Source organism: Acidovorax sp. Root275, assembly GCF_001428965.1.
Lineage (GTDB): Bacteria > Pseudomonadota > Gammaproteobacteria > Burkholderiales > Burkholderiaceae_C > Acidovorax > Acidovorax radicis.
This window is the reverse complement of the sequence record NZ_LMJH01000008.1, coordinates 962,090-1,019,760: the sequence shown is the minus strand read 5'-3', so window position 1 is coordinate 1,019,760 and position 57,671 is coordinate 962,090. Positions and strand designations below refer to the sequence as shown.

Annotated in this window: 47 protein-coding genes (2 of these 47 running past the window's edge); 24 read left to right on the top strand and 23 right to left on the bottom strand. The window is 64.6% G+C overall.

Annotated elements, in window-relative coordinates:
• From ASE52_RS25710 to ASE52_RS14670, 3 genes are all read right to left on the bottom strand, one after another.
• Nucleotides 1–226: the start of a hypothetical protein gene (locus tag ASE52_RS25710; protein ID WP_140426239.1), read on the bottom strand. 311 nt of this gene lie to the left of the window's left edge; only the first 226 of its 537 coding nucleotides appear in the window; the start codon lies at nucleotides 224–226; the stop codon falls past the left edge of the window.
• A gap of 49 nt (nucleotides 227–275) precedes the next feature.
• Nucleotides 276–677 (bottom strand): hypothetical protein, encoded by a 402-nt coding sequence (locus tag ASE52_RS14675; protein ID WP_140426238.1) that lies wholly within the window; start codon nucleotides 675–677, stop codon nucleotides 276–278.
• Nucleotides 678–926: 249 nt separating this feature from the next.
• Nucleotides 927–1,697, bottom strand: coding sequence for a hypothetical protein (locus ASE52_RS14670; protein WP_140426237.1), 771 nt, complete (start codon nucleotides 1,695–1,697; stop codon nucleotides 927–929).
• 634 nt (nucleotides 1,698–2,331) lie between these two features.
• Here ASE52_RS14670 and ASE52_RS14665 point away from each other — a divergent pair.
• The 9 genes from ASE52_RS14665 to ASE52_RS25170 all read left to right on the top strand — a co-directional run bounded on the left by ASE52_RS14665 (nucleotide 2,332) and on the right by ASE52_RS25170 (nucleotide 14,259).
• Entirely contained in the window at nucleotides 2,332–3,561 is a 1,230-nt protein-coding gene (locus tag ASE52_RS14665; protein WP_057227039.1) for a PepSY domain-containing protein, read from the top strand.
• Nucleotides 3,558–3,812 carry a hypothetical protein gene (locus ASE52_RS14660; RefSeq protein ID WP_010464049.1) on the top strand — a complete coding sequence of 85 codons (255 nt, stop codon included), beginning with the start codon at nucleotides 3,558–3,560 and terminating at the stop codon, nucleotides 3,810–3,812. The genes ASE52_RS14665 and ASE52_RS14660 overlap by 4 nt, the downstream gene beginning before the upstream one ends.
• 25 nt (nucleotides 3,813–3,837) lie before the next feature.
• A complete protein-coding gene (locus tag ASE52_RS14655; RefSeq protein ID WP_140426236.1) occupies nucleotides 3,838–6,060 on the top strand; it encodes a TonB-dependent receptor in 2,223 nt (740 codons plus the stop codon).
• A gap of 193 nt (nucleotides 6,061–6,253) precedes the next feature.
• Complete coding sequence (locus tag ASE52_RS14650; RefSeq protein WP_057227037.1) at nucleotides 6,254–6,988, top strand: TonB-dependent receptor; 735 nt, start codon at nucleotides 6,254–6,256, stop codon at nucleotides 6,986–6,988.
• Between the two features lie 163 nt (nucleotides 6,989–7,151).
• A complete protein-coding gene (locus tag ASE52_RS14645) occupies nucleotides 7,152–9,293 on the top strand; it encodes a TonB-dependent siderophore receptor (protein ID WP_057227035.1) in 2,142 nt (713 codons plus the stop codon).
• Between the two features lie 114 nt (nucleotides 9,294–9,407).
• Nucleotides 9,408–11,585 carry a TonB-dependent siderophore receptor gene (locus tag ASE52_RS14640; protein WP_057227033.1) on the top strand — a complete coding sequence of 726 codons (2,178 nt, stop codon included), beginning with the start codon at nucleotides 9,408–9,410 and terminating at the stop codon, nucleotides 11,583–11,585.
• 210 nt (nucleotides 11,586–11,795) lie between these two features.
• A complete protein-coding gene (locus ASE52_RS14635) occupies nucleotides 11,796–12,632 on the top strand; it encodes a glycosyltransferase family A protein (RefSeq protein ID WP_198928108.1) in 837 nt (278 codons plus the stop codon).
• Nucleotides 12,632–13,045: an FdtA/QdtA family cupin domain-containing protein gene (locus ASE52_RS25175; RefSeq protein WP_010464043.1), complete on the top strand. Its 414-nt coding sequence runs from the start codon at nucleotides 12,632–12,634 to the stop codon at nucleotides 13,043–13,045. Before ASE52_RS14635 ends, ASE52_RS25175 begins: the two co-directional genes overlap by 1 nt.
• A 5-nt stretch (nucleotides 13,046–13,050) precedes the next feature.
• The gene (locus ASE52_RS25170; RefSeq protein WP_082606880.1) at nucleotides 13,051–14,259 is read left to right on the top strand and encodes an FAD-dependent oxidoreductase; all 1,209 of its coding nucleotides are present in this window, start codon (nucleotides 13,051–13,053) and stop codon (nucleotides 14,257–14,259) included.
• 212 nt (nucleotides 14,260–14,471) lie between these two features.
• Here ASE52_RS25170 and ASE52_RS14630 read toward each other — a convergent pair whose 3' ends face one another.
• On the bottom strand, nucleotides 14,472–18,365 hold the full coding sequence (locus tag ASE52_RS14630) for an IPTL-CTERM sorting domain-containing protein (protein WP_057227027.1): 3,894 nt from the start codon (nucleotides 18,363–18,365) through the stop codon (nucleotides 14,472–14,474).
• A 307-nt stretch (nucleotides 18,366–18,672) separates the two neighbouring features.
• On the opposite strand from ASE52_RS14630, the gene ASE52_RS25705 reads away from it, so the two are divergent.
• The 4 genes from ASE52_RS25705 (at nucleotide 18,673) to ASE52_RS14615 (ending at nucleotide 22,574) form a co-directional block, all read left to right on the top strand.
• On the top strand, nucleotides 18,673–19,164 hold the full coding sequence (locus ASE52_RS25705; protein WP_140426234.1) for a hypothetical protein: 492 nt from the start codon (nucleotides 18,673–18,675) through the stop codon (nucleotides 19,162–19,164).
• Nucleotides 19,154–20,428 (top strand): helix-turn-helix transcriptional regulator, encoded by a 1,275-nt coding sequence (locus ASE52_RS14625; RefSeq protein WP_057227025.1) that lies wholly within the window; start codon nucleotides 19,154–19,156, stop codon nucleotides 20,426–20,428. Before ASE52_RS25705 ends, ASE52_RS14625 begins: the two co-directional genes overlap by 11 nt.
• 186 nt (nucleotides 20,429–20,614) lie before the next feature.
• On the top strand, nucleotides 20,615–21,322 hold the full coding sequence (locus ASE52_RS14620) for an IPTL-CTERM sorting domain-containing protein (RefSeq protein WP_158004163.1): 708 nt from the start codon (nucleotides 20,615–20,617) through the stop codon (nucleotides 21,320–21,322).
• A gap of 283 nt (nucleotides 21,323–21,605) precedes the next feature.
• Nucleotides 21,606–22,574 carry a porin gene (locus ASE52_RS14615; protein WP_010464039.1) on the top strand — a complete coding sequence of 323 codons (969 nt, stop codon included), beginning with the start codon at nucleotides 21,606–21,608 and terminating at the stop codon, nucleotides 22,572–22,574.
• Nucleotides 22,575–22,879: 305 nt separating this feature from the next.
• On the opposite strand, the gene ASE52_RS14610 is transcribed toward ASE52_RS14615, so the two are convergent.
• From ASE52_RS14610 to ASE52_RS14600, 3 genes are all read right to left on the bottom strand, one after another.
• On the bottom strand, nucleotides 22,880–23,560 hold the full coding sequence (locus tag ASE52_RS14610; RefSeq protein WP_057227021.1) for a GNAT family N-acetyltransferase: 681 nt from the start codon (nucleotides 23,558–23,560) through the stop codon (nucleotides 22,880–22,882).
• Nucleotides 23,538–24,110, bottom strand: coding sequence for a MarR family transcriptional regulator (locus ASE52_RS14605; RefSeq protein WP_057227019.1), 573 nt, complete (start codon nucleotides 24,108–24,110; stop codon nucleotides 23,538–23,540). The genes ASE52_RS14610 and ASE52_RS14605 overlap by 23 nt, the downstream gene beginning before the upstream one ends.
• A gap of 227 nt (nucleotides 24,111–24,337) precedes the next feature.
• On the bottom strand, nucleotides 24,338–25,774 hold the full coding sequence (locus ASE52_RS14600) for an NAD-dependent succinate-semialdehyde dehydrogenase (RefSeq protein WP_057227017.1): 1,437 nt from the start codon (nucleotides 25,772–25,774) through the stop codon (nucleotides 24,338–24,340).
• A 78-nt stretch (nucleotides 25,775–25,852) separates the two neighbouring features.
• Here ASE52_RS14600 and ASE52_RS14595 point away from each other — a divergent pair, with 78 nt between their 5' ends.
• Nucleotides 25,853–27,025, top strand: a complete 1,173-nt coding sequence (locus ASE52_RS14595) for a pyridoxal phosphate-dependent aminotransferase (RefSeq protein WP_057227015.1) — start codon at nucleotides 25,853–25,855, stop codon at nucleotides 27,023–27,025.
• Between the two features lie 345 nt (nucleotides 27,026–27,370).
• Here the strand turns inward: ASE52_RS14595 and ASE52_RS14590 are convergent, their stop codons facing one another.
• The 4 genes from ASE52_RS14590 to ASE52_RS14575 all read right to left on the bottom strand — a co-directional run bounded on the left by ASE52_RS14590 (nucleotide 27,371) and on the right by ASE52_RS14575 (nucleotide 34,862).
• A complete protein-coding gene (locus ASE52_RS14590) occupies nucleotides 27,371–28,867 on the bottom strand; it encodes an efflux transporter outer membrane subunit (protein WP_057227012.1) in 1,497 nt (498 codons plus the stop codon).
• Nucleotides 28,868–28,976: 109 nt separating this feature from the next.
• On the bottom strand, nucleotides 28,977–32,210 hold the full coding sequence (locus tag ASE52_RS14585) for an efflux RND transporter permease subunit (RefSeq protein WP_057227010.1): 3,234 nt from the start codon (nucleotides 32,208–32,210) through the stop codon (nucleotides 28,977–28,979).
• A 28-nt stretch (nucleotides 32,211–32,238) separates the two neighbouring features.
• On the bottom strand, nucleotides 32,239–33,492 hold the full coding sequence (locus tag ASE52_RS14580; RefSeq protein ID WP_010464032.1) for an efflux RND transporter periplasmic adaptor subunit: 1,254 nt from the start codon (nucleotides 33,490–33,492) through the stop codon (nucleotides 32,239–32,241).
• 491 nt (nucleotides 33,493–33,983) lie between these two features.
• A complete protein-coding gene (locus tag ASE52_RS14575; RefSeq protein ID WP_192426178.1) occupies nucleotides 33,984–34,862 on the bottom strand; it encodes an alpha/beta hydrolase in 879 nt (292 codons plus the stop codon).
• A gap of 176 nt (nucleotides 34,863–35,038) precedes the next feature.
• Between ASE52_RS14575 and ASE52_RS14570 the strand changes: the two genes are divergently transcribed.
• The gene (locus ASE52_RS14570; protein WP_057227008.1) at nucleotides 35,039–35,956 is read left to right on the top strand and encodes a LysR family transcriptional regulator; all 918 of its coding nucleotides are present in this window, start codon (nucleotides 35,039–35,041) and stop codon (nucleotides 35,954–35,956) included.
• Between the two features lie 34 nt (nucleotides 35,957–35,990).
• Nucleotides 35,991–36,329, top strand: a complete 339-nt coding sequence (locus tag ASE52_RS26045; protein ID WP_198928107.1) for a VF530 family protein — start codon at nucleotides 35,991–35,993, stop codon at nucleotides 36,327–36,329.
• A gap of 43 nt (nucleotides 36,330–36,372) precedes the next feature.
• Here the strand turns inward: ASE52_RS26045 and ASE52_RS14560 are convergent, their stop codons facing one another.
• From ASE52_RS14560 to ASE52_RS14550, 4 genes are all read right to left on the bottom strand, one after another.
• A complete protein-coding gene (locus ASE52_RS14560) occupies nucleotides 36,373–37,332 on the bottom strand; it encodes an alpha-E domain-containing protein (RefSeq protein ID WP_010464028.1) in 960 nt (319 codons plus the stop codon).
• Nucleotides 37,326–37,481, bottom strand: a complete 156-nt coding sequence (locus tag ASE52_RS25700) for an alpha-E domain-containing protein (RefSeq protein ID WP_010464027.1) — start codon at nucleotides 37,479–37,481, stop codon at nucleotides 37,326–37,328. Before ASE52_RS25700 ends, ASE52_RS14560 begins: the two co-directional genes overlap by 7 nt.
• A gap of 2 nt (nucleotides 37,482–37,483) precedes the next feature.
• Nucleotides 37,484–39,019, bottom strand: a complete 1,536-nt coding sequence (locus ASE52_RS14555; protein ID WP_057227006.1) for a circularly permuted type 2 ATP-grasp protein — start codon at nucleotides 39,017–39,019, stop codon at nucleotides 37,484–37,486.
• Between the two features lie 85 nt (nucleotides 39,020–39,104).
• Nucleotides 39,105–41,594: a DNA internalization-related competence protein ComEC/Rec2 gene (locus tag ASE52_RS14550; protein ID WP_057227274.1), complete on the bottom strand. Its 2,490-nt coding sequence runs from the start codon at nucleotides 41,592–41,594 to the stop codon at nucleotides 39,105–39,107.
• Nucleotides 41,595–41,860: 266 nt separating this feature from the next.
• On the opposite strand from ASE52_RS14550, the gene ASE52_RS14545 reads away from it, so the two are divergent.
• Nucleotides 41,861–42,319 (top strand): RidA family protein, encoded by a 459-nt coding sequence (locus ASE52_RS14545; RefSeq protein WP_010464024.1) that lies wholly within the window; start codon nucleotides 41,861–41,863, stop codon nucleotides 42,317–42,319.
• A 116-nt stretch (nucleotides 42,320–42,435) separates the two neighbouring features.
• Here the strand turns inward: ASE52_RS14545 and ASE52_RS14540 are convergent, their stop codons facing one another.
• Nucleotides 42,436–44,265, bottom strand: coding sequence for a methyl-accepting chemotaxis protein (locus tag ASE52_RS14540; protein WP_057227004.1), 1,830 nt, complete (start codon nucleotides 44,263–44,265; stop codon nucleotides 42,436–42,438).
• A 354-nt stretch (nucleotides 44,266–44,619) separates the two neighbouring features.
• Between ASE52_RS14540 and ASE52_RS14535 the strand changes: the two genes are divergently transcribed.
• Nucleotides 44,620–45,000, top strand: coding sequence for a hypothetical protein (locus tag ASE52_RS14535; RefSeq protein ID WP_057227002.1), 381 nt, complete (start codon nucleotides 44,620–44,622; stop codon nucleotides 44,998–45,000).
• Between the two features lie 29 nt (nucleotides 45,001–45,029).
• Here ASE52_RS14535 and ASE52_RS14530 read toward each other — a convergent pair whose 3' ends face one another.
• The 4 genes from ASE52_RS14530 to ASE52_RS14515 all read right to left on the bottom strand — a co-directional run bounded on the left by ASE52_RS14530 (nucleotide 45,030) and on the right by ASE52_RS14515 (nucleotide 51,357).
• On the bottom strand, nucleotides 45,030–46,136 hold the full coding sequence (locus ASE52_RS14530) for a crosslink repair DNA glycosylase YcaQ family protein (protein WP_057227000.1): 1,107 nt from the start codon (nucleotides 46,134–46,136) through the stop codon (nucleotides 45,030–45,032).
• 4 nt (nucleotides 46,137–46,140) lie between these two features.
• Nucleotides 46,141–48,498 (bottom strand): DNA topoisomerase IV subunit A, encoded by a 2,358-nt coding sequence (gene parC / locus ASE52_RS14525; protein ID WP_057226998.1) that lies wholly within the window; start codon nucleotides 48,496–48,498, stop codon nucleotides 46,141–46,143.
• Nucleotides 48,495–49,295: a lytic transglycosylase domain-containing protein gene (locus ASE52_RS14520; RefSeq protein WP_082606878.1), complete on the bottom strand. Its 801-nt coding sequence runs from the start codon at nucleotides 49,293–49,295 to the stop codon at nucleotides 48,495–48,497. The genes parC and ASE52_RS14520 overlap by 4 nt, the downstream gene beginning before the upstream one ends.
• 79 nt (nucleotides 49,296–49,374) lie before the next feature.
• On the bottom strand, nucleotides 49,375–51,357 hold the full coding sequence (locus ASE52_RS14515) for a DNA topoisomerase IV subunit B (RefSeq protein ID WP_057226994.1): 1,983 nt from the start codon (nucleotides 51,355–51,357) through the stop codon (nucleotides 49,375–49,377).
• Nucleotides 51,358–51,501: 144 nt separating this feature from the next.
• Between ASE52_RS14515 and ASE52_RS14510 the strand changes: the two genes are divergently transcribed.
• From ASE52_RS14510 to ASE52_RS14490, 6 genes are all read left to right on the top strand, one after another.
• Nucleotides 51,502–52,719, top strand: a complete 1,218-nt coding sequence (locus ASE52_RS14510; protein ID WP_010464018.1) for an MFS transporter — start codon at nucleotides 51,502–51,504, stop codon at nucleotides 52,717–52,719.
• Nucleotides 52,720–52,746: 27 nt separating this feature from the next.
• A complete protein-coding gene (locus tag ASE52_RS26040; RefSeq protein WP_010464017.1) occupies nucleotides 52,747–52,914 on the top strand; it encodes a hypothetical protein in 168 nt (55 codons plus the stop codon).
• A gap of 86 nt (nucleotides 52,915–53,000) precedes the next feature.
• The gene (locus ASE52_RS14505) at nucleotides 53,001–53,555 is read left to right on the top strand and encodes a class I SAM-dependent methyltransferase (protein WP_057226991.1); all 555 of its coding nucleotides are present in this window, start codon (nucleotides 53,001–53,003) and stop codon (nucleotides 53,553–53,555) included.
• 30 nt (nucleotides 53,556–53,585) lie between these two features.
• A complete protein-coding gene (gene dapA, locus ASE52_RS14500) occupies nucleotides 53,586–54,482 on the top strand; it encodes a 4-hydroxy-tetrahydrodipicolinate synthase (RefSeq protein ID WP_057226988.1) in 897 nt (298 codons plus the stop codon).
• A gap of 45 nt (nucleotides 54,483–54,527) precedes the next feature.
• On the top strand, nucleotides 54,528–55,619 hold the full coding sequence (gene bamC, locus ASE52_RS14495; protein WP_082606877.1) for an outer membrane protein assembly factor BamC: 1,092 nt from the start codon (nucleotides 54,528–54,530) through the stop codon (nucleotides 55,617–55,619).
• A gap of 88 nt (nucleotides 55,620–55,707) precedes the next feature.
• Nucleotides 55,708–56,490: an MBL fold metallo-hydrolase gene (locus ASE52_RS14490; protein WP_057226985.1), complete on the top strand. Its 783-nt coding sequence runs from the start codon at nucleotides 55,708–55,710 to the stop codon at nucleotides 56,488–56,490.
• A 134-nt stretch (nucleotides 56,491–56,624) separates the two neighbouring features.
• On the opposite strand, the gene ASE52_RS25165 is transcribed toward ASE52_RS14490, so the two are convergent.
• The 3 genes from ASE52_RS25165 to ASE52_RS14480 all read right to left on the bottom strand — a co-directional run.
• On the bottom strand, nucleotides 56,625–56,888 hold the full coding sequence (locus ASE52_RS25165; RefSeq protein ID WP_081474651.1) for a hypothetical protein: 264 nt from the start codon (nucleotides 56,886–56,888) through the stop codon (nucleotides 56,625–56,627).
• A 201-nt stretch (nucleotides 56,889–57,089) separates the two neighbouring features.
• The gene (locus ASE52_RS14485; RefSeq protein ID WP_057226983.1) at nucleotides 57,090–57,608 is read right to left on the bottom strand and encodes a hypothetical protein; all 519 of its coding nucleotides are present in this window, start codon (nucleotides 57,606–57,608) and stop codon (nucleotides 57,090–57,092) included.
• Nucleotides 57,609–57,634: 26 nt separating this feature from the next.
• Nucleotides 57,635–57,671, bottom strand: the end of a protein-coding gene (locus tag ASE52_RS14480; RefSeq protein ID WP_057226981.1) for a cupin domain-containing protein. It continues 1,088 nt past the right edge of the window; the window shows 37 of its 1,125 coding nt (coding positions 1,089–1,125); its start codon lies off the right edge, out of view — the gene reads right to left on this strand; it ends in the stop codon at nucleotides 57,635–57,637.

Sequence of the window (57,671 nt, the reverse complement as noted above, 5' to 3'; positions counted from 1 at the left end):
TCAACCCGGAAGTCACTGCAGGACGGCTGTTCGGCCGGGAACTGCGCGGCACACCGCGCCGCCAAACGCTGCACGGTTCAATTGGACTCAGCGCGACGAGGCTTTCCACATCAGCCTCGCGGCCCACGAAATGAAGAATGCAACCCATACGATTTAAAGCTTGAGAAGAGAGCGTCTTCTGGGGACTGAAAATTTGGTGAACAGCGATTGAATACACGGTTTTCATAGTTCGCTATTGCAAGAAAGTGGTTGATGTGTGCGGCAAATACCTACGGTTACCCATCCACATCTTCGTCACGCACAGCAGCAATCTCGCCAAACTCGGACTGCAACGCATTGCGAATCAGCGCCGGATAAGCAAACCAGTAGTGCCGACGAACGGCATCACAAACGAATTCGGCTCCAAACATCTCACTGAAATGGCGCTGCTCCCACGCGGCAAGCGGACTGCGATCATCCGCCAGCAGCGACCTGCGGTGCCGGGTCGTCAGGCGTTTGAGACTTCCTCGGTCTGCTATCCCAAACCGGCGTAGCTCTGGCAATAGGTCCTCGTACAGCGCCATGTCCTCCACGTAGTCGTTTCTCGGCGGAAAGATGCCACGCATGGCCTGTCGCACCAGTTCAGCGTTCAGCAACTGAAGCGATGCTCTCTTTCTTGCGGAAACGTGCTTTTTCATGGAGGCGGCCACTTACTTTTCAGGACTGGGCGGATCGGCTAGGGCGACGCGTGCTGGTAAAGCCTTGCACGTTCACCCAATGAATGCGTCATTGGCGATGCGTCGAAATGCCCGGCCCGGGCCCACGAAGCTGTCATTCTTCAGGAGTGGAAAAAGGTACTTTCGGATCGACGGCTCAAGCCGTGGAGGGGTTTGAATCACGGTAATTCGCGAATAAGCTGCGAGCCACTTCGACAAACCCGCTCCGCATCATGGCGGCGTACCGCCCTTCTTGTGCACCTTGAAACTGTCATCAAGGTACACAGAAGAACTCGTCATGCCATAGCCTTCGCAGACAAACCCGTTCAAAGGCAGTACGCCTGGAGCATCGGTGATCCGGCCTCTCGCCTCCTTGTACTTCTTTCCAACACGCCGCGAATGAATGGCGGCGTTGGTCAGGTAGTTGAGGCTCACTCGGTAGGAGGAGTTGCTGGAGTAGTCTTCGTCGTCCTGCTGCTCGCCGATGTGTTCCAGGTCTTTGGTCTTGGCGTTGTAGCGGAACTGCAGCGTGAAGCCCGAGAACCGGGCGGCGTCTGCGTAGTAGACCGCCTGAACGAACAACGCGTTGTTTTTAATGTCCAGGTTGTAGAACTTGCTGGGGTGGCAGAACTCGCCAGACACCGAGAGCACCTGATAGCTGCCATCTGCCCTTCCGGTCAGGACGAACAGCCGCTCCTCTTTCGGGCCTTCTCCTTTGCGCCCCATCAGCAGCATGGCCCGGTCGGGAACGCCGTCGCCGTTCAAGTCGCCTTCTGCGGCGGCCAAGACAAAGTCGAGATGCCGAAACTCGGGGGCTATTACGAGCCTGGCCTTCTGCTCTGCAGATGTATTTCCGTCTGCGGCATATGCATTGCCCATACACAGAATGGCCAGAACAGCGAGCCCTGGCAAGGCAGCCATGTGCAGCGCTTGACGCAAGGCACCCATGCATACCGCAGATGCGTGCGCGACAGGCTCAACGGCGCGGGATATCGTGGACACGGAACTCTCCTGAAAGCGGCTCGCAGCCTGGCTTCGCAGCCAATGCACTGATTCAATGCCCAGGCACAAAGATCCTGCAAAACCGGCACGCTGGGTCCAAGGGACTATAGCCTGCAAGCGGGCGCTGGTTGCGCGCTGGAGGGCCCACTTGCGGGCTGCCCGCCGGCCGAACGAATGGAACCGATACGGCCTGGGAATGCGATGGCCATCGCCGCCTTTGGCCCCATGCAGCGCGCGAATCTGCAAGCAGGAAACCATCGGCCGCCACTGCCAAGGGTTTCTTCAACAAGCCCTCTGCCCCGATCCCCACGCGCGCTCCGCGCGATGCCCGGCCCCAAAAAGACCATTCCCCGCACCACGGGATCGGGCTTTTTCCCAACACACGCAACCCGACCACCATTACGAATACAAACAATTCCTATTTGCAATGTAAAATTAGGTATACGCAAGCCACAGCCTCCCCCTTAGACCTGCTCTAAGGCTGCAGCCAGCACCCACCGTCCTTCGATGTTTTCGGGTTGTCTGGCTTGAACCACCTTTTCACTCCTCCTGCTGCTGCCATTGCTGCCCCTGCACTGTGGGCAGGCCGTGTGGGTGTGCGCCAGCCCAGCCCCTGCCGCCCCACCCCCGGACCATGCTGAGCCCCACCGCCCTGCGCCGCTGGAGCTGGACCCACAAGTGGTCCAGCCTGGTGTGCACCGTCTTCATGCTGCTGTTGTGCCTCACGGGCCTGCCGCTGATCTTTCACCACGAAATAGGCCACCTGCTGGGTACCGAGGTCGAGGCGCCCGCCATGCCCGCCAGCACACCGCGCGCCAGCCTCGACAAGGTGCTGGCCACCGCGCACGCATTGCACCCCGAGCGCGTGGTGCAGTTCGCATCACATGCGGAGGACGATGACAACGTCTGGTTCGTCACGCTCACGCCCACACCGGCGCCCACCGATGATTTCCGCTCCGTGGCGGTGGATGCGCGCACGGCCCAGGTGCTGGCGCAGCCGCGTTTTGACGAGGGCTTCATGTACGTGATGTTCAAGCTGCATGTGGACCTGTTCGCGGGCCTGCCGGGCAAGCTGTTTCTGGGCTTCATGGGCTTGCTGCTGCTGGTGGCCATCGTCACCGGGGTGGTGTTGTATGCGCCGTTCATGCGCAAGCTCGCGTTTGGCGAGGTGCGGCGTGACCGATCCACGCGCGTGAAGTGGCTGGACCTGCACAACCTGCTGGGCATCGTCACGCTGGTGTGGGCGTTTGTAGTGGGCGGCACGGGCATGATCAACACATGGGCGGATCTGCTCATCAAATACTGGCAGTACGACCAGCTCTCGGTGCTGCTCAAGCCCTATGAAGGCCAGCCCATCGTGCCCGCCGCAGAGCGCGGCCCGCTGCAGCAGGCGCTGGAGGCCGCACAGGCGCAGGCGCCGGGCACCAAGCTGTCGTTCATTGCGTTCCCGGGCACGGCGTTCTCCAGCCCGCACCACAACACGTTTTTCATGCGCGGCAACGAGCCGCTCACCTCCCGCCTGCTCAAGCCCGTGCTGATGGATGCGCGCACAGCGCAGGTCACCGCGTCGCCCCAGCTGCCGTGGTACCTGACGGCGCTGCTGGTGTCGCAGCCGCTGCACTTTGGCGACTACGGTGGCATGCCGATGAAGATCCTGTGGGCGCTGCTCGACATTGCCACCATCGTGGTGCTGGGCAGCGGGCTGTACCTGTGGCTGCGCAAGGGCGTGCAGGCGGGCAGCACCAGCAACGCCACTACCAGCACCACCACCGCGGCCGCCACCGTGCAAGGCCACACCAGCCTGCCGACAACAGCTGCAGCGCGCACCGGCAGCCCGCTGCCCCACACGGAGGGCCGCGCATGAAGCCGAGCCCGTTCTGGTCGCTGTGGGGCGGGCCCATCGTGATGGGCGTGCTCACCACCACGGGCCTGATCACCGCCCTCGTATCCGACACCTGGGGCGACTGGTGGTCGTGGGTGGGCCTGGGCATTCCGGTGGCGGTGATGGGCTGGCACTGCTGGCCCCACACACAGCCTGCGGCCGCCGCCCAGGGAGCCCACGGCCAACCCCACACCGAAACAACCGAAACGGGCACCAGAGCCACGCCACCCTGAACACCGCCAGCACCTTCACCACGCCATGCGCAACACCCATTCCCCACGCCCCCCTGCCCTGACCCCGGCCGCCCTGGCCGCCGCGTTGCTCTTCGCACTGGCCGCGCCTGCCGCTTGGGCGCAAGCGGCGGCCAGTGGCACCGAGCCAGAGGGCAAGGCCCTGTCCACCGTCACGGTCAACGCCAGCGCCGATGCATCGGCGCAGGGCCTGTCGCCCGCCTACCCCGGTGGCCAGGTGGCGCGCGGTGGGCGTGCCGGCATCCTGGGCACCAAGGACGCGATGGACACGCCGTTTTCCATCACCAGCTACACCAACGAACTGATCCAGGACCGCCATGCCCGCAGCGTAGGCGATGTACTGCAAAACGACCCCACGGTGCGCGTGGCACGCGGCTTTGGCAATTTTCAGGAAGCGTTCTTCATCCGGGGCTTCATCCTCGATTCGGACGACACGGCCTACAACGGCCTGTACAGCCTGCTGCCGCGCCAATACATTGCCACCGAGCTGTTCGAGCGCGTGGAGGTGCTGCGCGGCGCATCGGCCTTTTTGAACGGCGCCAGCCCCAATGGCGGCGGTCTGGGCGGCAGCATCAACCTGCTGCCCAAGCGGGCGCCCAACGAGCCCTTGAACCGCGTGACCTTTGGCGTGGCCAGCGGCGGCCAGACACAGATCGCGGCCGACATTGCCCGCCGCTTTGGGCCGGATGGCAACACCGGCATCCGCGTGAATGCGGCGGCCCGCAACGGCGGGACGGCGGTCGATGGCGAAGACGTCCAGCTCGGCCTGCTGGCCGTGGGCCTGGACTGGCGCAGCCGCGACGTGCGCCTGTCCGGCGACATAGGCTGGCAAGACCACAAGCTCAAGAACACCCGCACCAATGTCACGCTGGGTGCTGCGGTCACGGCGGTGCCGGGTGCCCCCGACAACCAGGCCAACTTTGCCCAGCCCTGGAGCTATTCGAACGAACGCGACACCTTCGGCACGCTGCGCGGCGAGTGGGACCTGTCGCCCACCACCACGGCCTGGGCCGCGGCGGGCGCGCGCCGTGGCGAAGAAGCCAATTCACTGGCCAACCTCACGGTGACCAACGCCGCCAGCGGCGCCGCCACCACCTACCGCTTTGACAACACCCGCAAGGACAGCGTGAACACCGGCGAGCTGGGCCTGCGTGGCAAGCTGCAGACCGGCAGCGTGGGCCACGAATGGGTGGCGGTGGCGTCGCACTTCAGCGCCGACAAGAAAAACGCCTATGCCATGGACTGGCGCAACACCCAGGCGACCAACCTCTACAACCCCGTGGCCACCGGCCTGCCGACTTTTAGCGCCGACACCCTCTTCGGCGGCGACCTGGCCCACCCGCAACGCACGGGCAGCACCCGCCTGACCAGCTTTGCGCTGGGCGACACGGTGCAGCTGCTGGACAGCCGCCTGCTGCTCACGGCCGGCCTGCGCCACCAGAAAATCGAAATCGCCAACTACGCCTACGGCACCGCCGTGCAGACCGACCGCTATGACCAGAGCCGCACCAGCCCGCTGCTCGCGGCCATCTACAAGGTGGACAAGGGCCTGTCGGTGTATGCCAACTATGTGGAAGGCCTGAGCCAGGGCCAGACCGCGCCCAGCACGGCGGCCAACCGGGGCGAGATGCTGGCGCCCTATGTCTCCAAACAAAAGGAAGTGGGCGTGAAGTTTGACGCGGGCCGCGTGGGCGGCAGCGTGGCGCTGTTTTCCACCACCAAGCCCCGCGCGTTTTTGAGCGCGGCCAACCTCTTCAGCACCAGCGGCAAAGACCGCCACCAGGGCGTGGAATTGGCACTGCAGGGCGAGGCCACCAAGGGCCTGCGCGTGCTGGGCGGGCTGACCTGGCTGGACGCCAAGCAGCTGACCACCGGCGCTGCCGCCACCGACGGCCAGCGCGTCATCGGTGTGCCCAAGCTGCAGGCCAACCTGGGTGCAGAGTGGGACGTGCCCGGCGTGCCGGGCCTGGCCGTGGATGGCCGCTGGGTGCACACCGGCGCCAGCTATGCCAACGCCACCAACACCCTGCGCGTGCCCGGCTGGAACCGGCTCGACGTGGGAGCCCGCTACCTCACCGAAGTGCAGGGCCGCCTCGTCACGCTGCGCGCCCGCATCGACAACCTGACCAACCGCAACCACTGGGCCTCGGTGGGCGGCTACCCCGGCTCGGGCTATCTGGTGGTGGGCGCACCGCGCACGTTGTCGCTGAGCGTAGGCGTGGACTTCTAAATCGGCACCGCCGCCACGCCGCCCAGGCCCTGTTCAGACCCAATTTAAGGTCAAAAAAGCCACCCAGCGCTTATCCAACAAGCGCAGGCAGCTATCAAAAAATGAGTGTTTATCACCCCTGCACCGCCAGGGGTGTGGGGCCCTGCGCTCCGCTGTTTTTGTTGTTACTGAAACCACCGAAAGGAAATCGTCCATGTCCTCGAACCAACGCCTCCAAGCCCCGCTGCTGGCCGCCCTGCTGGCCTGCGCCGCCCTCACTGCGGTGAGCACCGCCCATGCCCACCAGGTCTGGCTCGAAAACGCCGGGGGCCAGGCGCGCCTGCACTTTGGCGAGTTCAACGAGAACCTGCGCGAGACCTCGCCCGGCCGGCTGGACCAGTTCAAGGGCGTGCCCGCACTGGAACAACGCACGGGCGGCACGACCCAGCGCGCGGAAGGCCAGCTGGGCAAGGACGCTTTTGTCTACACCACCACCGGCACGCCAGACACGCTGTTCGCCGCCGCCACCTACCCGCTGATCGACCGCAGCAAGCGCAACCTGCCCGCGATGTTCTGGCAGCCCTCGGCCCGCTGGGTGGCCGGCCTGGCACAGCCCGTGGCGCCCACCGCCCCGCTCGACCTGGTGCCCACCGGCAAGCCCGGTCAGCTGAAGGTGGTCTACAAGGGTGCGCCGCTGCCCAAGGCCAAGGTGCAGTTGGCAGCACCCTCCGGCTGGACGCGCGAAGCCGAGGCGGGTGAAGACGGCACCGTGACCTTCGTCACCCCCTGGAAGGGCCAGTACGTGGCCGAGGTCAAGCACAGCGACAAGACCCCCGGCGAAGCCCAGGGCGGGCAGTACGGCGAAGCCAGCTACGTGACCACGCTGACCTTTGTGCTGGCCGATGGTATGGCGTCGCCCGCCCTGCCCGAGCCGCCCAAGGCCCACTGAGCCCCGGCTGCCGCCACCGCCGATTCGCTAGCCGCACAAACCACCGCCCTCTCGCGGCGCGTGGTACTGCCTTGGCACGCTCGGGCGGCTGGCATTCATATCACTAAAAACGGGTTGTAGCGCTTTATGTAAAAGCGCTGACAGCTACTAATTCGATAGCGCCATGATTCACCCCAATCTCTTGCGCACCGCTGTAGCGCACGCCGCGCTGCTGGCTGTGTGCGGCACCGCGTTCGCGCAGAACAGCACAGCACCCGCACCGGCCCCCATACCCGCAGACGCTCCAACAGCCGCTCCCTCCTTGCGCCAGGTCGATGTCATCGACTCCACGGCAGGCGCCGCCGCAACGCCCGCACGGCGCGCGCAAAGCAGCTCGCGCCTGGGCCTGTCGGTGCTGGAGACGCCGCGCTCGGTCAGCGTGATCGACAACGCGCTGCTGGAGCAGCAGATGGCCACCACCGAGCGCGACGTGCTGCGCAATGCCTCGGGCATCTCCACGCGCAGCGAGTACTACGGCTCGTACTCGCAGTTCTCCATCCGCGGGCTGTGGGCCAACAACACCTTCAACTTCCTGCGCGATGGCGCCAAGTTCGTCCACCTGCTGGACCCGCCGCTGTTCAACATCGAACGTGTCGAGGTGATCAAGGGCCCCGCCGCGCTGGAGTTCGGCCAGGTCGCGCCTGGCGGCCTGGTCAACTACGTGAGCAAGCGGCCCCAGGCCGACCCACTGCGCACCGTGAAGATCGGCGCCGGCAGCCATGGCTGGCGCAGCGCCGAGTTCGACCTGACTGGCCCGCTCAATGCCGACGGCACGCTGCGCTACCGGCTCGACGGCGGCGCCAGCCGGGGCGGCAGTTTTGTGGATGGCAACACCCCGCGCAAGCAAGGCATTGCAGGCAGCCTGGAGTGGCAGATCACGCCCGACACCGTCTGGCGCGCGCAGGCGGAGACCCAAAGCATCGACGGCACTTCCACCTCCGGTCTGGCGGTGCCAGACCCCAAGAATCCACGCAGCGCCGACGTGCTGCCAGTGGGCGCGTTTTACGGCGAGCCCTGGTTGAAGACCGACGGCCATCTGCGCTTTTATTCCACCGAGCTGCAGCACCGTTTGACGGACCAGCTGGAAGGTCGCGTGCACCTGTCGCGCAACGAGACCTTTCGCAACGTGAACATCGTGTCGCCCATGGGCCCGGTGACCAACGGCCGCGTGGCGCGCACCTACTGGATGGCGCCGGGACAAAAATACACGTCGGACACCGCGCTGGCCGAACTGCGCGCACAGCTGCAAACCGGCGCGGTCAAACACACGATGCTGGCGGGGTTGGACTGGCGCGCCATTGCGGGCTTCTATGGCGCGCGCACCACGGGCAACCTGGGCGCCATCGATCTCTACAACCCCGTCGCAGGCCTGGTGCCACCCGTGGCCTCCACCGGCGTGGGCAAGCTCTCCTCCGACGCCCGCAACACCGGCGTGTTCGTGCAGGACCGCATGGTGCTGGGCGATTTCGGCCTGCTGCTGGGCCTGCGCCATGACAAGTTCAAAGACGCCTACACCACGCCCGTCACCGACCTGAGCCAGACCCAGCCCAGCGCCGCGCTGAGCTGGGAAGTGTGCCCGGGCAGCATGGTGTACACCAGCTACGCACGCTCGTTCCAGGCCAACTCGGGCACGCTGATCTGGGGCGACCGCGCCGCGCCGCCCTCCGAAGGCAAACAGCTGGAAGTGGGCTGGAAGCAGGAGTGGCTGGACCAGCGCCTGATGACCACGGTGTCGGCTTTCGACCTAGAGCTGACCAACGCGCCCGCCACCGACCCGCTGCACCCCGGCTACTCGGTGCTGACCGCGCGCCAGCGCATCAAGGGCGTGGAGCTGGAGCTGCAAGGCCGCATCACCCCCGGCTGGACGGTGACGGCCCAGGCCAGCTTCCAAAACCCCAAGGTGCTGGCCGACACCACCGCCGGGGCCAACGTGGGCAACCGCGTCGCGCTGGCCACGCGCCGCAACGCATCACTTTGGACGCAGTACCGCTTGCCGCAACTGCCCGGCCTGTGGGTCGGCGGCGGCCTGGTGCACCAGGGCGACAAGTTCATCGCCAACGACAACAAGTGGCGCCTGCCGGGCTACACCGTGGTCGACCTGGCCGTGGGCTACCAGTTTGCGGGCGGCGTGCGGCTGCAGGCCAACCTGAAAAACGCCGCCAACCGCCGCTACTACCTGGACGGAACGACCACCACGGCCGGCTTTGGCGCCGTCGTGCCGGGCACGCCACGCAGCCTGCAGGTGTCGCTGGACTACACGTTCTGACGGCCAAGCGCCACCACCCCACCACCACCCAAGGGCCCGAAGCCGGGCGCGTGATGACCATGGCCTGTCGCCTGCGGGCCTGAATACTTTTTCAACGATCGGAGAAACAGCACCATGAAACCTGGCATCACCGCCTGCCGCACCGCCATCGCGCACGCGGCCTTGCTGGCCCTGTGTGGCGCCACCCACGCGCAGCAGGCCACGGCCCCTGGCACCACCGAACCCACTGCGGAAAAGGCGCTTGCCCCTGTCACCGTCAATGCGGGCGCTGAACAGCAAAACCCCACGGCGCCCGTCACAGGCTTTGTGGCAAAACGTGCGCTCAGCGCCACCAAGACCGACACGCCGCTCATCGAAACGCCGCAGGCCATCAGCGTGATCACCCGCGACCAGATGGAGGCCCAGGGTGTGCAAACGCTGCGCCAGGTGACGGCTTACACGGCAGGTGCCGTGTCCAACTACTTCGACAGTCGCCAGGACACCTTCAAGGCGCGCGGCGGCGACGTGACGCAGTACCTGGACGGCATGGTGCGCTTCATCGGCTACTGGAACGACACGCGGCCCGATCCATACACGCTGGAGCGCGTGGAGTTCTTGCGCGGCCCCTCGTCGGTGCTGTACGGCCAGGGCAGTGTGGGTGGCGTACTCAACCTCACCAGCAAACGCCCGCAGGCCGAGCCGCTGCGCGAGGTGCAGGTGCAGCTGGGCAACCATGCGCGCAAGCAGATCGCCGCAGACATGACTGGCAAACTCACCGAAGACGGCCAGTGGCTCTACCGCCTGGTGGCCGTGGGCCGCGACAGCGACACACAGGTGGACCACGTGCGCGATGACCGCCTGGTGATCGCCCCCACCGTGACCTGGAAGCCCAGCGCCGCCACCTCGCTCACGCTGCAGTTCACGCACCAGAAGGACAAGAGCGGATCGCTGATCGGCTTCTTCCCCTGGCAGGGCACGCAGTTGCCCAACCGTTACGGCCAGATCCCCACCTCCACCTTCATCAGCGAGCCGGGCTGGGACCGCTACAACTCCGAAAGCACCTCCTGGGGCTACCTGTTCAGCCACCAAATCGACAGCGCCTGGACCGTGCGCCAGAACCTGCGCCGCAGCGTGAGCGAGGTGGACTACCGCACGCTGTACACCAGCTTTGCCGCCAACGCCGCGCTGGGCCGCCCCGCGCGCCCCGTGTTCAATGCAGACAACCGCACCGTGCTGCGCGACGCATCGTGGACACTGGGCACCGCACGCATGCTGCTGGTCGATACCCAGGTCGAAGGCAAGCTGCGCTGGGGTGACACCGAGCACACCGTGCTGGGCGGCCTGGACGTGCAGCGCAACCACTGGGGCCAGCAAAGCTGGAGGTCTGTGGCGCCCGCCATCGACGTGTACAACCCCGTCTACGGCAACTTCACGGCGCCATCGGCATCGGCCCTGGCACGCGTGCCCAGCGTGGAGCAGCGCCAGCTGGGCTTCTACGCCCAGGATCAGATCAAGTGGGGCCGCTTCACGGCCACGCTGGGCCTGCGCCACGACAACGCCAAGAGCGACACCGAAGGCCGCCCCGCAGCAGCGGCAGACGACAAGGCCTGGACCAAGCGCGCTGGCGTGACCTACCAGATGGATGGCGGATGGGCACCCTATGCGGGCTATTCCGAATCCTTCCAGCCCCTGGGTGGCGCCAACCTTTACGGCGTCCCCTTCAAGCCCCAGCGCGGCGAACAATGGGAGGCCGGCGTGAAATGGCAGCCCCCGGGCCAGGGCATCAGCGCCTTTGCCGCCGTCTACCAGTTGCGGGAGAAGAACCGCAAGACCACCGACCCGACCAACCCGCTCAACAGCCTGCAGATCGGCGAAGTGAAGGTCAAGGGCTTCGAGGCCGAGATGACCGCCAGCCTCGCCCGCAACTGGGACTGGACCGTGGGCTATGCCTTCACTGATGCCAAGATCAGCCGCAGCAACACCGGCGACCAGGGCCTGCCCGTGGCGAGCACCCCTCGCCACACGGCTTCGACCTGGCTGAGCCACCGTTTCGCCAGCGAAGGCCGCGGCGGCTGGACAGTGGGCGCCGGCGTGCGCTACACCGGCTCGCAGTGGAGCGGCACCAGCGCCATCAGCACCCCGGCCGCCACGCTAGCCGATGCCATGGTGGCGTACGACGCTGGCGACTGGCGCGTGGCCTTCAACGTGGTCAATCTGGCGGACAAGGTGCACATCACCCAGTGCCTGGCGCGGGGCGATTGCTTCTACGGGGAGGCGCGGACGTATACGTTGACTTCGACGTACCGGTTTTGATGGCCATGAAGGGGAGACCGCAAGCGACGGATGCAAGCGGTTTCCGGGAGGTATTCAGGCTGTTGGCATATCGCGCTACATCCCGAATTTGCCCACCCGACTCTGCTGTGGCATGCACGCAAGCAGCCAGCGCGACGTGGGCTTGCCGACCCCTCAACGACCCCATCTAGGTCTACTACACTGGGAATTGGAGTTCACTTTACCAAGCCCATGCAACCTAGTCCAAAGCCCTCGAAAGTGGCCGCGCTTGTCCCGGCGTGGCAGTCTGCGGCATTCATCCAAGCAACCCTCGACTGTCTCTCCGCGCAGACTTACCCTCACCTGGAAGTTGTCGTCTCTGTCGATGAATGCAGTGATTCAACTTATGAGATTTGCATGGCGCATGCTCAGAAAGACTCACGCTTCAGGGTGATCTTGCAACCGCATCGGCTAGGGTATGTGGGCAACTGCAACTTTTTATTGAATCAGACCGACGCGGATTATGTACTGTTTGCGTTTCACGATGACATCCTAAAACCCGAATACATCAGGCTGCTGGCAGAAGTGCTGGACATGCGGCCAGAGGTTGTCATGAGTTATTCGGACGTGCATCTTACAAATACCAACGGAACTCAAGAGCACTGGGTATTCACTGAGCTTGAGGGTGTTCGTGACCCGGTCCAACGGGGTGCACTCATGATGAGTGGAAATAACAAATGGTGGGTGCCCAATCGAGGGCTATTTCGCCTCAAACAAGCGCGACAAATCAACGGCCTTAAAACCCATCGCGCAGGAGATTTTTCCGCAGATTGGCCTTGGCTGTTCCATATGAGCTTGCTGGGAGAATTCGCACGCGTTCCCCAAACCCTGTGTTATAAGTATTATAAGCCGGGCAGTTTATCCCGCGGCTGGGAATTTTCCAAACGCCAACTCTATGAAGTCTACGCCGCCATAATGCGCGAAATTTGGATTTCCGACCTCACTACTGAGCAAAAAATGACGCTCGCTAGCCCTTTGGCGAGATGGCTCTACCAAAACAATCCAGATCTGAAAAAAGAGGAAAAGTGATGAACACCATCGCTTCACCCCTCTGTTCCACCTGGTTTGAAGGGCGAGTCCGCTTCATTGATCTCCCCACCCACACTGATGAGCGAGGCAATCTGCTGCCGCTCGATTTTGATAGCCTACCCTTCAAGCCACGCCGAGCATTCACGGTGACAGACGCCCCAACCGGATCCATTCGGGGGGAGCATGGCCACCGCAGCGGGGAACAACTGCTCATTTGCTTGCATGGAAAGATCGGCCTCTTGCTAAGAAAGGGGCACGAAGAAGTTGATACTGTGCTGACGGCGGCGGGACCAGGCCTCCTGTTAGGTGCTGGCGTGTGGTGCCGCCAGACTTATTTGGTCTCGAATTCCGCGCTTTTGGTATTGGCCAGCGAACCTTATGATCCCGGATCATATGTCTCGACCTGGAATTAATACATATGCGAAATCCCCCCCGAATTGCCATCCTTGGCGCTGGAATCATGGGCTGCTCTGCAGCGCTTTTTTTTGCGCGCAAAGGGATCGAAGTATCCATCTTCGATATGGCAGAACAACCGTTCAGTGCGGCGAGCCGATGGAACGAAGGAAAAATCCACTTAGGATGCCTCTACAGCGCAGATCCTTCACTAAGCACGGCGGATCACGTCATTCCCGGCGGTCTCAGATTTCGTCCATTGATAGAGGAATTGATCGGCACGTCCCTCGCTCCAGCCATTACCTCCGAAGACGACCTGTTTTTTTGCCATCGCAAATCCGTGACTTCTGCATCGGAAATGAAGACGTACATGGAGAAAGTCGTTGAGCGCGTGCGATCTCACCCGGATGCAGCGCGATATCTAGCAGATGCGTCTGAAAGTCGGGTTCACCAGCTGAGCTCTTCTGAACTGGCTGGCTTCACATCGTCGCCAGATATTGTTGCCGGTTTCCGGGTTCCAGAAAGATCCGTTGATACCAATTGGGTCGCCGAGCGGTTTATACCCGCGATGGGCGCTGAAAAATTGATTCGACAATTTATGGGAACCCGTGTCATGGCGGCACGGCCCGCAGAGATGGGCATCAACGGCACGTGGAAAATAGAGACTTCCGCAGGCATATTTGGCCCATACGATTACGTAATAAATTCGCTCTGGCAAGGCCGTTTGGCGATAGATCGAACTGCGGGACTAGAGCCGACAGGAGTTTGGTCGAACAGATACCGTCAATCGCTTTTCTTGCGCACTGCAGAACCGGTTCATACCCCTTGCGCTGTCATCGCCACCGGGCCATTCGGAGACATAAAAAACTACAACGGGCGTGATTTTTACCTCTCCTGGTATCCCGATGGTTTGCGTGTAGACAGCCCTAACATTTCCCCACCGGAGCCTCATTTAGCTTCCCAAAATGCTGAGGACATATCGAATTCCATTCTCAACCATCTTCAAGCTTTATTGCCATGGGTAGCGCAAATTCGCGAGCAAGCAGAGCGTTCCACCCTTGAAGGCGGATGGGTTTTTGCCGCCGGCCAAGGAGAACTTTCGGATCGAAAATCAACGCTGCACCGCCGTTCTGATTATGGAACCACAAAATTGGGAAACTATATTTCCATCGACACCGGAAAATACTCAACGGCGCCCGCCCTGGCTCAGGCACTGGTAGAAAATATCATATAAACGTGGAATAATTATCACATTTCGGTGTGATTGATAGTTTCTCAAAATCTCCTTGATTGCTTACCACCGCAGGCAGCGAGCGGCGTCGAGCAAACGACAGCCGCTGCGAACGCACCTCCTCCGACGGCACCAGTTCAGTCTTCGGTCTGCCTGCCCTCATCGCGGTATCTCCGTTTCAAAGATACCTCACTGGTACGCGCGATAAGTACCAGTTATTCACGAGACGGGGCACCAGTCCAGAGAACGGCTATTGCAGCCAGCATCAAGGACAACAACAGCACACCCCACTGGGAAAGCGTTGGAATCCCTGTAGAGGCCGCGGCTAATGCCACACCGCCCGGATCCGGGATAGCGCCATTCAGCACTAGATCATCATCCCCCAAACCGCCATCCGTAAGTACCAGCGTGACTGTATTGCCGGTGATCGTCGCTCCGGGGAACGGGTACCAGTGGGAAGCGCCCTGGCTCGGCGTAGGGCCGTATTTCATGTACACAGCACCGGATGGGAACGGCTGTGGATAGGTCAGCGTGATGGTCACGGCGGCACCATTGGGGCAACCTCCGACGATCACATCGAACAAGCCCTGGGGAAACACATACCCGGCCGTGCCCCCGGAAGGCGGCGAGCCCACGCCTCCGGTGCGAGGGATGAAATTCGCCTGGTCAAACCCGCAGCCCGCCGGCCCCGACAGGCTGGCATTCATCGTGCCTCCTCCGGTGGGGCTGGTGCCCGTCGCCGTGGTGGGTCGCGAACGCGTCACGGTGACCGTGTAGTTTTTGGTGGAGCCGCTCTGGGCGGTCACTTGCACGGTGACCACGTTGTTGCCGACGTTCAGCGCAATGGGGGCCGACGCGTTGCCGCTGGGCGTGGCAACGCCGTTGACGATAACACTCGCACTGCCATCGGCCACGGTCGGGGTGACGGTGATGGAGCTGTCGGGCACGGTAGCGGTGTAGTTCTGCTGGGCCGCGCTGAATACCGGGCTCAGGGTGCCGCTCGACAACAACAATGCGCCCAGATCGTTATTCGACGAGACCGCACGCGTCACGGTGACCGTGTAGGTCTTGGTGGTGCCATTCTGCGCGGTGACCACGACCGTGACGGTGTTCGCACCGGTGTTCATGGCGATGGCGCCGGAGGCATTGCCGCTGGCCACGGCAAAGCCGTTGACCGTCACCGTGGCGTTCGGTTCATTGACCGTCGGCGTGACGGTGATGCTGGTGGTCGCGGCCGCGATCGACATCGTGTAGCCCGTGGTGCTCGGCGCAAACGCCGGGCTGATGCTGCCGCCCGGCAACGCCAGGGCCGACAGGTTGGCGTCGCCCGATCCCGCCCGCGTCACCGTCACGGTGTAGGTCTTGGTGGTGGTGCCATCCTGCGCTGTCACGACGGTGGTAATGGTGTTGGCACCCACCGCCAGCGCAATCGCGCCCGAGGCATTGCCGCTGGTGGTGGCCACCCCGTTCACTGTGACGCTGGCAGTGGCATCGGCCACGGTGGGCGTCACGGTGAGTGAGGTGGTGGCGTTGCCGACGCTGGCCGTGTAGCTGATGGTGCCAGCGGCAAAGGCAGGCGCCAAGGTGCCACTGGACAGGGACAGTGCAGACAGATCAGCGTCACTCGAAGGCAGCGCGCGCGTGATGGTCACGGTGTAGCTTTTGGTCGCGCTGTTCTGGGCGGTGACGACGATGGTGACCGTGTTACTGCCCGGGTTCATCGCGATGGCACCCGAGGCGGCCCCGCTGGTGACAGCCACCCCGTTGACGGTGATGCTGGAGGTGCCCGCGGCCGCGGTGGAGGTGACGGTAAGGCTGGAGGTGCCGGCCGCGATGGAGGCGACATAGCCCGTCGTGCCCGACGCGAACACCGGGCTCAGGGTGCCGTTAGAGAGGCTCAGCGCAGACAAGTCAGCGTTGGACGACGCGGCACGGGTCACGGTGACGGTATACGTCTTGGTCGTGGTGCCATCCTGGGCCGTAACGACCGTGGTCAGGGTGTTGCTGCCTACATTCAGCGCAATCGCGCCAGAGGCATTGCCGCTGGTCGTGGCCACACCGTTCACGGTGACGCTAGCGGTACCGGCGGCCACGGTCGGGGTCACGGTGAGCGAGGTGGTGGCGTTGCTGACGCTGGCCGTGTAGCTGGTGGTGCCCGCTGCAAACACAGGCGCCAAGGTGCCGCTGGACAGCGACAGCGCAGACAAGTCGGCATTGGACGACCCGGCCCGGGTCACGGTCACGGTGTAGCTCAGCGGCGTGCCGTTCTGCGCGGTGACGGCGACGGTGATGGTGTTGCTGCCGACGTTCAGCGCAATCGCGCCCGAGGCGTTGCCGCTGGTGGTGGCCACGCCATTGACAGTGACGCTGGCGGTGGCATCGGCCACGGTTGGGGTGACGGTCAGCGAGGTGGTGGCATTGCCCACACTGGCCGTGTAGCCGGTGGTGCCCGAGGCAAACACTGGGGCCAGGGTCCCGCTTGAAAGCGACAGCGCGCCCAATTGGTTGTTGCCCGACGCGGCGGCGCGGGTGACCGTGGCGGTGTAGGTGCTGGTCGTGGTGCCGTCCTGGGCGGTCACGACGGTGGTAATCGTGTTGGAGCCCACTGCCAACGCAATGGCCCCCGACGCATTGCCGCTGGTGACAGCGACCCCGTTGACGGTGACGCTGGCAGTGGCGTCGGCCACGGCGGGCGTGGCGGTGAGCGACGTTGTAGTGAAGGGCACGCTGGCCGTGTAGGAGGTGGTGCCCGAGGCGAACACGGGGTTCAAAGTACCTGCCGAGAGCGCTAGGTTGCTCAGGTCGGCATTGCTCGAGGGTGGAGCGTCGCGCGTGACGGTGATGGTGTAGGTCTTGGTGGTGCTCCCGTCGAGGGCCGTGACGACGGTGGTGATGGTGTTGGAGCCGACGTTCAACGCGATCGCACCCGAAGCAGCGCCGCTGGCAACGGTCACACCGTTAATGGTGACGGTTGCGCCCGGAGTGTCGACCGTTGGCGTGACAGTCGTGCTGGTTATTGCGTTGGCGACCGTGAAGCCGTAGCTGGTCGTGGCGGCCAAGAATGAAAAGCCGCCGGACGACGCCGACAGGGCACTCAAGTCGGCATTGCCGGTGGGCTCGGTGAACACGAAGTTGTTGAAACCTTCCTGCCACAGCTGGTTGGGCGCGCCGAGGCTGCCGGTAGTGGTGATGCGGACCTCGTCGACATTTCTGAAGCCCCCCGGCAGATTGACGGTGACGTTGGAGCCGCCCGCATCGGCAACAAAGGGATAGCCGGCGACCGTTGCCGCGCCGTTGCGGTAGCCGGTGGCGGTATAGGTCGCTCCCAGCGCCTGCACGTCCTGGATGACGAAACTGGTGATGCCGAACAGGCGGTTCGACTGGCTTTTGATGACAAGCGCGCCGACCGGGTTCAACGTGTTGAAGATCAGCATTGAGTTGCTGCCGCTGCTGGTCAGATCGAAGTTCGTGACATTGCCGCTGAGCGTATTGCCGACGTTGGCGAAGTAGATCTCGTATTCGATGTTGGGAAAATGGATCTGGGCCGACAGGTTGCTGTCGAGGAACTTGGGTACCGTGAACGTGTTGTCCGCGAGGGTCGGATTGATCGACAAGGTGCCGGCTACGGCAGGCAGCACGTGGCGATAGGAGGGAAAGGCCAGCACCGCACTGCGCAGCGGACCAGTACGCCGCTCCAGCAGCCAGTCGCCGCCTTGCGCGGCATCCCCAGTGAAATTGGTAGACGCCGCCACCCGCGCACCGGTGGCATCGGCCAACATGGCTATGAACTCCTGGCCCTCAGCGCCATGGGCTACCTCACAACCGTACAACAGCAGATCGGCCCCGCTCCCAAAGGCCGCACGAATGCGCGCCAAGTCCGCTCCCCGCTCCCGCAGCGCCTGGCGGTCAAGTGTCAGGGAACCCAAACCCAATGCACCCTTGGTGCCGTGCGAAATCAAATGCACAGCGGCAAGATTCTTTCGCTCGGCCAACACATCGGCCATCTGGCGCAAGCCGTCAGCCTGGGCATCCAGTAACACAACCTCGAAATCCGCCCCGGCCTCAGCCATCAACTGCTGGTAGTCGGCCACGTTGCTCTCGATGAACAAGATGCCGGGGGGGTGGAAGGCGGGTGCCGAGGGAGCCCCAGCAAGGGCCGAGGAAGCCGCAGTGAGAAAAATCCACGCCAGGCCGATGCAACAAAGCGCCTGCAAAAAGGCAGATTTTCTGGTTAGTTTCTTCACTGCGCCCACTCCCTGATATTTATAAGTGCACGCAGTAAATCATGATTTTCAATAAACAACTATCTTTTAATTGATCGCTTCAATGACAGTGGATGGGTGCGATGCGTCGCTCTTTTTTCTCGCGCTGCGGCACCACCAACCCGGGTGCGCTGTTTCGCTGCGAGGTCGGCTCATGATTCACACCAATAGCGAACAGCTGCCCGATCAAGACGCTGGTCTCTCCGAGATATTGGGAGCACAAGTAAAAAAGCCCAACGCCGATGTTCTTCGGCGCGGGCCTCAAGAGCCTGTTCAAAATCGTCTTCTCGTGCTGACTTGCTGCAAAGCAGATGCGGTGAAAGGCCTTGAACAGGTTCTCGGCCTTTTCACACCATCGCTTCGCGGAATTTCTCGCACCTTCCGCTGCCCGAGGCTCAGGCCTCGTCCGGCGTCGGCTTTGGCAACCGAGGTGATGAGAGTGCGTGGGATGGTGCGACGGCTGCTAGAAGCAGCACAAAGCCAATCTGACGAGCGGAAGAATTTGCATTCAAGGCCGGAGAATAATCCTGTGAGCCGCGCCCTTTCGGCCGCGAACCCTTTTTGGCACACACACACGCACGGCATGCCGATGTGGGTTTGTGAGCTATCGGACAGCAAAAGAGTAGAGAGGCTTTGTGACATCTGAGCAATATGAGGGACTGGTCCACAACCTGTACCAATCAGCCACGGGCACGCGGCCTTGGCACGAAGTGCTGCAAGTGTTGGTCGATCAGTTCAAAGGACGCTTTTGCCAACTGGTGGCAGTGGATCGCCGCACGGGCCGCATGGCGTTGACGCTGCACTCATCCGGCTCACCCATGGAGGGCGTGCTGGACTACCTGTGCGAATACCACCGCCTGGATCCACACTTGGCCCATGTCGCGGTGCAACCTCCGGGCACCGTGTTCAACTCTGACGACTTAATTCCAGCCCGAGAGGCGCAGGGTCATCCGTACTACCGAAACTTCTGGTCGGTTCACGGTGTGCGCTACATGTCGGGCGGAAAGGTGGCGGAGGACGAGGATTTTGTCGTCTTTTTCGGGTTGCTCCGCAGCCCCGCGCAGGGGCGGTTCGACGCCGCAGCAGATGCGAGCCTGGCAAGCCTGTTCGTGCATATCAAGAAAGCTTTCGCAGAATACCGGCGCTCAGCCAACGGGCGCCGAGCGAGCACTGGCCAGCTGATGATTGAGCAGGCAGAGCGCCCCATTTTGCTTCTGGGACCGGATCGCTTTGTAGTGCATGCCAATGCTGCCGCGCAGCAGTTGTTGAGCGAAGCTGAGGTGATCGTTGCGCGTAGCGGCTATGTCGGTTGCCCCAGTGCGCAAGCGGAAGAGGCGCTTTTGCGGGCTCTCCACGGGCTGAAACTGGCGGAGGGGGAGTATCCGCAAACCCCAGAGCGCGTGGACCGCCAGTCCTTTGCACTGCAGGATTTGCAAGGTCGCCCGATTCCCGCGTGCACATGGGCGCTGCGGCCTTCGGAAACAATGGGCGCTTTTGGCGATACACCGCGTGCCATGCTGATCGCGGACGTGCTTGTGCCTATGGCCCGAGGCATACAACCGCACCAGCATGATGCGATCGATGTGCCGCGCCTGGCGCTGATCCGGCGCGACATCCTGGCCCGCATCGACCGGCCTGAACTGAGCCTGGAACAGATCGCGCGCCAGCACCATCTCACGCCGCGCCAGGTGCAGCGCCTGTTCGCGCGCGAGGACACTTGCTTTTCCGATTTCGTGCGACAGGCGCGACTACAGCGGGCGCGGGACATGCTGAGCGACCCCGCGCAGCGCCACCGCCGCGTGCTGGAGATTGCGCTGGATAGCGGTTTTGACGACTTCTCCGCCTTCAGTCGGGCGTTTCGCCGCCACTTCGGCATGACACCGAGCGAGGCGCGCGGACTGACGGGCTGAGCGGCTCTACGCAGTGCCCATGTCGCATTGGGCACAACGATTGTCGCTGCCGTCCATGACGCGGCATGGCGTGTTCCCAAGAATCGCTGGAGCCCCGGGCACATTGTGTGACGGGAATTCCTTCCAGCATTTTTTGCGTGCTCCATGCCATCTCTTACACGAACATCCACCGCTCCCGGAGCGCCCTTGCGCCGCCTCCGCCAATACGCTACCGCCGTGGCGCTCGCAGGCGCCTGCGCCTGCGCGGGAGCCACGCCTTTTGCCATCACCTACACCGGCACCATCAGCGACTCTTTGATGCCGGAAATCATCAACGGCCAAAACTACACCGTCACCCTCGTTTTCGACAACCGCGACGACAACACGGCCATCAACCAGCTCTGGATAGGCGCGCACCTGACTTGCACCATCTGGCGCATGAACAACACGGGCAATGTGGTGTTCGCGCAAGACCTCGTGGCTCGGCTACCCACGGTCGTGGGCACCACTACGACCAACGCAGTGGGTGCGTTGACCTCGATCTTTACCGAGGTACGCGACACCATGATTCCCGCCGGTGCTTACACCGCCAGCGGCGTTGCCTTGACAGCACCGGTGCATTGGTTCGCCAATGGCGGCAACGCCGTTTTTGCAGATAGCACGAGCGGCTATCGCACCTTCCGAGACTCAGGACCCGGCGTACAGATGAACATCGCCAACTGGAGCGCCCCCCAGCCGTTCAGTGGGCCGTGTTCCGCGTTCGCCAGCCCCGAAGCTGCAACTGCTGTTCCCACCCTGGGCGAGTGGACCATGGTGCTGCTGGGTTTAGCGACAGCAGTCGTCGGCGCTCGCCGCCTGCGCCGCCATTCCCGGCAACCTGCTGGAACTGGGCATCCGAAGCAAATTCGCGGCTAGCTCGAACATACTTTTGCAGCGTGCTCCTGTGTTGTGAAGCCCGCGGAGCCCCTGTTTCCGGCGCGGCTTGTTGTTTGCCACCCACATCCGCAGGCCAAAAGGTGTTTACCCCTGTGGCGCCGCCTATTTCCGCCCAGTAGCATCCTTCTCCGTTGCAATGTGCAACTCACATCACCACAGGCATAAAGCTTGCTTGTAGCGACGGCCCGAAGGCATGTACCCCATGTGTTTTGGCCCGTGATGATTTGTCATCAAACAAAATTTGATAAAGGAAACCTTGCTAATGAAAACGATTAACCGCTGCGCCGTGGCCGCGCTGGCCCTGGTTGGGACATCTGCTGCGCTTGCCCAGAGCAGCGTCACCCTGTACGGCCGGATCAACACCACGTTCGAGCACCAAAAAGAAGGCAATGTCTCCAAGACCGGCCTGTTCAACAACTCCTCCCGCTTCGGCTTCAAGGGCCAGGAAGATCTGGGCGGCGGTTTGATGGCAGGCTTCCAGCTGGAAAGCGGCTTTGACTCCAGCAGCGGCGCTTCGGACTCCCGCGGCATCTTCGCGCGCCAGAGCGAAGTGAACCTGGCTGGCGGCTTCGGCATGGTGCGTCTGGGCAACTTCACTTCGGAGTCCTACTACGCCACCGCTGACTTCATCAGCAACCACAACCACGACACCGGTTCGTCGTCGGATGCGCTGTACGCCTACCCTGCACGCGACGTGAACAAGATCGCCTACCGCACCCCCAGCTTTGGCGGCGCAACGGTAGAAGCGGGCTGGGCCATGCACGAGCAAGCCAACGGCACCGGCGGCAAGAACAGCCTCGACCTGGCCGCCAACTACGAAATCGGCAAGCTGGGCTTGGGCGCTGGCTACTCCAAGCTGGACGACCAGAACCAGTTCGCAGTGCGTGCTTCGTACTCGACCGGTCCCTTCGTGGTCGGCGCCTACGTGCAACGCGACAAGAACGTGTTCATCGCCAACGGCGGCAACCGCACCAACGTGCGCCTGTCGGGCGCCTACATCATGGGCGTGTCCGAGTTCCACCTGAACGTGGGCCGTGCGGGCAAGTACTCCCACGTGGCCGACAGCGCTGCCACCCAATACACGGTGGGCTACAACTACAACCTGAGCAAGCGCACCAAGATCTACACCTACTACACCCGCATCAACAACAACCACAACGCCAGCTACGGCGTGGCCACTGCGGGCAACGACTTCAGCTCCTTCGCCATGGGCGTGCGCCACAACTTCTGATGGCCCCACACCCGCTGCTGCCCTAACTGGTGGGAGGGCAGAGACACAGCTATTTACCCCGCACTTCTTTTGGGAGTGCGGGTTTTTTTTGCGCCCGGCGAAAGTGCATGGACGGACAGTTGCCACGGGGAATGCGGGGGATTGCCTTGCGCCCCCCCTCTCACACCGTGCAACACAAACTGCGCTAGAACCGGCAGACTGCCAAGCTTGCACAATAAAGTGCCAAAAACCTCTCGATGCCCGCCAAACGCCCCCACTTGGCGCAGTCCGCCCGCGATGGACCACATGCGTCGCGGATCAAGCGATCACCGCCCCAGCACGGCCACCTGCATTTCGGTGCGAATCTCAAACCCCAGGCTTTCGTACAAGGCAATGGCCGCTTCGTTGGTGGTCCAGGCATGCAGAAAAGGTTGGTCCCCGCGTTGCTGAATGGCGTGTGCGACCACCGATGAAAGCCGACGGGCAAAGCCGCGCCCCCGAAAATCAGGATGAACACACACACCGCTGACCTCCGTACCGCCCTCAAAACGCATGCGTTCCCCCGCCATGGCCACCAGAACGCCGTCAGACCGGATACCCACGAAGCGGCCCATGGTGTGGGTGCGCGCAAGGAACGGACCGGGCTCGGTCAGCCGCGCCAAGGCCAGCATCTCGGCAGCGTCGGCATCGCCAAGCGCCACAACCACCTCGGCACCAGTCTCTGCAGCAATGGCCCGGCCGGCCAACATCTGCACGCCCTGGGCTCGGCGAAGGACCTGCATCCCCTTGGGTACCGGGATGGGTTGCGCTTGCAGCACGAAGACCGATTCTCCCTCGGTCACCAGGTCGGCTACCGCCGCCAGGCTGGCGCCATCGTCGTCTCGGGCCGACGCAAACAAATTGACATCGCGCCGGTAGCGTTTGGCCAGGCCGCCGCCTTCGGCCAGATCGGGCGCAAAGGTCAGCGATGCCCAGACGGGGCGGTCAAAAGGGTTGATCGTGGTCATCGTGTTTTTTCCTTTCCTGGGTAGTGGGAGTGCTTTTGCCCTTGCGCTTGCGGGTGGCTTGCTCCGTGGCGATGGAGGCCGCCGAGCGCTGCAGGAGCGACGTGCGCGCAAGCCCCGCTTCCAGGGCAGCCAACTGGTCCAGCAAAGGACCTTCAAGCGACGCACAAACCTGGGCGACCGAGGCTTCCAGCACGGGCCAGACATCGCGTTGCGCCCGCTGGACCAGTGCCTGGCCTTGCGGGCTGAGCGCTACGCGGCGCACACGCCGATCGCCCTCCACCGCCTCCGACTGCACCAACCCGCTGTCTTCCAGCCCTTTCAAGGAGCGGGTGACCACAGGCTGGCTGACGCCGACGGCCTGGCTCAGCTCGCCCACGCCCAGTGCGCCATGCCAGTCCAGTGCCGCCAAGAGCGGGAAATGCGCTGCTGGCATATCGATGCCATGTTCAGTCAGCAGTGACTGCGTTTGGGCCTGCAGCGCCTCGCCAATGCGCTTGAAGCGCGTGCCCAGAGTGAGGAATCCGAGTTCCTTGACGACGTCTTCGATCATGGTTTATTGCCTTAGATATATATCATGATATGCATTTGACAGCCTACGTCAACGGATTTCTTTACAGCTGCCTTGGCACTTCCTGCCAGGTTGATTTCCAACGCACAAAAACAAAAGCCTGCAGACGATCTCACAGGAATGCTCCTAAAAGATCGCCCGCAGGCCCTGACTGAGTTACCCAGGCTGCGGGGATGCGCGCAGCCCAGGCGTGCCGGGCATCCAGCCCCTTAAACGTTCATGATCGACACCAGGCGCGTGTTCAGGTGCGCCTCGATGGCTTCCGGGCCCCCTTCCGAGCCATAGCCCGAATCCTTGAGCCCGCCAAACGGCAGCTCGGCCGCTGGTGCAGCGGCCTGGTTGATCCACAACATGCCCACTTCCAGACGCTGCGCCAGCAGGTGTGCATTTTTCAGCGAGGTGGTGAAGGCGTAGCCGGCCAGGCCAAACGGCAGGCGGTTGGCCTCGGCAATGGCGTCTTCGATCTTGGTGAACCCGCGCACGGCGGCCACCGGGCCAAAGGGTTCTTCGTTGACGATGCGGGCCGACAGGGGCACGTCGTTCAGCACGGTGGGCTGGAAGAAGTTGCCTTCGCTGCCAATGCGCTCGCCACCCGTTACCAGCGTGGCGCCCTGCTGCACGGCGTCGGCCATCAGATCGGCCATGGCGGTGATGCGGCGGGGGTTGGCCAGCGGTCCCATCTGCGTGCCTGCGGTCAGGCCGTCGCCCACCTTCAGGCCCTGGGCGTACTTGGCGAACGCGGCCACGAAGTCGGCGCGAATGCTTTCGTGCACCAGGTAGCGCGTGGGCGAGATGCAGACCTGGCCTGCGTTGCGGAACTTGGAACCGCTGGAGATCTTGATGGCCAACTCGAGGTCAGCGTCCTCCGCCACGATCACCGGCGCGTGGCCGCCCAGCTCCATGGTCACGCGCTTCATGTGCTTGCCCGCCAGCGCTGCCAGCTGCTTACCCACGGGCGTGGAGCCGGTGAACGTGACCTTGCGGATGATGGGGTGCGGGATCAGGTAGCTGGAGATTTCAGCCGGGTCGCCATAGACCAGGCCCACGGTGCCAGCGGGCACGCCGGCATCGGCAAATGCGCGGATCAGCTCGGCCGGGCTGGCGGGGGTTTCTTCGGGTGCCTTCACCAGGATGGAGCAGCCCGCACCCAGCGCGGCGGCCAGCTTGCGCACCACCTGGTTGATAGGAAAGTTCCACGGCGTGAACGCGGCGACGGGGCCCACGGGGTCCTTGAGCACCATCTGCGTGGCCTTGAGGTTGCGCGAAGGCACGATGCGGCCATAAACCCGCAGTGATTCGTCGGCAAACCATTCGATGATATCGGCCGAGGCCATGGTTTCGACCTTGGCCTCGGCCAGGGGCTTGCCCTGCTCTTGCACCATGATGGCGGCAATCGCATCGGCGCGTTCGCGCATCAGTGCAGCGGCGCGCCGCATGGTCTTGGCGCGCTCGGCGGCGGGGATGTCGCGCCAGGCTTCAAAGCCCTTTTGTGCGGCGTCCAATGCGCGGTCCAGATCCCCCTTGGTGGCATAGGCCACGCGGCCGATTTCTTTGCCGGTGGAGGGGTTGAACACGGCAATGGTTTTGCCTTCGGCGGCGTCTTGCCACTGGCCTGCGATGAAGAGCTGGGTGTTGGGATAGGTCATGAGCGTTGGGGTCAGCCAAAAAATCAAAAAAAACGACTATACGCCTGCGATGATGGCTGTGTATTTCAAGGAGATTGCATGCGAGAAGTAGTCCAAAGCCTCGAAGAGTCGCGCATCCGCGAGGTGGCCAACGAGGGCCTGGGGCGCAGCGATGTGCTGAAGTTCTGGTTTGGCGAGAGCGACGAGGTGACGCCCGATTTCATCCGCGACGCGGCCATTGCGTCGCTGCAAAAGGGCGAGACCTTTTACGCCCACAACCTGGGCCTGCCCGAGCTGCGCCACGCGATTGCGGGCTACATGCACGGCCTGCACCCGCAGCAGCACACCGATGCGTGGTTTGACCGCATTGCGGTCACCTCCGGCGGCGTCAACGGCCTGATGGTGGCCGTGCAGGCGCTGGTGGATGCGGGCGACGAAGTGGTGCTGGTGACGCCCGTGTGGCCCAACCTGGTGGCGCAGCCGCGCATTCTGGGCGCACAGGTGCGCACCGTGCCGCTGGTGGCGGATGCAGACGGCGCGTGGCGGCTGGACATGGATGCGCTGCTGGCGGCCATCACACCCGGCACGCGCCTCCTCGTCGTCAATGCGCCCAACAACCCCACGGGCTGGACGCTGACGCGCGAGGAACAGGCCACCATCCTGGCGCACTGCCGCCGCACAGGCACCTGGATCCTGGCGGACGAGGTGTACGAACGGCTGTACTACGCGGGCGACACGTCCAACAGCGCGGCCCCCAGCTTTCTGGACGTGGCCGAGCCCGAGGACCAGCTGATCGTGACGCACAGCTTTTCCAAGAGTTTTTTGATGACCGGCTGGCGACTGGGCTGGCTAGTGCTACCGCCGTCCATGACGCCTGCCGTGGGCAAATTGATCGAATTCAACACCTCGTGCGCGCCGGTGTTTGTGCAGCGCGGGGCCACGGTGGCGCTGCAGCGCACGGATGAGGTGACGCCTGCGCTGGTGACTCACCTGAAAACCTGCCGCGACACGCTAGTGCCGTTGCTGGCCGAGGTGCCAGGAGTGTCGGTGGCCACGCCGCGTGGGGGCATGTATGCGTTTTTCCGTATCGACGGGCATGACGAGTGTCTGACGCTGGCCAAGCGGCTGGTGCGGGAGGCGGGACTGGGGTTGGCGCCGGGCAGCGCGTTTGGGGGTGAAGCGGCGGGGTGGCTGCGGTGGTGTTTTGCGAGTCGGGATGTGGGGAGGCTGGAGGAAGGGGTGGGAAGGTTGAGGGGGTGGTGGAAGGGGTGATGGAGAGAGATTTTTGAACGATTTTTGCCGCTAGCGCTTGTGGGATGAGCGCTAGTAGCTATTATTTTTATAGCTATTGGTTCTTGCTCCTGCCGTTCGGGTTGAGCTTGTCAAAGCCGGGGTGCTGATCGGGCGACATGCCTGTGTTCAAGGCGGAAGCCGGGATGTCGCCCCGGCTGGCGACTCCCGGCCTCCGCCCTTTGCAAAGGCACGCGGCCAGATCAGCACACAAGCCCAGGCTTCGACAGGCTCAGCCCGAACGGAGAGAGGGATATCTGAAACTACAAAAACAATAGCTGCTAACGCTTTATAGATAAGCGCTAGCAGCCAAAAATCACCCAAAAACTACTGCGACACCTGCGCCACCTTCACAGCGGGCTGATCCCCCCACCCGCCTCCGAGCGCCCGAATCAACCCCACCGTCGCCACATACTGCGCCGTCCGCACCTGCAGCTCCTGCCGCCGATTGCGCAACTCACTGCGCCGCGCGTCCAGCAACTCCAGCTGGCTCACCAAGCCATTGCGATACCGCGCATCCGACAACTGCGTCGCCCGCCGCGCCGCAGTCACCGCACGCCCCTGCGCCTCGGCCTGGCCGGACAGCAAACGCAGCGAGGTCAGCTGATCCTCCACGTCACGAAACGCGTTGAGCACCTGACCCCGGTGGTCCGCCAGCGCAGCTTCCAGCCGGGCCTTCGCGCCCTCGATCTGCGCGTCGCGCTGGCCGCCGTCAAAGATCGGCAGCGACAGCAGTGCACTCACACCCCAGGCACGGGCCGACCACTTGAACAAATCACCCAGCTCCGGCGACGCGTGCCCCGCATTGCCCGTGAGCGTGACGGCCGGGAACCACGCCTTCTGCGCCACGCCCACGCGCGCTTGCGCGGCCAGCACGGCGGTTTGCGCGGCCGACACATCGGGCCGGCGCGCCAGCACCGTGCCGGGCACGCCCGGCGGAATCACTGGCAGCGCGGCGTCGCCCGTGGCGGGCGGCAACACAAAGCCGCTGGCCACCTCGCCCGCCAGCACGGCCAGCGCGTTGGTCAACAACGCTTGCTGGCGTTGCAGGGCCAATGCTTCGGATTCGGTGGCCGCCACTTCCGTCTGCACGCGGGCCACATCCAGCTCGGCCACGTCGCCGGCCTGCAGGCGGCGCTGCGTGAGGCGCAGCGTGCCTTCGTAGGCAGACAGGCTCTCTTGCACCAGCACCTGCTCGGCCTGCACGGCGCGCAGCTGCAGATAGGTTTGCGCCACGTCGGCCTGCACCATCAAGCGCGTGCTTTGCAGCAGGGCCTCGCGCGTGTCGGCGTCCAGACGTGCAGCGTCGCTGGTTTGCGAGAGGCGACCAAACAGGTCCAGCTCGTACGAGGCATTGAGCCCTGCCGTGCCCAGCGTGGCGGGTGCCGCGCTGCCGGTGGTGTTGGCACCCCCCTGGCGAGAAACACCTGCAGAGGCACCGACCTGGACGGAGCGCGCGGCGTCTGCCGAGCGCAGCAGCGTGCGCGCTTCGGCCAATCGCGCTGCGGCCTGCTGAATGCTGGTGTTGGCGTTGCCCGAGCGCTGGATCAAATCGGCCAGCACCGGGTCTTGAAAACCGAGCCACCACTCGCCGCGCGGCTGCGCCTCGGCGGGGTCAGCGACTGTCCAGGGCGCCGTGGGCAGTGCGTCGCCGCCTGCGGTGAAACTGGTGGGCACAGGCACACCCGCATGCGGCGCGGGGGCCACGGGCTGCGTCATGCAACCGGCCAGCACCAGGGCGGCGGCCAGGGGCGCCAGCAGGCTGCGCTTGCGCGCTGCGAGGGCACCGTCGGAGGAGTTTTTCTTCAATAGCAAATCGGTCATGGTTGGTCTCCTGCCCCGGCCGATGCACCCGCCGCATTCAGCGGCGTGGACATCGGGGAGCGAGCGTCTAAGGCCACAAAGGTCGTTGTCGTCACCGTGGTGAGGCGCATCATTCGTACTCCTTGCGCGGTGCGGCCAGCACAGGGTGGGCGGTGCCACCGCTACCGGGCGCATGCGAGATGGGAGCCACATGCGTGCCATGCTCCACCAGCGGGCGGTTGCCTGCCAGCTTGCGCAGCAGCACGTAGAACACGGGCGTGAGGAACAGGCCAAAAGCCGTCACCCCGATCATTCCGGAGAACACCGCCACACCCATGGCGCTGCGCATTTCGGCGCCCGCACCGGTGGACAGCACCAGGGGCAGCACGCCCATCACGAAGGCCAGGGAGGTCATCAGGATGGGACGAAGGCGCAGACGGCTGGCTTCGATGGCGGCCTGCACGGGGGTGCGCCCGGCAAACTCCAGCTCACGCGCAAACTCCACGATCAGGATCGCGTTTTTGGCCGACAGCCCCACCAGCACGATGAGCCCGATCTGCGTGAACACGTTGTTGTCGCCGTTGCTCAGCCACACCCCGGTCATGGCCGCCAGGATGCCCATGGGCACGATCAGGATGATGGCAATCGGCAGCGTGAGGCTTTCGTACTGCGCGGCCAGCACCAGGAACACCAGCAGGATGGCCAGCGGGAACACCAGCACGGCAGAGTTGCCGGCCAGTATTTCCTGGTAGGTCAGCTCGGTCCACTCGAACGTGATGCCCTGGGGCAGCGTTTCTGCAGCGATGCGCTCGATGGCGGCCTGGGCCTGCCCCGACGAGTAGCCGGGTGCAGGGCCGCCATTGATGTCGGCGGCCAGGTAGCCGTTGTAGCGCATGGCACGCTCGGGGCCGAAGCTAGGCTCCATTTTCATCAGCGCCGACAGGGGCACCATCTCGCCGGTGGCAGAGCGCACCTTGAGCAGGCCCACGTCTTCAGCCCGCGCGCGGTAGGCCGCATCGGCCTGCACACGCACGCTGTACGTGCGGCCAAACTGGTTGAAGTCGTTGGCGTACAGGCTGCCCAGGTAGATCTGCAGCGTGTCGAAGATGTCCGTCACCGGCACACCCAGCTGGCGGGCCTTGGTGCGGTCGATGTTGGCGTACAGCTGCGGCACGTTGACCTGCCAGCTGGTGAACAGGCCGGCCAGCTCGGGCGTCTGGTAGGCCTTGGCCATGAAGGCCTTCACGGCGCCGTCCATGGCCTGAAAGCCCAGCGACGCGCGGTCTTCGATCTGCAGCTTGAAGCCGCCGGTCGTGCCCAGGCCCGCCACGGGTGGCGGCGGGAACATGGCGATGAACGCGTCCTGGATGCTGCCGAACGACTGGTTCAGCTGCCCTGCCACGGCACCGCCGCTCTGGTCGGCGCGGGTGCGCTCGGCAAAGGGCTTGAGTGTGGCGAACACGATGCCGGAGTTAGAGCTGTTGGTGAAGCCGTTGATCGACAGGCCGGGGAAGGCAATCGCGTCTTCGACGTTGGGGTTCTCCTTCATGATCTCGCCCATGCGGCGGATTACGTTCTCGGTGCGGTCCAGCGTGGCGCCATCGGGCAGCTGCGCAAAGCCGATCAGGTACTGCTTGTCCTGCGCGGGCACGAAGCCGCCGGGCACGATCTTGAACAGGCCCACGGTGGCACCCACCAGCGCGAGGTAGATCACGAACATCAGCGCCTTGCGGCCGATGACGCGCTTGACGCCGCCGCTGTACGCCTCGGAGCCGCGGTGGAACAGACGGTTGAAGCCGCGGAACAGCCCGCCGAACACCTTGTCCATGCCGCGCGTGAGCGCATCCTTGGGCTCGTTGTGGCCCTTGAGCAGCAGCGCGCTGAGCGCGGGCGACAGGGTCAGCGAGTTGATCGCCGAGATCACCGTGGAGATCGCAATCGTCACCGCAAACTGCTTGTAGAACTGGCCGGTGAGCCCGCTGATGAAGGCCAGCGGCACAAACACGGCCACCAGCACCAGCGCAATCGCGATGATGGGACCGGAGACTTCACGCATGGCGCGGTAGGTGGCCTCGCGCGGGGTCAGGCCCGCCTCGATGTTGCGCTCGACGTTCTCCACCACCACGATGGCATCGTCCACCACGATGCCGATGGCCAGCACCAAGCCGAACAGGCTCAGGGCGTTGATCGAAAAGCCCAGCAGGTGCAGCACCGCGAACGTGCCCACCACCGACACCGGCACGGCCAGCAGCGGGATGATGGACGCGCGCCAGGTCTGCAGGAACAAAATCACCACCAGCACCACGAGGGCGATGGCTTCGAGCAGCGTGTGGATCACGGACTTGATGGACGCACGCACGAACTGTGTGGGGTCGTACGCAATGCGGTACTCCACGCCTTCGGGCATGTTCTTCTGGATCTCATCCATGGTCTTGCGCACGTTGGACGAGATGTCGAGCGCGTTGGAGCCCGGCGCCTGGAACACGCCCATGCCCACGGCAGGGTCGTTGTTGAGCAGCGAACGCAGCGAGTAGTCGGCCGCGCCCAGCTCCAGGCGGGCGATGTCGCGCAGGCGCGTCACCGCACCGTCCGCACCGGTCTTGACGATGATGTCGCCGAACTCTTCTTCGGTCTGCAGGCGGCCCTGGGCGTTGATGGACAGTTGCAGGTCCACGCCGGGCAGGCCGGGCGATGCGCCCACCACGCCGGCGGCCGCCTGCACGTTCTGACCGCGGATGGCGGTCACCACGTCGCTGGCCGACAGGCCGCGCTGCGCGACCTTTTGCGGGTCGAGCCACACACGCATGGAGTAGTCGCCGCCGCCGAAGATCTGCACCTGGCCCACGCCGCCGATGCGCGCGAGGCGGTCCTTCACATTGAGCACCGCGTAGTTGCGCAGGTAGTCGATGTCGTAGCGGTTGTTGGGCGAGACCAGGTGGACCACCATGGTCAGGTCCGGCGCGCTCTTCACCGTGGTCACGCCCAGGCGGCGCACTTCCTCGGGCAGGCGCGGCTCGGCCTGCGAGACGCGGTTCTGCACCAGCTGCTGGGCCTTGTCGGGGTCGGTGCCCAGGGCAAAGGTCACGGTCAGCGTCATCACTCCGTCGGTGGTGGCCTGGCTGCCCATGTAGAGCATGCCCTCCACGCCGTTGATGGATTCCTCCAGCGGCGTGGCCACGGTCTCGGCGATCACCTTGGGGTTGGCGCCCGGGTACTGTGCGCGCACCACCACGGAAGGCGGCGCGACTTCAGGGTATTCGGAGATGGGCAGACCGCGCAATGCGATGAGCCCCCCGAGGAAGATGAGCACCGACAGCACCCCGGCAAAGATGGGGCGGTCGATGAAGAAGCGGGATAGATTCATGGATGCAAATTCCTTGGGTCCGTGGCGCTCAGGCCGCTGGCGACTTGGCTGCGTTCTTGGCTTCCTTGCGATCACCCGCAATCTCGGCCTTGGCGGTCATGGGAACCGACTGGGGCGCCACCACGGCGCCGGGGCGCACGCGCTGCAGGCCGTTGACGACGATGTTCTCGCCAGCCTTGAGGCCTGAGGTGACCACGCGCAGGCCGTCAATCGGCGCGCCCAGGGTGACTTCGCGGTATTCGGCCTTGTTGCCCTCGCCCACCACCATCACGAACTTCTTGTTCTGGTCGGTGCCCACGGCACGCTCGTTGATCAGCAGCGCTTGCGTGTTGCGGGCCTGGCCCATGCGGATGCGGGCGAACTGGCCGGGCATCAGGACACCGTCTTCGTTGTCGAACACGGCGCGCACACGCACCGTCCCGCTCTTGGCATCCACCTGGTTGTCGATGAGCTGCAAGCGGCCGGCGTGCGGCGTACCGCCCGTGGTGCCGGTGCCCATCTGCACGGGGATGCGCTCGATGAGCTGGCGCGCGCTATTGCCACGCTGGCCGCTTTGCAGGTCGGCCAGGGCCTTCACCACGATCTGCTCGTCGGTGTCGAAGCTCGCGTAGATAGGGCTCACGGACACCAGCGTGGTCAGCACGGGGGCGCCCGCACCGGCAGCCACCAGGTTGCCCACGGTGACTTCGATGCGGCCCACGCGGCCCGCCACCGGGGCGCGCACCTGGGTGTAGCCTAGGTTCAGCTTCGCGGTCTGCAGCGCAGCCTGGGCGGCGCGCAAGTTGGCATCGGCCTCACGCTGTGCGTTCAGGCGTTCGTCATGCTCGCGCTGGGCAATGGCTTTTTCTTCGAGCAGGCGCGTGGCGCGCTCCAGTTCGCTGCGCGTGTACGACACACGGGCTTGCGCGGCCACCACCTGGGCTTCGGCGCGGTCCACCTCGGCGGCGTAAGGAGCGGGGTCCACCGTGACCAGCAGGTCGCCCTGCTTGACCAGCGAGCCTTCGCGAAAGTGCACGGCCTGCACGGCGCCCGAGACGCGCGGTCGCACGTCCACACGCTGCACGGCTTCGAGGCGGCCGGAGAACTCGTCCCACAGTGCGATGTCTTTTTGCAGTACGGCCGCCACCGACACCGGCATGGCCGGTGGCGCTGCAGGGGTGCCATCGGCCTGGGCAACAGGCGCCTGGAACACAAGGATGATGGCGGCCACGGTGGCCGTCACTGCGGTGGCAAGGGTGGCCAGGCCCAGCGGGCGGCTCTTGGAGAAAGGATTGGAGTTCATAGTCGTTTCAATCGTTAAGGCTTCCCTTGTGGGGCGAGCCGGTGGAGGTTTTTTTGCCACGCCCCGGTGCGTGGGCGTTGTGCCGACATGTGTCAGGGCCGTGGATGGAGGGGCAGTCTCGGCAATGACACGGTGGAAAAGTCAAGGCCCCTACAGCACACCACCGGGCCATGTCCATACCGATGTCAGAAGACGTGGCTGCGCTGCGTGTTGTGACAGCCGTGGTTGCGGAGCGGCGAGTGGCCCCATGGTTTTTTCATGCTGTGATTTCCTCCGTATCTATCGTTGACATCAATCGCCCCTGCCTGCCGTCTGGGCCCAGGCGGACACGGCTTGCAGAAATGCGTGGACAAGGCTTCTCCCTCCGGCACGGTGAGGCCGGAAAAATCAGCGTTGAAAACCAGGTGGTTGGCGGGAAGGCCGCAGTATCAAACCTCAACCAAAGTTGAGGTCAACGACTTTCTGCGGCCCGAGTTGCTGGGAACAAACTCTCAGGAAGGCACCGGACATCGGGTGGCTTCAAAAAACAGGCGGAATTGCTCCTGCGCACCCGCGGCGCAAGGGCATTCGTTTTGCCCGGTCTGCAGCAAGGCATCGGGCCACTGCGCCGTTTTGGAGAAAACATGGCGGGTGACCTGCAGGCCTGCGGCCTCCAGCCGGGTGGCGTAGGCCAGCGCTTCGTCGTGCATGGGGTCGGTGTCGCCCACCAGCACCAGCGTGGGTGGCAAACCTGCCAGGCGATGTGCAGCCCCGGGCACGGCGTAAGGATGATCTGCATCGCGCGGGCTGCGCAGAAAATTGCGCCAGCCTTCGGCCCATTTGCAGCCGGTGGCATTGCCCGTGGCTTCGCGCAGTGAGGCCGTGCCCACACACGGGTCCAGCATGGGCGAGAGCAGGATCTGCCCGGCCAGCGGCGGGTGCGACTGGTCGCGCGCCATCAGGCCCACGGCGGCGGCCAGGTTGCCACCAGCTTCTTCACCGGCGAGGTAGACCAGCGCACCTTGCCCGCCGAGCTTGGTGCGGTTGCGGTGCACCCACTTGAGCACGTCATAGCCCGTGTCCACCGGCTGCGGGAACGGGGTGAGCGGGTACGCCACCGACACCACCACGGCCCCCACGCCTTCCAGCAGCGAGGCCACGGTGCAGCCGGTGTCCAGACCTCCCGAGGTGAATGCGCCACCATGAAAATGCACCACCACCGGCGACGCCTGGCCACTCTTCTTGCGCCCATACATGCGCACGGCCACATCCCGCCCCTTGGTCACTTCAATAGTGGAGTCGGAGCACACGGAGGCAGCCTTGCCCCCTTCGGAGGGCTTGGCAACGGGCGGCAGAATGAAAGATGGCGAGGAAAGATGGTCGGGCTGCATGGCATGTACCCAGTAAATTGACGATGGATGAAATGTAGTGGCTTGCGTCTTTCAGATAAACAGGTCAAACACCACCGCACTGTTTCCAAAAGCTCAACAATCGCAGGGTGGCGGGCATGTGAGAATTCCTCAGCACCCACTGGTGGGTGCTGTAGTTCCAGATTCAAGGAGAAGCCATGGACCAAATACAGGCCATGCGCATATTCGTGCGGGTGGTAGAGGCCGGCACGTTCACCCGGGCGGCCGATTCACTCTCGCTGCCCAAAGCCACGGTGACCAAGCACGTGCAAGCGCTGGAGGAGCGCCTGCGCGTGAAGCTGCTCAACCGCACCACACGCCGTGTGACGGTGACGCCCGACGGCGCGGCCTACTACGACCGCACCGTGCGCCTGCTGACCGACCTGGACGACATCGAGGCCAGCATGACCAACGCGCGGGCGAACCCGCGCGGGCGCCTGCGCATCGATGTGGGCACGGCAGTGGCGCAATTGCTGCTGATACCGCACCTGGCGGATTTCCACGCGCGCTATCCGGACATCCAGCTCGACCTGGGCGTGAGCGACCGCATCGTGGACCTGATTGGCGACAACGTGGACTGCGTGATCCGGGGCGGCGAGTTGAGCGACCAGTCGCTGGTGGCGCGGCGCATCGGCAATCTGGAATTCATCACCGTGGCATCGCCAGACTACCTGGCCCGCAAGGGCACACCCGCGCATCCGCTGGAGATTGAGGAAAAGCACACCAGCCTGCTGTATTTCTCGCCCCATTCGGGCCGGCACTACCCGCTGGAGTTCCGCAAGGACACCGAGTCCATCGATATTTCAGGGCCCTACCAGTTGAGCGTCAACGAGGCCAATGCGTACGTGACCTCCCTGGTGGCAGGCCTGGGCATTGGCCAGATCACGAGCTTCCAGGCCGAACGGCACCTGAAGAGCGGGGCACTCGTGCAACTGCTGCCTCAATGGACGCAGCCCGTGCTGCCCGTGTACGTGGTCTACCCACCCAACCGCCACCTGAGCGCCAAGGTGCGGGCATTCGTGGATTGGGCCGCTGAACTGTTCCGCAGCGAGACCCATCTGCAGCGGTCCGGGTGAGACGCTGCGGCCCTGCGGCTTTATGCTTGGGGCCATGAACGCCAACGAGCCCACCCCCATACCTGGTTCATCCGTCACCGAAGGCACGCCCGCCGCTCCAGGCACCCCAGCCCCCCCGAGCCCTGCTGGCGCCCCGGCCAAGCAGCCACGCAACCCGCTGCACGGCGTGACGCTGGAAGCCATGGTGGTGGGGCTGGCAGACTACTTTGGCTGGGACGAACTGGGGCAGCAGATCCCCATCCGGTGCTTTCAAATCGACCCCAGCGTGGGCTCCAGCCTCAAGTTTTTGCGCAAGACCCCCTGGGCGCGCGAGAAGGTCGAAAGCCTGTATCTCTTCATGCTGCGCGACCAGAGGCGCAACGGGCAGGAGTGACCGGCCGCGTGCCTGCGCCGCGCCACGGTCACCTTGCCCCGGCTCAGTCGCCCGAGGTCACCAGGAAATCGCGGCTGATGCCGCCCCCGAGGTCGTTCACCCGGTCCAGGAACTGCGTGAGGAAAGCGTGCAGGCCCGTGGCCAGGATCTCGTCGATGCGGCCGTACTGCAGGTCGGCCAGCAGGCGCCCTGCCCTGCGGCTGGTTTCGGCGGACTGCCCGTTGGCCAACACGGCCAGGTTGTCCACCACCTCGCGCAGGCAGGCGTGGAGCGAGCGGGGCATGTCGCGGCTCAGGATCAGCAGATCGGCCACACGCCCCGGAGTGATCACATCGCGATAGACCTTGCGGTACACCTCGAAGGCCGACACGCTGCGCAGGATGGCGCTCCAATGGTAGAAATCGCTCTCCTGGTTGCGGTCGCTGGCACGGCCAAAAAAATCATTCTTGACCGCATGGAACTTCACATCCAGCAGACGCGCGGTGTTGTCGGCGCGCTCCAGAAACGTGCCCATGCGCAGGAAGTGAAAGGCCTCGTCCTGCAGCATGGTGCCCAGCACCACGCCCCGTGAGAGGTGCGAACGGTACTTCACCCATTCAAAAAACTGGCCCGGGTCACGCTCGAAGGCATCGCCCTCCAGCTGCCGGTGCAGCTCCAGCCAGGTCTGGTTCTTCGTCTCCCACACCTCGGTGGTCAACGCGCCCCGCACGGCCCGTGCGTTCTCGCGCGCGGCGCGCAGGCATGACAGGATGGACGAGGGATTGGTCCCATCGCGCACCATGAACTCCAGTACACGGGCGGGCGTCACCTCGCCATGCTTGGCGGTGTAGGCGGGGATCAGCTCGCTGATGGACAACAGCCCTTCCCAGCCTTTTTGCGCGACATCGGCAGCCTGCGGCAGCAGCGATGTTTCGTAGCTCACATTGAGCATTCTGGCGGTGTTCTCTGCCCGCTCGGTATAGCGGGACATCCAGAACAAATGGTCGGCAGTGCGGCTCAGCATGCGGCCTCCTTCATCGAACAGGGCAGAGAACCCCGCACGTGCTGCGCACGCACGCGGTGTTGTATCGAAAGCCCCATGGCATGGGGCTTTTCCGCCCGCTCCGTGGTGCGGGACATCCAGAACAAGTGGTCGGCGGTGCGGCTCAGCATGTTCAGATGCTCCCTTGCGATTGACTTTGCGACTGGCCCTGACCCTGGCCCTGCGACTGGGATTGCACGGCCTTGGGTTGCGCGGCAGGCGCATCCTCGCCCAGCACCCAGGTGTCTTTGGTCCCCCCGCCCTGCGACGAATTCACCACCAGCGAGCCCTCCTGCAGCGCCACACGCGTGAGGCCCCCAGCGGCCATCTGCACCTCGCGGCCGCTGAGCACGAAAGGGCGCAGGTCGATATGGCGTGGGGCGATGCCGCTTTCCACATACGTGGGGCAGCTCGACAGGCTGAGCGTGGGCTGGGCGATGTAGCCCGCCGGGTTGGCCAGCAGCGCGCGGCGGAAGTCCTCGATCTCGGCCTGCGTGGCGGCCGGGCCGATCAGCATGCCGTAGCCGCCCGCGCCGTGCACTTCCTTGACGACCAGGTCCTTCAGGTTCGCCAGCACATGCTGCAGGTCGTCCTGCTTGCGGCACATCCAGGTGGGCACGTTCTTGAGGATGGGTTCCTGCCCCAGGTAGAAGCGAATCATCTCGGGCACATAGGGGTAGACCGACTTGTCGTCGGCGACACCGGTGCCCACTGCATTGCAGATGCCCACGTTGCCTGCGCGATAGGCCTCCATGAGGCCATGGCAGCCCAGCGTGGAATTGCGGCGGAACACCTGCGGATCGAGGAAGTCATCGTCCACGCGGCGGTAGATCACGTCCACCCGCTGCAGGCCGCGCGTGGTGCGCATGTAGACGAACTTGTCCTTGACGACCAGGTCCTGTCCCTCGACCAACTCCACACCCATCTGCTGCGCAAGGAAGGCGTGCTCAAAGTACGCGCTGTTGTGCATGCCAGGCGTGAGCACTACTACCGTCGGCTCGTCGGCCGCAGCGGGGGCACTGGCGCGCAGGGTCTCGAGCAGCATGTCGGGGTAGTGGGCCACGGGCGCCACCTTGTGCAGGCTGAACAGGTCGGGAAACAGCCGCATCATCATCTTGCGGTTTTCGAGCATGTAGCTCACGCCGCTGGGCACGCGCAGGTTGTCTTCGAGCACGTAGTACTCGCCTTCGCCCTTTTCATTGGGCGCTCGAACGATGTCGATGCCCGCGATGTGCGCGTAGATGTTCTGCGGCACCTGCACACCGGCCATCTCGGGCCGGTACTGCGCGTTGTTGAGGATGAGGTCGGCGGGCACGATGCCGGCGCGGATGATGTCCTGGCCGTGGTACACGTCGTGGATGAAGCGGTTGAGCGCCGTGACCCGCTGCACCAGCCCTTGCTGCATGCTGCTCCACTCATGGGCCGGAATGATGCGCGGGATCAGGTCAAACGGAATCAACCGCTCGTTGCCCGCGCCGCCCTCGTCCTTCGCGCCATAGACGGCGAAGGTGATGCCCACACGCCGGAAGATCATCTCGGCTTCGGCCCGGCGGGCCTGCATCACATCAGGGGGCTGTTTGCTCAACCACTGCGCATAGCGCTTGTAGTGTTCCCGCACATCGCTGCCATCAAAAGGCAGCATGGCGTACATCTCGTCAAATTTCTGCATGAACTGGCCTCCTGGTAACAGGATAGCAAGTTGCGCGCCCACACTTCCGAAACAGCCATCCATGGAGCTGCGCCATCCCGTCCGATCACTCCGTCCGGGGTGCCATCTGATGTTGCCAATACCGCCGGCCCGTATCGCGCTCGCACCCCACCGCTGCAGGCGTTGACGACGCCCACGTCGCGGCGCCGCAGCGTGAAGACTCCACCACCTCAACGCCGCGCGCACGGTAGCGCTGCAACACTTCGGGGGCCGGATGGCCAAACCGGTTGCGGTACCCGGCTTGCACCAAAGCAGTGCGTGGCTGGACAGCATCCAGAAACGCCGGCGATGAGGATGTCTTGCTGCCATGGTGGGGCACCAGCAGCAGGTCGGCACGCAGCGCCGCACCGCGCGCCAGCAGGGCCTGCTCCTGCGGGGTTTCGATATCACCCACCAGCAACGCCACCGGCGCCGACGCCACCGCCCCGCTGGCCGCAATGCGCAGCACACAGCTCAACGCGTTGGGGCGCAAGGTGCGCGCAGCCACCGCGTCGTCCGGCTGCGGATGCGGGTGCAGCACCTCGAAAACGACACCATCCCACTCCCAGCGCTGGCCCGCCAGGCAGGGGCGAACCGGGCGCAGAGCCTGCAAGGTGTGCTCGGCCTCGATCGACCCCACCAGCTCGGCATGCGGCTGCTGCGCCAGCACCGCCGCCGCACCGCCCGTGTGGTCGGCATCGCGGTGGCTGAGCATGAGTATGTCCACGCGCTCCCCCAGTGCCCGCAGCAGCGGCACGAGCACGCGGTGGCCCGCGTCGCTCTCGCGGCTGAAACGCGGCCCCGCGTCGTACAGCAGCGTGTGGGTGGCGGTGCGCACGAGCACCGCGTTGCCTTGGCCGATGTCGGCGGCCAGCAGTTCAAACTGCCCTGCCGCCGGGCGCACCGGCTGCCACCACAGGGCGGGCCACAGCAGCGGAAGTGCCAAGAGCCGCAACCGCCAGGGCAGGCGTGTGGCCAGCAGCGCGCCCCCCGCCACGGCCAGCATGCCCGCCCACAACGGCGCTGCAGGCAGGAAGACCACGGCCCAGGGCCACTGCGCCAGCCATTGCAGCAAACTTGCCAACGGCTGCAGGCTGAGGGCGGCCAGATTCCACAAGGGCGCCCACAGCACGCCACCCAGAGCCAGCGGGGTGACCACCAGGGTGACCCAGGGAATAGCCACCAGGTTGGCGGCAAAGCCCACCACGGACACTTGGCCAAACAGCAACAGGGTCAGGGGCGTAAGCGCCAGCGTCACCACCCACTGCTCCCGAATTAGTGCATAAAAATGGCGCTTGACGCTTGATGGATAAGCGCTAACAGCTACCGTATTTGTAGCAAACAAAATACCCACCGCCACAAAGCTCAGCCAGAAGCCCGCCTGCGCCAGCGCCCACGGGTCTGCCACCACCACGGCCGCACATGCCCACAACCACACCTGCGGCCACGGCCAGCGGCGGCCGCTGAGTTGCAGCACGGCAATGGCGGCCAGCATGATCACGGTGCGCTGCGCGGGTACACCCCAGCCGCTGAACAGCGCGTAGGCCGCTGCTAGCACCACCCCGGCGGCCAGTGCTGCCGAGGGCGCGGGCACCGCCAGGCACAGCCGGGTGGAGCGCCGCCACAGCACCCCCACCATCAGCGCAGCCAGCCAGGCAAACAAGGTGATGTGAAGCCCCGAGATGCTCATCAAATGCGCCACCCCCGTGGCGCGGAACACATCCCAGTCGGCGCGGTCGATGGCGCGCTGGTCACCCGTCACCAGGGCCACCACCACACCCGCGATGCGCGCGCGGGCCGGGTCGTCGCCATTCACATCGCGGGCCAGTCGCTCCAGGATCGCATCGCGCACCGACTGCCGCACCCGCTCCACCGGATGCCGCCAGGTCGCGGCCAAAAGCTCTGGGGGCTCGTCTTTGGGCCCCGCGCGCACGTAGCCCGTGGCCTGCACGCCCTGCTCCCACATCCACAGCTCGTAATCAAAACCATGCGGGTTGCGCAGGCCGTGCGGCGCTTTGAGGCGCACTGTCAGGGCCCAGCGGTCACCGGCTTTCAGGGCTGGCGGGGCGCGCTGCAGGTCCAGCGCCCCTGCCGCATCGCGGAACGGGCCACCGTACCAGGCCACGTCGATGCGCGGCGGCAGCTGCACCGGGGCACCGCTCAGGCGCGCGGCCTCCACGTCCACTCGGATGCGGGTGCCAGCCTCGTTGGTCTGGGGCATGGCCGCCACCACCCCGGTCACGCGGATGTCCTGGCCTTCCAGCGCGGGCGCGAGCCCGTGGCCCGCATAGTCCACTGCGCGCAATCCACACAGGGCGAACATCGCCAGCACCCCCGCGCCCAGGGCCAGCGCTGCGGCCGGCGCAGCAGCCCCTGTCGCTACCGCACGGCGGCTTCTGGAGGCCGCCCGCGCGCACCAGCCCACCACACAGGCGGCCACCAAGATCACCCCATAGGCCCCTCCTGGCCACAACGCCGGCTGCTGCAGCTGCAGCGCTGCCCCGAAAACCGCGCCCAGCAGCCACGCGGGCAACCGCCAGGGCATGGCGGCGGCCATCGCGGGGCTTGCATCGGCCACACTGCCGTCCGGGCCCGTGTGGACGGAGGAAACGGCATTAGAGGCGCTTATGGCGGGCATGGGCTGATGCTAATGCGGCTCCAGGGGGCTGGCCGCTGGATTCTGCACACCGGGCTGTGTAACACTCGCGGCCATCCGGGCGCGGCCGGGCGACCCAGCCACCCAGCGACCCCTGCGGGCCTTGTCGGCATTGCGGACATCGGTCAGTGCCCACCCTTCACCTTCACGTCACACCAAGGAAGACCATGAGCGTTTACGACAAGCTGAAAGAACTCAACATCACCCTGCCGCCGGTGTCGGTGCCCGCTGCCGCCTATGTGCCCTATGTGCAAACGGGCAATCTGGTGTTCCTGTCGGGCCACATCGCACGCAAGGACGGCAAGCCCTGGGCCGCCCAGTTCGGTCGCGATATCGGCACTGAAGAAGGCAAGGAAGCCGCACGCGCGGTGGCCATTGATCTCATGGGCACGCTGCAGGCAGCCTGTGGCGGCGACCTGAACCGCGTCAAGCGCATCGTCAAGGTCATGAGCCTGGTGAACTCCACGGGTGACTTCACCGAGCAGCACCTGGTGACCAACGGCGCCAGCGAACTGCTGGGCCAGGTCTTTGGCGAAAAGGGTGTGCACGCCCGCAGCGCTTTTGGCGTGGCGCAGATCCCCATGGGCGCCTGCGTGGAAATCGAGCTGATCGCCGAACTGGCCTGACAGACCACGTGCTCCACAAAAAACCCCAGGGCATGGTTGCCATGGGGTTTTTGTTTTCCGCGCAAGGCGGCGGTGGATGGAGCCTCCCGCCCCCTGGCAGACCGCGCGTCAAAAAGTCAGAAGGATTCCCAATCCTCTTCCGCCCCCTGGGCCACCACCGGCTTGCGGCCGGCGGGTACAGGTGCGGCAGATACCTTGGCCACCGCCGTGGCGGAAACGGGCGCCCTGGCCACGGCGGGGCGGGCACCGTGCCCCGCCGTCTTCGCGCCTGAACCCGTTGCGGGCCGTGCGGACGCAGCTGGGGCAGCTGGGGCAGCTGGAGCGGCGGCGACAGGTACCTGCGGCCGCTGGGCAGCCGTGGCGCGCGCCGCACCAATGGCCGCCTGCGCAGGCCCATAGCTGGCGGCATTCACCTTGAACATCGACACCTCGCGCGCAAGGTGGTCCGCCTGCTCGCGCAGGCTCTGGGCAGCGGCGGCGCTCTCTTCCACCAGCGCCGCATTCTGCTGCGTCATCTGGTCGAGGTTGCTGATCGCCTTGTTGACCTGGGAGACGCCAGCACTCTGCTCGGACGATGCCGCCGTGATCTCGCCAATCATGTCGGTCACGCGCTGCACCGACTGCACGATGTCGGTCATGGTGGTGCCAGCGTCCGACACCAGCCTCGACCCCGTTTCCACCTTTTCCACTGACGCGCTGATGAGCTGCTTGATCTCCTTGGCGGCCTCGGCGCTGCGCTGGGCGAGGCTGCGCACCTCGCTGGCCACCACGGCGAACCCCCGGCCCTGCTCGCCTGCACGCGCGGCCTCCACGGCGGCGTTGAGCGCAAGGATGTTAGTCTGGAATGCAATGCCATCAATCACGCCAATGATGTCCGCAATCTTCTTGCTGCTGTGGTTGATGTCCTCCATCGTGGCCACCACCTGGGTGACCACCTCGCCGCCCCGGCGCGCCACACCGGTGGCCCCCGCCGCCAGGCTGCTGGCCTGCTGGGCACTGCCTGCGCTTTGCTGAATGGTGCTGGTGAACTGCTCCATGGCGGCAGCCGTCTCCTGCAGGTTGCTGGAGGTCTGCTCGGTGCGGGCCGACAGGTCATGGTTGCCGGTGGCGATCTCGGCGCTGGCGATGGCGATGCTGTCCGTGCTCTGGCGCACCTGATGCACCATGCGCCCCAGCGCGCTGCTCATGGTGTAGAGCGAGCGCAGCAAGTCGCCAAATTCATCGCCCCGGGTCACTGACTCCTGCATGCTCAGATCACCGCCCGCAATGCGTTCGGCCAGCCCGTTCGCCTGCGCAAGCGGCCGCTGGATGCTGCCAATCAGGTAGTAGGCCCCCACGATGATGGCCAGCAGCAGCAGGCCCACGGCAACAGCCGCGATCTTGACGGTAAGCATGCGGGATGCCGCCATCTCCTGCTGCTTGGCGACCGCGCCCTGCTGCTGCTGCTGCACAAAGTCGCGCAGGGTTTGCAGGTAAGTGGCCACGGCCGGGTTGTAGGACTGCTTGACCAGGGCCACGGCCTGGTCCTGTTGCCCGTCCGCCTTGAGCTTGCGGGCCTGGCCGCGCAGGTCGATCATGGCCTTGCGGGCTTCGGCGATCTTGGCCATCTGCGCCTTGTCGGCATCGGACAGCGCCATGGCCTCCAGCGACTTCTGCACCTCGCTGATCTGCGCGCTGGTGGCGGCAATCACGTCCTTGAATTCGGCCTCCACCGCCGCATCGCTGCTGACGATGAGCGCCTGGGTCCGTGCAGCGTTGGTTTCGGTGAGGCCCGACCATCGGATCGCCGCCTGCACGCGCGCCTCGCTGTCCCGGGCTACCGCATCGGCCTGGGCTTGCACTTTGACAGACCGGTAGCCTGAGAACCCCACCACGGCGACGAGCAGAACCACAATCAGAATCACTGCCAGCCAGAGCTTGTGAGCCATCCGAAAGTTCGTGGGCATGGTTGTCTCCTGAAGCGTGTGTTTGCGTACAGATGTTGCGCGCTTTTGCACGATTGCACAAACTCTGTCACAACACATCAGGGTCTGCCCTGCCTGCACTGCCCCATCAGGGGCCACGCGTGGAGCCATGCCAGCGGCAACATCCATCCACCATTGGTCTGGGGCGGATGCCCCCAGCCCCATCACCAGCGCAGTGCCTCACGAAAAGATCTGTGCCGATCAGGGCGTCGATGTCCACGACGGCTCCCATTGGCCCACATTTCGCGCGCCGACAACACCCTACCGTGGTCGGGTTCCCGTGCAGCGGCGAAGCCATCAAACTGGCCTGATCCATTTTCAAAGGCCAATGACTCCATGACTTCCTGCAAGCTCCACCGCACGTGCCTCGGCGCCACCCTCCTGATCGCATTGGGCCTGTCTGGATGTGCCGCCACCATCAGCCAGGAGGGCCTGGAGCAGCGTACCTCCGTGGCGATTGGCCGCCAGGTGGGCGCCTTCACCATCACCAACAAGAGCGAAGAAACCGGCGGGCGCATCAACTACACCGCCAAGACCACCGACGGGGCCACCTACCAGTGCTACATGTACTCGGCCACGGGGTTCCAGAAAGCCATGTCGTTCGGGCAGACGCCGAATTCGGATGCCATCTGCACGCCGATGGCCGGCAAGGCGGCAGCACCTGCGGCCGCCTCGGCCTCCTGCAACGCGCTGAGCAAAGCCGCCGGCAAATGCTGAAGCCTTAATCCGGACAGGGCAACCGGCCGTCAGGCCGCGGTTCCCAGAAAGGCCTCGAAAAGCGCCAGCTCCTCGTCCAGCGCGCGCCGAAAACCCGCATCGCGTGGAGGCCGGCCAGCCACAAATCCCAACTCATGCCGCAGTTGCCCGCGCTCCACGCGCAGGTTCGCCCAACCCACCATCTGTTCCCCCCACAGCACGGGCAACGCATAGTGGCCCATGGTGCGCCTGGGGGCCGGCACATACGCTTCGAACCGGTACGCCCAGCCCCACAGCATCTCGAAACGGCGGCGGTCCCAGACCACGGGATCGAACGGTGCCAGCAGCCGCACTCCCAGGTCTGGCTGGTGGTGGCGTGAGACCGGGTTTTCGTTGGCGGGCCAGAACCAGGTCGTTCCGCCCACCACCGCATGACCGTAGCGCAAATGCGCGGCCTTGGCCACCGCGCGCGCCTCGGCCGCCAGTTGCGGTGCACCGTAGCGCAGCAGCGTGACGAGGTAGCCCAGGCTGGAGGCGGGCAACGGGGCGTACAGTGCCACGATGCGATCGACCAGGGCTTCGGCGCGCGCCAGGCGCGCGGCGGGGCTGGCATCCTGCGCGGGGTGCTCCATCGGCGCATACACCCGGGTGCCCGATTCGCGGCGGCACACCCGCAGCCAGCCATGGTGGTGCATGGCATCCAGCAGGCGGGTGCTCGCGTTGAGCTCTCCGCCCCAGTAGCCCGCCACGCGGCCGTGGTGTGCAAACGCCTCGCTGACCTCACGTGGGTGCACCACGCCCCGCTCCTGCACAAACGCCAGCACCTCGCGCGCACGCTCGGTGGTGGCTACATCCCAGGGCCGGCGCGGCGTGCGTGGATGCAGCAGCGCCAGCATCTCGCGCGAGACGAAGCCATAGTTGACGAAAGCGTCTTCCTCGATGCCCAACCGCTCATAGCGGCGCTCCAGGTCCCCTGCGCGGTAGCCGCGCACCCGCATGCGCAAAATCAGATCCTGTGCCCGTGCGGGCGCCCGCATCGGGTCGGCCTGCACAAAACCAAGCTTGCGAATCGCGCCGGGCAGCGTCAGTGGTTTGAACAGGCTGCGCGCAATCGCGTAGCGGCGCAGCTCATCCAGCGTGGGTGAGTTGCGCGCCACACCCTTACTCCACCCGCGTCACTGCGTTGGGCTTGAAGCCCAGGTCCGCCGCCTTACCCTTGCGGCCGCGCGCAGCACGGGCGTTGTTCAGGCTGCGGATCTCCAGCGTCTCATCGCGCTGCTTGCCACCCCGGCCGATGCCGTCCAGGCGAATGCTGCGCGTGTACGCAGCGGCACCCGCCAGCTGGTCCTTGTCTTCCAGGTCGATCAGCATCAGGCCCCGGCCGCCATTGGCCATGGTTTTCAGCTCGGTGATCTCGAACGTGAGGATGCGCCCGCCCGTGGAGGCACAGGCCACGTGCGTGGCAGGCAGCACCGGCTTGCTGCCTGTGGTGCCCGCCGCGTGCGAAGGCACACACACGGTTTCACCCTCGCCCAGCGTGAGGAAGGCCTTTCCGCCCTTCTGGCGCGAGACCATGTTCTCGACCGCCGCCAGAAAGCCGTAGCCGCCCGAGTTGGATAACAGCAGCGTGGCGTTGGCGGGCCCCGCAAAGTAGTGCAGCAGCTGCGTGCCCGCTTCCAGTTCGATGAGCGTGGTCACGGGCTGGCCATCACCGCGCGCGCCGGGCAGCAGCGACACGGCCACCGAATACACGCGGCCGTTGCTGCCAAAGGCCAGCAGGGTATCGACCGTGCGGCACTCGAACGTGCCATACAGCCCGTCGCCCGCCTTGAAGGCAAAACTGGCGGCCTCGTGCCCATGGCCGGTGCGGGCACGCACCCAGCCTTTTTCCGAAACAACCACCGTCACGGGCTCGTCCACCACCTTCACTTCGGCCACGGCCTTCTTCTCGGCCTGGATGAGTGTGCGGCGCGCGTCGGCAAAGGTCTTGGCATCCTGCTCGATCTCCTTGACCATGGTGCGGCGCAGCGAGCCAGGATTGTTCAGGATGTCTTCGAGCTTGCCCTGGCTTTCGCGCAGTTCTTTCAGCTCCTGCTCGATCTTGATCGCTTCAAGCCGCGCGAGCTGGCGCAGGCGGATTTCAAGGATGTCCTCGGCCTGCCGGTCGCTGAGGTTGAAGCGCGCGATCAGCGCCGCCTTGGGCTCGTCGGCCTGGCGGATGATGGCAATCACCTCATCGATGTTGAGCAGGACAATCTGCCGCCCTTCGAGGATGTGGATGCGCTCCAGCACCTTGTTCAAACGGTGCTGCGTGCGGCGGGTGATGGTGGTCTGGCGGAAGGCAATCCACTCTTCCAGCATCTGCCGCAGGGATTTTTGGGTGGGCCGGCCATCGAGCCCCACCATCGTGAGGTTGATGGGGGCCGAGGATTCGAGGCTGGTGTGGGCCAGCAGCGCGGTGATCAGTTCCTGCTGCGGGGTCTTGCCCGTCTTGGGCTCGAACACCAAACGCACGGGCGCGTCTTTGCTCGACTCGTCACGCACCACGTCCAGCACGGCCAGCATGCTGGCCTTCAGTTGCGTCTGGTCCTGGCTCAGGGCCTTCTTGCCCGCCTTCACCTTGGGGTTGGTGATTTCCTCGATCTCTTCGAGCACCTTTTGCGTGCTCACGCCGGGTGGCAACTCGTTGACCACCAGCTGCCACTGGCCACGCGCCATGTCTTCGATCTTCCAGCGCGCGCGCACCTTGAGGCTGCCCCGGCCCGTGCGGTAGGCATCGGCAATGTCGGAGGCAGCACTGATGATCTGGCCGCCACCGGGGTAGTCCGGTCCGGGCACGATGGCCAGCAGTTCTTCCTGGCTGAGCGACGGCGTCTTGATGAGCGCAACGCAGGCGTCGGCGATCTCGCGCAGATTGTGGCTCGGGATTTCGGTGGCCAGGCCCACGGCAATGCCGCTGGCGCCATTGAGCAGCGCGAACGGCAGGCGTGCGGGCAGCTGGCGCGGCTCCTGCTCAGAGCCATCGTAGTTCGGGGCGAAATCGACCGTGCCTTCGTCTATCTCGTCGAGCAGCAGGCTGGTGATGCGCGACAGGCGCGCCTCGGTGTAGCGCATGGCCGCGGCGCCGTCACCGTCGCGGCTGCCGAAGTTGCCCTGGCCGTCCACCAGCGGGTAGCGCTGGGCGAAGTCCTGCGCCATGCGCACCATGGCGTCATAGGCCGCCGTGTCCCCGTGCGGGTGGTACTTGCCAATGACATCACCCACCACCCGGGCGCTCTTGACCGGCTTGGCCGCCGCGCTGCGCGTGGGGCCGCTGTAGCCCAGGCCCATGCGGTCCATCGAATACAGAATGCGCCGCTGCACGGGCTTGAGGCCGTCGCACACATCGGGCAGCGCACGGCCCTTGACGACCGACAGCGCGTATTCGAGGTAGGCGCGCTGGGCATAGCCCGCCAGGCCCAGGGAGTCGCCCCCGTCGTCGCCTGCGGTGGTGAAATCAAGAGTGGGTTGGTCGCTCATTCGTTGGGTACAGTTTCTGGGTTCACGTTCTGGGGGGCGCTGCGGGTCTGCGCCACGCGGGTGGGCGGCAGGTTGCCCCGGTTCTGCGCGCCACCCGAAAGCTCCATGCGCACGCGGCCCGGCACGGCGCGTTGCGCCAGCACCGGGGCTGGGGGCTTGAGCTGGGCATACAGGCCCAGCACCGTGCGCACATAGTTCTGCGTTTCCTTGAAGGCCGGAATCTGGTTGCCCGCGCGCTGCACGGCGCCTTCGCCAGCGTTGTAGGCGGCAACAGCCAGGTCCATGCGGCCTGGAAACAGGTCCAGCAGGTGGCGCAGGTAGCGCGTGCCGGTGGGCACGTTCACGGCCGGGTCGGCCAGCTTTTGCTCCACCGTGCGTTTTGCATCCGTGCTCACGCCAAACCGGTTGGCCGTGGCGGGCATCACCTGCATCAGGCCCACGGCGCCCTTGGGCGACACGGCAGTGGCGTCAAAACCGGACTCGGTCGCGATCACAGCCTGCAGCAATTCGTAGTCCACGCCATGTTTGCTGGACGCAGCACGCAGGTGGTGTTTGACCCGCTTGTAGTCGGGCGCGATGTCAAAAAAAGCCAGCAGGCGCGCACCTGCTGCAGGCAGCGCGTAGGGCATGGGCGACGCATTGGCGGGCACATCCCGGGTCGAGTCAAAGTCATTGCCACGAAAAAACAGCTGGTAGCGCGCATCGATCTGCTCGGCGGCAAAGTGCGTCACGCCGCGCTCGTCCACGTGCGCCCACAGGTCCGCATGGGCCACTTGCTGCACAAAACATAGCAGCATACCTAATACAGACAAGCGCAGGGCACTGTTTTTAAGGGGATTTTTCATCACAAACACCGGGTGGAGCGTGTCGATGCGGTCAGATATCGATCTCGACCGCATCGCCATGCAGCTCCATCAGCTCGCGGCGCGCGGCGGCTTCGCCCTTGCCCATGAGCTTGGTGATGAGGCCTTCGGTGGCGGCAAAATCCATGTCGCCCAGTTGCACGGGCAGCAGGCGGCGGGTGTCGGGGTTGAGCGTGGTTTCCCACAGCTGCTCGGCGTTCATCTCGCCCAGGCCTTTGAAGCGGCTGATCTGGCACTTCTCTTTCGGCACGCCGTCCTTGGCGCACTTGTCGAGGATGGCAGTCAGTTCGCCATCGTCCAGCGCATACATCTTGGCGGCGGGCTTCTTTCCGCGTGCGGGCACATCCACGCGGAACAGCGGCGGGCGCGCCACGTAGATGTGGCCGGTTTCGATGAGCTTGGGGAAGTGGCGGAAGAAGAGCGTGAGCAGCAGCACCTGGATGTGCGAGCCGTCCACGTCGGCGTCACTCAGGATGCAGACCTTGCCGTAGCGCAGGCCGCTCAAATCCGGCGTGTCGTTGGGGCCATGCGGGTCCACGCCAATCGCTACCGAAATGTCGTGGATTTCGTTGTTGGCAAACAGGCGATCGCGCTCCACCTCCCAGGTGTTGAGCACCTTGCCGCGCAGCGGCAGGATGGCCTGGCTTTCCTTGTCGCGGCCCATCTTGGCGCTGCCCCCAGCCGAGTCGCCCTCGACCAGGAAAACTTCGTTGTGGGCGATGTCCTTGCTTTCGCAGTCGGTGAGCTTGCCGGGCAGCACGGCCACGCCCGAGCCCTTGCGTTTTTCGACCTTCTGGCCCGCCTTCTGGCGGGTTTGCGCGGCCTTGATGGCCAGCTCGGCGAGCTTCTTACCGTATTCAACGTGCTGGTTGAGCCAGAGTTCGAGCGCCGGGCGCACGAAGCCGCTGACCAGGCGCACCGCATCGCGCGAGTTCAGGCGCTCCTTGATCTGGCCCTGGAACTGCGGGTCGAGCACCTTGGCACTGAGCACATAGCTGGCGCGCGCAAACACGTCCTCGGGCAACAGCTTCACGCCCTTGGGCAACAGGCTGTGCAGCTCGATGAAGCTCTTGACGGCATTGAACAGGCCGTCGCGCAGGCCACTTTCGTGGGTGCCACCCGCACTGGTGGGGATCAGGTTGACGTAGCTCTCGCGCACGGGCTGGCCGTCTTCAGTGAAGGCCACACACCAGGATGCGCCCTCGCCTTCGGCAAAACTTTCGTTATTGCGGTCGGCAAAACCCTCGCCTTCAAACAGCGGGATCACCGGGTCGCCGTTGAGCGTCTGCATCAGGTAGTCGCGCAGGCCGCCTTTGTACTGCCAGGTTTGCGTCTCGCGGGTTTTCTCGTTGACGAGCTGGACCGTCACGCCCGGCATGAGCACCGCCTTGCTGCGCAGCAGGTGGGTCAACTCGCCCATGGGCAACGCGCTCGACTCGAAATACTTGGCATCAGGCCATACACGGACCGAGGTGCCCTGCTTGCGCTCGCCCGCCTCCAGCGGCCGGGCCACCAGGGGTTCAATCACATCCCCGGCCGAAAACACCAGGCGCGCCGCCTTGCCTTCGCGGTAGCTCGTCGCCTCCAGCCGCGTCGCCAGGGCGTTGGTCACACTCACGCCCACGCCGTGCAGGCCGCCTGAGAAGCTGTAGGCGCCGCCCTTGCCCTTGTCGAACTTGCCGCCCGCGTGCAGGCGGGTGAACACCAGTTCGATCACCGGGGCGTTTTCCTCGGGGTGCATGCCGAAGGGAATACCCCGCCCATCGTCTTCGACACTCACCGAGCTATCGGCATGCAGCGTGACGCGGATCTTTTTGCCGTGGCCAGCCAGCGCCTCATCGGCGGCGTTGTCCAGCACTTCCTGAATGATGTGCAGCGGGTTGTCGGTGCGTGTGTACATGCCCGGGCGTTGCTTGACGGGCTCCAGGCCCTTGAGCACACGGATCGAGCCTTCGGAATATTCACTGGCGGACACGGGGGACGGTTTGGCAGACATGGGGCGGATTGTAGTGCGGCAGCGCAGCAATAGCTGGATATAAAACCAGTTCTCCAGCGGGCTCGCAAAGTCTGACCCTGCTTGCAACTGTATTGGTCACCGGTGTATCAGCGCGTTTCGCCCAATCTCGCTACATTCCTGCGCATGCATATGAATCCTCCCAAACTGTCCATGTTCCAGGTGCTCGCCTGTGGCGCGGCCATCGTGACACTGTCGATGGGCATCCGCCACGGGTTCGGGCTGTGGCTCTTGCCCATCACCCAGGAAATGGGCTGGACGCGCCAGTCATTCGCGCTGGCGATTGCGATCCAGAACCTGTCCTGGGGCCTGATCGGGATTTTTGCGGGCATGGTGGCCGACCGGTTTGGCGCCTTCCGCGTGCTCATGGGCGGTGCCGTGCTGTATGGCCTGGGCTTGGCAGGCATGGCGCTGTCGCCCACGCCCACCCTGTTTGCACTGACTGCTGGCGTGCTCATCGGTGCGGCACAGGCCGGCACGACCTATGCAGTGATCTATGGCGTGCTGGGGCGGCAGATTGCGCCAGAGCGCCGCTCATGGGCCATGGGCGTGGCCGCTGCGGCAGGCTCGTTCGGGCAGTTCCTCATGGTGCCGGTGGAAGGCTGGCTGATCGCTGGCCTGGGCTGGCAACAGGCGCTGCTGGCGCTGTCGCTGATGGTGCTGCTGATCGTGCCCCTGGCTTTTGGCCTGCGCGAGCCCAGCTTTGCCGGAGCCGCCCCGGTCAAACGCGAGCAGACCATCGTGCAGGCGCTGGGCGAGGCCTTCCGCTATCCCAGCTTCAACCTGCTGATGGCGGGCTACTTCGTCTGCGGCTTCCAGGTGGTCTTCATTGGGGTCCACATGCCCAGCTACCTCAAGGACCACGGCCTGTCGCCCCAGGTGGCCAGCTATGCGCTGGCGCTGATCGGCCTCTTCAATGTGCTGGGCACCTACGTGGCCGGCACCCTGGGCCAGCGCATGCCCAAGCGGTTCATCCTGGCCTTCATTTACTTCGCGCGCGCGGCGGTGATCACTGTGTTCCTGCTCGTGCCGCTGTCGCCGCTGTCGGTGTATGTGTTCTCGGCGGTCATGGGCACGCTGTGGTTGTCCACCATTCCACCCACCAACGCCACCATTGCGCAGATCTTTGGCGTGCAGCATCTGTCGATGCTGGGCGGCTTTGTGTTCTTCAGCCACCAGATCGGCAGCTTTCTGGGCGTGTGGCTGGGCGGCTACCTGTATGACGTTACGGGCAGCTACGATATCGTCTGGTACATCGCCATTGGGCTCGGGGTGTTCGCCGGCCTGGTGAACCTGCCCGTCCGGGAAAGCCCCATCCAGCGCGGCGCGGCCCAACCCGCCTGAAACCAGCAACGCCATCCAGACACCACCATGCCGACCGCCAGCACATCTCCCACGCCGCTCGGCCGGAGCGTGCCGTGGGCTTGGCGCTGGCTGGCCTGGACGGTCGCCGTGCTGCTGTGCCTCGCGGTGTTTGGCATGTACACGGTGCCGGACTTCATGGTGATGCTGGCCGACCAGATGTGGGCTTGCTTTTGAGCCTGCAACTCCCAATTTCAACTATTTTTCGCCTCCAGCGCTTATCCATCAATCGCTATTAGCTATATTTTTGGTAGCAAAACACAATGCACGGTAACGAAGCCGCTTCCGACTGGGTTCGCCGCTGGTCCCATTTGATCGCGCCGGGCAGCACTGCGCTCGACGTGGCCTGCGGCGCAGGGCGCCACCTGCGTTGGTTGCGCGGCTTGGGCCACCCCGTGGTCGGGGTCGACCGTTCTGCCGAGGCCCTGGCCGCCTGCGAGGGGCTGGGGGAGCTGGTGCTGGCCGACATCGAGAAGGGCCCATGGCCCTTTGCAGGCCGTCAGTTTGGTGCAGTGGTGGTCACCAACTACCTGTGGCGGCCCCTGCTGGCCACCATGGTGGAGAGCGTGGCACCGGGCGGCGTGCTGATCTACGAAACCTTCGCACACGGCAACGACACCGTGGGCCGCCCGGCCCGGCCCGAATTTCTTCTGCAGCCCGGGGAACTGCTGACCGCCTGCACCGGACTGCGCACCGTGGCCTATGAAGACGGCTTCCAACAAAACCCCGACCGTTTCGTGCAACGCATCACGGCCGTGCGGGAACTCCCACGGTCTGGTGGACCCTCACGACATCTTTTGCCCATGTGGGCTAGTTAGAATGCCCTTTTACCGTTTACCACTGCGGACATGACCTCTTCTTCCGTCGCCCTCACCGGCAGCATCGTCGCCCTCGTCACTCCCATGCACGAGGACGGCAGCGTGGACTACCCGGCCCTGCGCAAACTGATCGACTGGCACATTGCCGAAGGCACCGACTGCATCGGCGTGGTGGGCACCACGGGCGAATCGCCGACCGTCAACGTCGAAGAGCATTGCGAAATCATCCGCGTGGCCGTGGAGCAGTCTGCCAAGCGTGTGCCCATCATGGCCGGCTGCGGAGCCAACTCCACCGCTGAAGCCATCGAGCTGGCCAAGTTCGCGCGTGGCGTGGGGGCCGACAGCCAGTTGCAAGTGGTGCCGTACTACAACAAGCCCACGCAAGAGGGCCAGTTCCAGCATTTCAAGGCGATTGCCGAAGCCACGGGCGACCTGCCTGTCGTGCTGTACAACGTGCCCGGCCGCTCGGTGGCCGATATGCAGCACGACACCGTGCTGCGCTTGGCCCAGGTGCCCGGCATCATCGGCATCAAGGAAGCCACCGGCAACATCGAGCGCGCCCAGTGGCTCATCCGCGATGTGCCCAAAGGCTTTGGTGTGTACTCGGGCGACGACCCGACCGCCGTGGCGCTCATGCTGTGCGGCGGCCATGGCAACATCAGCGTGACGGCCAATGTGGCGCCCCGCCTCATGCACGAGCTGTGCATGGCCGCATTGGCTGGCAATGTCCAGCGTGCCATGCAGATCCAGTTCCAGCTCATGCCCGTGCACAAGAACCTGTTTGTCGAAGCCAACCCCATCCCGGTCAAATGGGCCGTGGCCCGCATGGGCCTGTGTGGTGGCACCATGCGCCTGCCCATGACGCCGCTGACCACCAGCAACGAGGCTGTGGTCGAATCTGCGCTGCGCAACAGCGGCCTGATCTAATCCGGGCTGCGCCCGCTCCCCGAGACACTCTCCAAGGATTTCCGCGTGAAAGCTGCTACCACCCGCCTGAGCCTGCTGACCCTTGCCATGGCCCTGTCCGCCTGTGCCGCCCTGGAGGGCGACAAGATCGACTACAAGAGCGCCACCAAAGGCTCGACCCTGGAAGTCCCACCAGACCTGACCCAGCTGTCGCGCGATTCGCGCTACAACGTCCCTGGCGGCGCTGTCTCGGCTGCCGCCATGCAGGCCGGCCAGGCCGCGCAGCCATCGGGCACTGCCAACGCCGCCGCCCTGCAACTGGGCGACGTCCGCATTGAGCGCGATGGCAACCAGCGCTGGCTGGTGGTCAATCGCCCGGCCGACAAGCTCTGGGAGCCCGTGCGCGACTTCTGGCAAGAAAGCGGTTTCAACCTGGCCCAGGCAGAGCCCAACGTGGGCATCATGGAAACCGATTGGGCTGAAAATCGCGCCAAACTGCCACAGGACTTCATCCGCTCAACCCTGGGCAAGCTGCTGGACTCGCTGTACTCCACCGGTGAGCGCGACAAGTTCCGCACCCGCCTGGAGCGCAACGCCAATGGCGGCACCGAGGTCTACATCACCCACCGCGGGATGATCGAGGTCTACGGCACGGCCACCAAGGACAACACGGTGTGGCAGCCCCGCCCCTCTGACCCCGAGCTGGAAACCGAATTCCTGCGCCGCCTGATGGTCAAGCTGGGTGTGAGCCAGGAGCAGTCGAAGGCGGTGGCCGCAGCTCCCGCACCACGTGCTCAATCTGCCCGCATGGCCACGGTGGACAACAAGCCCGTGGTCCAGCTCGACGAGGGGTTTGACCGCGCATGGCGCCGCATCGGCCTGGCCCTGGACCGCACAGGCTTCACGGTGGAAGACCGCAATCGCAATGAAGGTACCTACTTTGTGCGCTATGTGGCCCCCAATGCCGAAAAGAAGGACCCCGGATTCTTCGGCAAACTCTTCAGCTCGTCCAACGCCACGCCTCCACTGAAGTACCGCATCGTGGTGCGCAGCCAGGGCGAGTCCACCACGGTGTCGGTGCTCAATGAGGCTGGCGTCCCCGAGTCGTCAGCCAATGCCGAGCGCATCGTGCGCGTGATTGCCGACGATCTGAAATAAGCACCCCCGGCGCACGCCACCTCCATTGCCCCGGCCGCCTGCCCGTGGAGCGGGGTTACGCTGCACGGGAAGCGCCTTCGACCACGACATGCTGCGCTTCAAAAACCTGGGCAGCGGCAGCACGGGCAACGCCACAGTGGTGGAAGGCAGCAGCGGCCCGCAGGTCCGCCGCCTGCTCATTGATTGTGGATTCGGCATCCGGCAACTGCAGGCCCGCTTGGCGCAAGCGCAACTGCAGTTGGAAGACCTGGATGCCGTATTCATCACCCACGAACACTCGGACCACATCGGCTGTGCGCTGGCCGTGGCGGTGCGCCACCGTATTCCGGTGTGGATGAGCCAAGGCACCTACGCTGCCCTGGGCGCGCCCGACTTTGATGGCATGCTGCGCATCGCGCACGACATGCAGGCCCTGGACCTGGGCACCTTCAGCGCCCTGCCCTTCACCGTGCCACACGATGCCCGCGAACCGCTGCAGCTGCGCTGCTCGGACGGTGCAACCCACCTGGGTGTGCTGACCGACCTGGGCCACGCCAGTGACCATGTTTTGCAGCAATTGCAGGGCTGCCATGCGCTCATGATTGAAGCCAACCACGACCCCGCAATGCTCGAAGCGTCCCGATACCCGGCCTTTCTGAAGCGCCGCGTCGGAGGACCGTATGGGCACCTGGCCAATTTGGCGACAGCCGACATCCTGCGCGCCGTGCGGCACCCTGGTCTGCAGCGTGTGGTCGCCGCCCACCTGAGCGCGCAGAACAATGCCCCCGCCCTCGCCCAACAGGCACTGGGTCTTGCGCTGGAGTGGCCCGCCGACGAAATCACCGTCGCCAGCCCAACGATGGGAACACCCTGGCTTTCAGTTGCAGGATGAAGTGACCCTGGCCATGTCGCAAACGACCAACCCCAGGGAAGGAAGGCACCGCCAAAAAGAAAAAGCCCCGACCTTGCGATGCGGGGCTTTCGGGGCGATAGCAGGTCTTGCAACCCGCTGTGGCCTGCAGCGAATTACTTGGCTGCGGAAGCGCCAGTAGCAGCGGTGGCAGCAGCGTCAGCAGCAGCCTTGGCAGCGTCAGCAGCGGGTGCGGCAGCAGCCGAAGCAGCGTCGGAAGCAGCAGGAGCGGCTTCAGAAGCGGCAGGAGCTGGTGCGGGTGCTGGAGCTGGGGCTTCCACGGCAGCAGGTGCTGGCGCTGGAGCTGGCTCTTCCTTCTTGCCACAAGCGGCGAGGGCTGCAGCAGCGATCAGGGCGGCCAGAACGAGAGAGTTCTTCATTTCGATTTTCCTAGTTGGACAGACAGAATCTTGAAAAGCCACGGCGTCAGGCTTTTTGGAAGCCCCGGTACGCTTTGGCACAATGCGCTTGGCTTGCACCTTTTTGGCGCAGCCGCCGATTATATTGGTATTTAGTCAATACAGACTAACACTGACGAAACCTTTACACCCGATTGACAAGGCACAAAGCGTGCATTTTGCTCACAACCCCAGCGTGGATGCGGGAAAACCGGGCGTGCTTTTGCTGCGCACCCACTCATTGAGGGTCTCGCGCAGCAGCACCCGCCGGTCCGGCTCGTTGCCGGCAACACCTACACACCGCTCCGGGTCCAGCCGCTGCATCACCCACTGCGGCGACCAGAACGCGCTGGGAATATCCAAGGGATCGGCGGTCGGGCTGCGGCGGCAATTGATGATGTGGTCCCAGGTGCCCCGCCAGCGTACAAACCGCGCATGCCGGCGAATCACGTCGTCGTAGCTGCACGCCAGCATGGTGAACCGCCGGCTCCCATGGGCCCAATCTTGGAGGGCCTCGACCACGCCACGTTCACCCAGGGGCCAGTCATGAAAATTCGCATCGCTGATCAGAATTTCCTTCCAGCCATCCCGGGCGGCGGTAGCAATCGCATCGCGCACCATCTGCTGAAACGCCTCTCTGCCACTGAAACGCCCTGAAGGCAGATCAGGCAGCGAATTCGGGGGAGGGGAAGCCTCGGTCATGGCGATGTCTCCTTGGGTGCGACAGTCTATTCAGCCCAGACATGGGCCCAGCCCGCATCACAC

Bases quoted from the DNA above. Each gene is read 5' to 3' on its own strand.
- ASE52_RS14575 (WP_192426178.1), bottom strand. From the start codon at position 34,862: ATGCAGCCCGACCATCTTTCCTCGCCATCTTTCATTCTGCCGCCCGTT.
- ASE52_RS14585 (WP_057227010.1), bottom strand. From the start codon at position 32,210: ATGAATCTATCCCGCTTCTTCATCGACCGCCCCATCTTTGCCGGGGTG.
- ASE52_RS14640 (WP_057227033.1), top strand. From the start codon at position 9,408: ATGAAACCTGGCATCACCGCCTGCCGCACCGCCATCGCGCACGCGGCC.
- ASE52_RS14645 (WP_057227035.1), top strand. From the start codon at position 7,152: ATGATTCACCCCAATCTCTTGCGCACCGCTGTAGCGCACGCCGCGCTG.
- ASE52_RS14605 (WP_057227019.1), bottom strand. From the start codon at position 24,110: ATGATCGAAGACGTCGTCAAGGAACTCGGATTCCTCACTCTGGGCACG.
- ASE52_RS14515 (WP_057226994.1), bottom strand. From the start codon at position 51,357: ATGTCTGCCAAACCGTCCCCCGTGTCCGCCAGTGAATATTCCGAAGGC.
- ASE52_RS14510 (WP_010464018.1), top strand. From the start codon at position 51,502: ATGCATATGAATCCTCCCAAACTGTCCATGTTCCAGGTGCTCGCCTGT.
- ASE52_RS14545 (WP_010464024.1), top strand. From the start codon at position 41,861: ATGAGCGTTTACGACAAGCTGAAAGAACTCAACATCACCCTGCCGCCG.
- ASE52_RS25165 (WP_081474651.1), bottom strand. From the start codon at position 56,888: ATGAAGAACTCTCTCGTTCTGGCCGCCCTGATCGCTGCTGCAGCCCTC.
- dapA (WP_057226988.1), top strand. From the start codon at position 53,586: ATGACCTCTTCTTCCGTCGCCCTCACCGGCAGCATCGTCGCCCTCGTC.
- ASE52_RS25700 (WP_010464027.1), bottom strand. From the start codon at position 37,481: ATGCTGAGCCGCACCGCCGACCACTTGTTCTGGATGTCCCGCACCACG.
- ASE52_RS26040 (WP_010464017.1), top strand. From the start codon at position 52,747: ATGCCGACCGCCAGCACATCTCCCACGCCGCTCGGCCGGAGCGTGCCG.
- ASE52_RS14520 (WP_082606878.1), bottom strand. From the start codon at position 49,295: ATGCTGCTATGTTTTGTGCAGCAAGTGGCCCATGCGGACCTGTGGGCG.
- parC (WP_057226998.1), bottom strand. From the start codon at position 48,498: ATGAGCGACCAACCCACTCTTGATTTCACCACCGCAGGCGACGACGGG.
- ASE52_RS14490 (WP_057226985.1), top strand. From the start codon at position 55,708: ATGCTGCGCTTCAAAAACCTGGGCAGCGGCAGCACGGGCAACGCCACA.
- ASE52_RS14550 (WP_057227274.1), bottom strand. From the start codon at position 41,594: ATGGCCGCCGCCATGCCCTGGCGGTTGCCCGCGTGGCTGCTGGGCGCG.
- ASE52_RS14650 (WP_057227037.1), top strand. From the start codon at position 6,254: ATGTCCTCGAACCAACGCCTCCAAGCCCCGCTGCTGGCCGCCCTGCTG.
- ASE52_RS14600 (WP_057227017.1), bottom strand. From the start codon at position 25,774: ATGACCTATCCCAACACCCAGCTCTTCATCGCAGGCCAGTGGCAAGAC.
- ASE52_RS14540 (WP_057227004.1), bottom strand. From the start codon at position 44,265: ATGCCCACGAACTTTCGGATGGCTCACAAGCTCTGGCTGGCAGTGATT.
- ASE52_RS14665 (WP_057227039.1), top strand. From the start codon at position 2,332: ATGCTGAGCCCCACCGCCCTGCGCCGCTGGAGCTGGACCCACAAGTGG.
- ASE52_RS14615 (WP_010464039.1), top strand. From the start codon at position 21,606: ATGAAAACGATTAACCGCTGCGCCGTGGCCGCGCTGGCCCTGGTTGGG.
- ASE52_RS14660 (WP_010464049.1), top strand. From the start codon at position 3,558: ATGAAGCCGAGCCCGTTCTGGTCGCTGTGGGGCGGGCCCATCGTGATG.
- ASE52_RS26045 (WP_198928107.1), top strand. From the start codon at position 35,991: ATGAACGCCAACGAGCCCACCCCCATACCTGGTTCATCCGTCACCGAA.
- ASE52_RS25170 (WP_082606880.1), top strand. From the start codon at position 13,051: ATGCGAAATCCCCCCCGAATTGCCATCCTTGGCGCTGGAATCATGGGC.
- ASE52_RS14535 (WP_057227002.1), top strand. From the start codon at position 44,620: ATGACTTCCTGCAAGCTCCACCGCACGTGCCTCGGCGCCACCCTCCTG.
- ASE52_RS25705 (WP_140426234.1), top strand. From the start codon at position 18,673: ATGATTCACACCAATAGCGAACAGCTGCCCGATCAAGACGCTGGTCTC.
- ASE52_RS14595 (WP_057227015.1), top strand. From the start codon at position 25,853: ATGCGAGAAGTAGTCCAAAGCCTCGAAGAGTCGCGCATCCGCGAGGTG.
- ASE52_RS14655 (WP_140426236.1), top strand. From the start codon at position 3,838: ATGCGCAACACCCATTCCCCACGCCCCCCTGCCCTGACCCCGGCCGCC.
- ASE52_RS14675 (WP_140426238.1), bottom strand. From the start codon at position 677: ATGAAAAAGCACGTTTCCGCAAGAAAGAGAGCATCGCTTCAGTTGCTG.
- ASE52_RS14635 (WP_198928108.1), top strand. From the start codon at position 11,796: ATGCAACCTAGTCCAAAGCCCTCGAAAGTGGCCGCGCTTGTCCCGGCG.
- ASE52_RS14560 (WP_010464028.1), bottom strand. From the start codon at position 37,332: ATGCTGAGCCGCACTGCCGACCATTTGTTCTGGATGTCCCGCTATACC.
- ASE52_RS14505 (WP_057226991.1), top strand. From the start codon at position 53,001: ATGCACGGTAACGAAGCCGCTTCCGACTGGGTTCGCCGCTGGTCCCAT.
- ASE52_RS14580 (WP_010464032.1), bottom strand. From the start codon at position 33,492: ATGAACTCCAATCCTTTCTCCAAGAGCCGCCCGCTGGGCCTGGCCACC.
- ASE52_RS14555 (WP_057227006.1), bottom strand. From the start codon at position 39,019: ATGCAGAAATTTGACGAGATGTACGCCATGCTGCCTTTTGATGGCAGC.
- ASE52_RS14570 (WP_057227008.1), top strand. From the start codon at position 35,039: ATGGACCAAATACAGGCCATGCGCATATTCGTGCGGGTGGTAGAGGCC.
- ASE52_RS25175 (WP_010464043.1), top strand. From the start codon at position 12,632: ATGAACACCATCGCTTCACCCCTCTGTTCCACCTGGTTTGAAGGGCGA.
- ASE52_RS14485 (WP_057226983.1), bottom strand. From the start codon at position 57,608: ATGACCGAGGCTTCCCCTCCCCCGAATTCGCTGCCTGATCTGCCTTCA.
- ASE52_RS14610 (WP_057227021.1), bottom strand. From the start codon at position 23,560: ATGACCACGATCAACCCTTTTGACCGCCCCGTCTGGGCATCGCTGACC.
- ASE52_RS14590 (WP_057227012.1), bottom strand. From the start codon at position 28,867: ATGACCGATTTGCTATTGAAGAAAAACTCCTCCGACGGTGCCCTCGCA.